Below are 42,465 nucleotides of genomic sequence, written 5' to 3' on the forward strand. Positions count from 1 at the left end.
GAAGGTGATGGTCACCAGCGACGTTTCACCGATCTTCAGACTGGGGTCGGACACGATGATGGTCGCCGTCGGCACCATTGTATCGATGGTGTAGTTGTTGGAGCTGGTCGTGCCGCTGCCGGTATTGCCGGCCAGATCGGCGATGCCGGTATTGGCCAGCGTGATCACGTTGGTCGCGTCGTTGACGCCCAGGTTCGGCGTGAAGGTCGCGGTCCAGGTGATGCCGCCGTCGCTGCTGCTGACCGCCGTCAGCGTGCCGTTGGCAATCGTCAGGTCGGCATTGGTGAACCCGCTGACCGCTTCGCTGAACGTGATGGTCACCAATGAGGTTTCACCAGCGGTGAGGTTACTGTCGGCCACCACAATGGTTGCCGTCGGGCGTTGAGTGTCGATGGTGTAGTTGCCGGAATCGACGGTACCGCTGCCGGCATTGCCGGCCAGATCGGTGACGCCGGTTTGGTCCAGGGTAATGACGTTGGTGGCATCGGTGATGTTGCTGGTCGGTGTGAAAGTCGCCGTCCAGGTAATGCCGCCGTCACCGCTGCTCACGGCGCTCAGCGTGCCATTGGCGACGGTCAGGTCGGCGTTGGTGAAACCGGTCACCACTTCGCTGAAGGTGATGGTCACCTGGGAGGTTTCGCCAATCTTCAACGCGGTATCGGACATCACGATGGTCGCGGTCGGACGCTGGGTGTCGATGGCGTAATTGTTCGAATTGGTGGTACCGCTGCCGGCGTTGCCGTTCAGGTCAGCGATGCCGGTGTTGTCCAGGGTAATCAGGTTGGTCCCGTCGGTGATGTTGGCGGTCGGTGTGAACGTCGCCGTCCAGGTGATGCCACCGTCGCTGCTGCTGACCGCGCTCAATGTGCCGTTGGCAACGGTCAGGTCGGCGTTGGTGAGGCCGGTCACCGCCTCGCTGAAGGTGATGGTCACCAGCGAGGTTTCACCGATTTTCAGGTTGTTGTCCGCCACCACGATGGTCGCGGTTGGCCGTGCGGTGTCGATGGCGTAGTTGTTGGAGTTGGTGGTGCCGCTGCCGGCGTTGCCGGCCAGGTCACTGACCCCGGTGTTGTCCAGAGTCACCAGGTTGGTGGTGTCGGTGATGTTGGCGGTCGGCGTGAGCGTGGCGGTCCAGGTGATGCCACCGTCACTGCTGCTCAGGCCGGTCAGGGTGCCGTTGGCCACCGTCAGGTCGGCGGTGGTGAAACCGCTGACCGCTTCACTGAAGGTGATGGTCACCAGCGAGGTTTCGCCCGCCGTCAGACTACTGTCAGCGACGACAATGGTTGCGGTCGGGCGCGCCGTATCGATCACGTAGTTGGCCGAGTCGGTGGTGCCGCTGCCGGCGTTGCCGGCCAGGTCGGCAATACCGGTGTTGTCCAGAGTGATGATGTTGGTGGTGTCGGCGATGCTGGCGGTCGGGGTGAACGTCGCGGTCCAGGTAATGCCGCCGTCGCTACTGCTCACGGCGCTCAGCGTACCGTTGGCGATGGTCAGGTCGGCGTTGGTGAAACCGGTCACCGCTTCGCTGAACGTGAAGGTCACCAGCGAGGTATCGCCAATCTTCAGCGCGGTATCCGACATCACGATGCTGACGGTCGGCCGCGCGGTATCGATGGTGTAATTGGCGGAACTGGTAGTGCCGACGCCCGCCACGCCGTCGCTGATCGCGGTCACGCCGGTGTTGTCCAGGGTGATCAGGTTGGTGGCGTCGGTGATGTTGTTGGTCGGGGTGAAGGTCGCCGTCCAGGTGATGCCGCCGTCGCTGCTGCTCACTGCGCTCAGCGTGCCGTTGGCGATGGTCAGGTCGGCGTTGGTGAAACCGGTCACCGCGCGGCTGAAGGTAATGGTCACCAGCGAGGTTTCGCCGATTTTCAGCGCCGTGTCCGACATCACGATCGTGGCGGTCGGCGGTTCCACATAGGCGGTGTTCAGGGTGCCACCGTTGTTGTAGATCGCTGCAAAAGCCAACGGCACGGAGCCCGTGACGCCGCCCCCCAGCTCCAGGCCTCCGGAGCCGCTGCCCGCCGCGTTGCCACTGATGGCACTGAAGTTGGAGGCGGTAATCAGTACCGTGCCGCCCTGGTTCCAGATCGCACCGACCCCGCGTCCGCCGTCGCCGCCATTCTGGTTGTTGCTCCCCTGACCGCTGCCGCCGCCGCCACCGCCGCCCGCACCGATGTTATTGCTGATGACCGACGTGCCGACGATTTTCAGGGTCCCGGTAGAAGCGTTGTAAATGCCGCCGGCGGCGTTACCGCCCGCGCCGCCGACCTTGTCCCAGCCGGAGCCGCCACCGCCGCCACCGATGGAAATCGTGCCGTTGTTGGCCGTGCCGCCGTTGCCGCCGTTGCTGTAATACGACACGCCGACACCGCCCGCACCACCGGTGGTGGAACCGCCGCGCCCGCCCATGTGCGTTGCGTCATAGCCGCCGCCGTAGCCACCGACGCCACCGCTGCCGGCCTGGCCGCCCAGCGTACCGGTGCCCGGCCCGGCGGTACCGCCATGGCCGCCGCCCTGGCCGCCGAGGCCACCGCCACCGCCACCACCGCCGCCGTAGTTGGGGCTCGTGACACCACCGCCGCCGCCACCGCCCGCCGCCGCGTTGCCGGTGACCGAAACATTGTTCAGCGTGAGAATGCCGGCGTTGAAAATCCCGCCGCCCATGGCGCCGGTGGCGCTATAGCCGCCATTGCCGCCGTTGCCGGAAACGAGGCCGCGAGTGATGACCAGCCCGTCCAGCGTCACCGTGCTGCCGGAGGTGATTTCCACCACACGGGTCCTGTACTGGCCGTCGAGGGTCACGTCCGCGACACCGTCGTTGTTCAGGTCGCCGTCGACCGTGATGTTCTTGTTGATCAGCAATTCCGAGGTGAGCTGCACCGTCATGCCGCTGCTGAAGGTCACGATGTCGCCGTTCTGCGCCGAAGCCAGCGCTGCCCGCAGCGAGCCGACGCCGGTGTTCAGGTTGTTGGTCGCGGTCCAGGTGGCCAGGCCCCACTGATATTCGCTCATCGCCCGGGCCGAAAGTACGTTGGCACTTTCGATCTTGCCGGTGGCGATCTCCAGGTCCCAGTCGCCGCCCACCCCGGTGCGGTTGTTCGATGCCGCGACGTCGCGACCGGTCATTTGCGCCAGGGAATCGACGAAGCTCAGTCCACGGTCACCCTCGGCGGTGTAACAGCCATAGATCAGGATGTCGCCGCCGACGTTCATGTCCTTGCCGATTTCCGCCAGCACGGCGCTGCGCTGCGCGACGTTGTCCGCCGACAGATAGCTGTTGCCGAGCCACAGGTCACCGGCATTGCCGTGGGCGATGATCTGCACCGAGCTGACACCCGAATGCTGGTCGAGATAATCGGCGATCTGCTGCAAGCCGTCCTTGCTCGCGTCGAGCTTGACCACCTGCGTGCCGGGAGCAACACCCTTGAGCAGGCCGTCGGCGTCCTTGACCCGGGCATCGACGAACACCACGGTCTGGCCCGGCACGGCAACCGGGCTGGCGGCGGGTGTGGCGTCCGCCTGGCCGTGGGTGTCCTTGCTGGCCACCGGATGATCGGCGGTCGGCGCCTTGGCTGCGTCGGCGGCGGGATGGCTGTCGGGCTGGGCTGCGGCAGTATCGGCCACGGTGGCCGCAACCGCGCCGTCGAACAGCATGCGCGGCTCCAGCGACATGATCAGCGGCGCAGCCAGCGTCCGTTGGCCCTCGGTTACCCGCGACTTTTGCTTGCTCCACCACATGTTGCTCACCCGGACTCGAACAGTTGTAAACGCATCAATGAAAAACGCCGCGATCAACTGATCGCGGCGTCGGACTTCATACGAATCACATTGGCAGCGCTGGCCGAGCCATCGAGCCAAAAGGACAGATCGGCGTATTGCTTGAACAGATCCGGCGGCAGGATCGTGCGCCGGGACTCCAGGGCGACCCTGGGTTTGACCTTGTGCAGACCGGCCACACCGAGGGCCTGATCGAACTCCGGCGCGTCATAGGCCAGGTGTTCGAAATCGTGCTCGAACCAGGGCTCGCCGATGAAGTCGTAAACCAGCCGCAGCACCCGCTCCGGGGCCTGGGTCAACAAGTCGTAATCGACAATCAGCAGCGAGTCGGCATGCTCGCCGTAATAGGCTTCCTTGAGCGCCGCCCAGGCAAAACCCACCAGGCGGTTGCGCTGGGCCAGGGTTTCGCAGCGGCTGTAGACGGTGTTGCGCTCGACGGCATCGCCGAACAGCTTGGTGTTTTCGTAGGGGTTGGCGCGGTACAGCCGCTCCAGGCTGTCCATCACCCAGGCGACGTTGCGCACGCAGGCAATGACCCTGGCTTTGGGGAACAGATCGTTGATCGCCGGCAGGCGCGCGCTCCACTGACGGTTGGTGTCGAACACCACCGGTTTGTCGGCCTTGTCGGCGTAGTAGGAGTCGAACAGGCCACGCAACAGACGACGGCGCAAGTCGGTGTCGATCACCGCGCCGAATTCGCTGCCGGCGCTGCATTGTTCAAGGACACCGGAAAACAGTGCGCCGACCGGGCTGGTCATGCCTGCATGAAAGCGCGGGTTCTGCAAAAGGATCGCAGAAAGGAGGGTCGAGCCTGAGCGCGGCAAGCCGGAGATAAAGTGGAACTGCTGCAATCCCTTCACCTTACTTTGTAAGTCCTTTTGTCCGACGAGCGTAGTCCAACAAAGCCCTTTCGACTAGTAGTGTTTTGACATCAACATAGAGCAAAACGGACTTGTCAGACCCTTTCTTATTGCCAGTCGTAAGGTGAAGCGTTTAAGTCATTCCCCGTTGGTACGATTGTCCTTTTCCAGAACGAAAAGTCGCGCTTTCGCCCCGCCAGCATTGGACTGTTCACGCAACTGCCAGGTCTTGGGCAGCGGCAGGAACGGGTCCGGGACTTCCGGGTCCAGATCGCCGATCAGCCAGACCCGGGAACTGCCCTGCGGCAGGTCCGCAAGACGATCCAGATACACCTCGTCGGACACCAGCGTGCCAAATCCGTAATGGTTCGGACGGGTCGAACGCCCCTCGGCAGTCGGTGGTGTAAACAGCCGCACTTGAGCATCGGTGCGGTTGTAATAGACGTAACTCAAGTACCAGAGCATGTCGCTGGTGACGATCCGGTCGCCGCTGACGAAGTGGTGGTTGATGTGCTCGACCATGACATTGAACTGATCATTCGGATCGACCGTGGCATTGGTGTTCACACCGACCATTTCGATGCCGACAAACGCCACCAGCAACGCCAGCGCCCATACGCGAACGCGGCTGTACAAGCGGTCGATGGCCAGCGCTGCCAGCATCGGCAGGCCCAACGCATAGGCCGTCAGATAGCGCTCGATGAACACCGGGCTGATGAACGACACGGCGAACACCAGAAACAGCGGCACACCGGTATACAGCGCCAACAACACGCTGCCATGGTTCACGCTGCGGTCACGGGCGACGGCCACGCCCGCCAGCGCCAGCATGGCCAGCGGCATGCCGCAGAACAGCAGCAGCGGAAGATGATCGCCATCGTTCTGGGTCAGCCACAGCCAGATCATCGACGGCAGCGACGACAGGGTCACCGGATCTTCCCAGCCCACATCGCCCCCGACCTTGAGCTCTTCCATGTGCCGGGTCAGATCGAGCAGGTTCGGCAGCCACGGCAGGTAGAGCGCGACAATCGCCAGATTGGCCAGCCACCAGTCCTTGCGCTGGATATGCCGCAGGCGATAGCCCGGCAACAGGCGAATCAGCCCCAGGTACAGCCAATGACTCAGTGCCGCCAGCACCGCAAAGTAGTGGGTGTACAACGCGGCGCTCATCAGCAACGCATAGATCACCAGATACCGTCGGCGCTGCGGGCGTCTGACCCAGCAGATCAGTGCCAGAGTGGTGCCGACCAGCAGCAGGCCGAGCAGCGAGTACATGCGCACTTCCTGGCTGTAGCGCACCGCCGTCGGCAGCAGCGCCAGCAGCACCCCGGCGATGATCGCCGCGCGGCGGGTCGCCAGACGATCGACCAGGCACATGCCCACACCCACCGTGGCAATACCGGCCAGGGCACTGAGACTGCGGATCGACAGGATCCCTTCGCCGAACACACTGACCCAGCCATGCAGCAGCATGAAGTACAACGGCGGATGCACATCGAACGCCGCGTGCTCCCAGATTCCACCCAACGTATAGCGCGCCAGCAGCAGGCTGGAGCCTTCGTCGCCCCAGATCGCGGCGGCGGTCAGGTCATAAAACCGCACGGCTGTCGCCAGCAGCAGAATCGGTATCAGCCACTGTCGACGGACCCAGCGCAGCAGACGCCGGACACCTGCATTCGGTGCGGCAAACGGATCCTGGGTATCCCCCAGCGGAGTCTCGCGACGGACTTCCATCAAGCTTCCCTTAGATTTTTCCGAGTACAGAACAGCTTCGATCATTGCGCTCACTGTAGGCCAGCGGCGAAGCCGACGCGCGACCGCGACGACGTCCGGCAAGTCCGCCGATCCGGGTCTACGCTACGGCTTGGCGTGACCTGCCCGCGCAAGCGGCGGGTGTCATCGGAGTCTTTCACCGGCCCCGACAACACAGGCTAACGCGCGGCGCGCCAACCACATAACAGAAGGATGAGGAACCATGGAAGTCTTTATGGGTACGATTCAACCGTTCGCCTTCAACTTCGCTCCCAACGGCTGGGCCCTGTGCAATGGACAGACCCTGTCCATTGCACAGTACAACGCGCTGTTCGCATTGCTGGGCACCTACTACGGCGGCAACGGCACGACCAACTTTCAGTTGCCCAACCTGCAGGGGCGCGTGCCAATGGCCCAGGGTAACGGTCTGGGCCTGACGCCGCGCGTCATCGGCCAGGTGGCCGGTACCGAAAGCGTCACCGCCACCATTGCCAACATGCCCAACCACACCCATGCGATGACCGGTCTGAGCGCCAACACCGCGCTGCAACTGGCGGTTCCGGCAAGCAATCCGGCGACCGTGCCGACCGCCACCAATTCCTACATCGGCGCCTCCGGCGGCGGCCCTGGCTCGGCGAACATCTATTCCGACGCCCAGGGCGCCACGCCGGTGCCGATCAAAGGCCTGACCACCACCGTCACCGGTGACATTTCGTCCACCGGCGGCAGCCAGCCGCTGGGCATCATGAATCCTTTCCTGGTGCTCAACTTCAGCGTTGCCCTGAACGGCCTCTTCCCGTCGCGCAACTGAGTGATCGTCCGGGGGCCCCGAGCCCCCGGACGTTTCGTTTTCTCTCTGGAGTCAGACCATGTTGCAATCGGTTCAGATCGAACACCTCCAGCCATTGCTGGGGCAACAACGCACACTGCACCTGCCGGATGGCACGGCGCTGCCAATTCTCCTCGCCCACCTCGAAGAGGTCCCGTCGGCAAAAATGCGCTACAGCGAACGCATGCCCTTCTGCCTCGAGTTCAACAGCCTGGTGCCGACGGAATTTGTCGACGGCCTGTGTGCACTGGAGCTGCCGGAGTTCGGCCGGGTGGAGGATATTTTCGTGTCCCGGGTACCGGCCATGGGGCGGGATTCGCAGTTGGGGTATTTCTGCATTTCATTCAACTGACCCCCCCGGACAGAATCTGCGCCAAACCTTGTAGGCAAAAGATGTAGGAGCAAAACCGGATCCTTGTAGTCCGGGGACTTAAACCAATTTATTGGGAAACGTCCGACATCATTTCCCCGATCACCTTGTTAGCGTTGTTCCGAATCCGTCACTGGACGAGGAACAACGGATGTTCGATGCCAACGCACGCTTTCGCCTTACGATCGACGACGTTAAACACGATTTTCAGGTGCTGTCCTTCAGCGGCAGCGAAGCCATCAACGCGCCTTTTTCTTTCCGGATCGAACTGGTCAGCCCGAGGCCGGATGCCGACCTTCCAGGCCTGCTGCATCAGCTGGCCTTTCTTGCCCTCGATGACCAGGAACACGGCATCCATGGACAGATCCAGCACATCGCCCGAGGCCACATCGGCAAACGGCTGACGCGATACCGCCTGACCCTTGCGCCTCTTCTGGCCAATCTGCGTCATCGCATCAATCAACGGATATTCCAGAACCTGAGCGTCCCACGCATCATCGCGCAGATCCTCGAAGAACATGGCATTCACGCTGACCGCTATCGGTTCCGAATCGGCCACCCGCTGCCGGACCGTGAGTATTGCGTGCAGTACAACGAATCCGACCTGCACTTCATCCAGCGTCTGTGCCAGGAAGACGGCCTGCATTACCACTTCCGTCATGGCCGTGACGGGCACCTGCTGACCTTCGGCGATGATCAGACCGTGTTTCCCCGTCTCCCCGGTCCGACGCTCTACAAACCGCATAACGCAATGGTCGCCGACAGGCCGGTGATCCAGCGTTTCGACTACCGTCTCGAAACCCGGCCCGACCGAACCGCCAGCCGCGCCCATGACTTCAAGAAGGCGCGCATCACGCTGGCGGCGGACAGCCGGGCATCGGCCGGACACCGGCAGCCTGTCCTTGAAGCCTATGAATACCCGGGGCGCTATCTCGATCGTGAACACGGCAAGCGGCTGGCCAGAAATGCCCTGGAACGCCACCGGGCCGATCACTGCCTGGGTGAAGGTGACAGCAACGAACCGGCGCTGATTTCGGGCCACTTTCTGTCTTTGGCCGGACATCCCGATCCGGCATTGAACGATCTCTGGCTGTTGACCGAAATCCGGCACGAAGGCAAGCAACCGCAGGTACTGGAGGAAACCGCGAGCTACACGCCATCAGTTGCCGAAGACGATTTCGTCCAGGGCTATCGCAACCATTTCAAGGCAACGCCCTGGGAAGCGATTCATCGCCCGCCCATGCGCTATCAAAAGCCCTGCATCGGCTCGATCCAGACCGCCGTGGTCACCGGCCCGGAAGGTGAAGACATTCATTGCGACGCATATGGCCGGGTCAAGGTGCAGTTCTTCTGGGATCGCGAGGGTCGCCACGACGACAAGAGCAGTTGCTGGCTGCGCGTGGCCTCGGGCTGGGCCGGCAATGCTCACGGCAGCATGATCGTTCCGCGTGTGGGCATGGAAGTGCTGGTGACCTTTCTCCACGGCGATCCCGACCATCCGGTGATCAGCGGCTGCCTGGCCAACAGCGCCAACCCAGTGCCTTACGAGTTGCCGGCGCACAAGACCCGCAGCGTGTTTCGCTCCCGCAGCTCGCCGGACGGCGCGGGTTATAACGAGCTGATGATCGAAGACCGTGCAGGCCAGGAAGAGATCTATCTGCGCGCCCAGCGCGATCTTCGACAAAGGATCGAGCACGACAGCCATGTGGAGGTCGGCCACGAGCACCGGGAGACCATCCGGGGTACCCGTTACAGCGAACTGCATGGCGAAGAGCAGCGCATCACTGCCGGTGATCGCAAGACCCGTCTCAAGGCCAGCGACTATTTGCACATCAGCCAAAGCAGCCATACTCGGGTGGGGCAGTCGCTGACGGTCGAAACCGCCGGGCAGACAGGTTTCAGCGCCGGCGATCATCTGGTGCTGGAGGCTGGTAAAAGCATCAGTCTGAAAGTCGGTGGCGAGCATTTTGTCCTCGACCACAGCGGACTTTTCGGCAGCAGCGACCTGCTGATCGGCGGCGTCCCCGTGCCCTTGCTGCGCGCCCCGCTGCTGCAGCCCGACGGTATTGAAAATCTGCCGGGGCCTGCACCGCTGCCGCCATTGGTCGCGCCTTCGCAACAGGCACTGATGGCTGCCAGCAAAACCCTGGGGGCCGACTTCTGCCCGATCTGCGAAGCCTGCCGCACCGGAATGTGCACGGTGCCGGAGGCCGCTGCATGACCGACGCCCCTGTACGACGCTGGCTGCTCGAGCAGCACCGTGCCGACCGCCTCCTGTGCCTGGTTCTCGACTCGCAGAACGAACGCGAGATGCGTCAGCGCTGGCTGAAAAGCTGCCGTTACGAGCAATACGCCAGTGTCTACGGCGAAACCGCCGTCGCCGAACTGGCAGACACCGGCCCGTTCCTCTTCACCTTCGACCAACCCGATGATCGTCGTCTCGACGCCTTGCTCGACAGACCGGACAGTCACTGGGGGTGGTTCGCCAGCCTGGGCAAGGGCGATTTGAAGGCGTGGGTCCGACACTGGCAGGAGCGGCTGATCATCGGCGCCCGTCCGCATCAGGCGCTGTACCGCTTTCACGACAACCGGGTACTGGGCCGGGCGCTGGAACATCTGCCGGTCGAGGCGTTGCCGGCGTATCTCGGGCCGGCGATCAGCGTTTGCCATTGGCAGGGTGCGCACTGGCAGGTCACCGACAACCCCGCGCCGGGCAACTGCCCCGTACCGGACACGCCGCCGTGGCTGCAACTGCCGATGCCTGACGAGCAAGCCATGGAGATTCGTCTGGCCAATGCCCACCGCTTTCTGCTGGCCGGGCATGTACAGGCTTATTCCGCGCTGGCGTGCGTACAGGATCCGCAAATCTGGATCCGTGAACGACTGACCCAGGCCCAAGCCTGGGGCTGGCTGGCGCCGGAACGGCTGGAGTTTCTGCTGATCCAGAGTCTCCACACCCCCAATCTCGCGCCCCATTGGCAAGCCCGCCCGGAGGAAACGCCAGAGGAACACTTTGATCGGGTTTACCAGCTTTCGAAGAGCTGGAACGGGGAGACACCTTGATGAAGATTCAGCTCAAAAGCCTCGGTCTGATCGGCTGTTTCGCGGCACTGGGCGGCTGCAGGAGCGAACTGCCCAATACCTTCAAATTCACTGCCGATCTGCCACCGGGATTTGCCTATGTGGCAGCGGTTTACTACGTACCCGAGAAAGGCCAGACCTGCACCCTCGACAGACGCGACAACCTTGCGCCGGTGTTCAACAGCAAGTGGCGCACGGACTACAAACCGGATGCCGAAATCACGATTCGCAAGACGGTCAAGGGGTGTCCGTTGGTCGTAAGGCGAATCGAGCTGGAGATCAATTCGAGCTATGGCAAAACACGGGGCGACTTCGGTGGTGACGAAGCCATGGTTTTCATCCGTGATGATCTGGAGGAGCAGTTCAAAGGTGTATTCAACGAAGCCGGTGAAAGCACCTTCCATGGCCAGTGTGAGTGGTGGTTTCGCACCTCGGGAAAACCGCGAATTCTCAGAAAGATCCTTGATTGCAGAACAGTCGACGCCCAAGGAGCACGTGCTTATGGCAAGACCTTCGGGGCTTTCAGTCCTGATCAACTGCCGGGCAAAACCGTGAGGATGAAAATCAAGCTGGCAAGGGAAGAACAGCCCTACTTCAGAGACACATGGATCAAGTTTCCAAACGGCTGGAAACGATGCTTGGGCGACAACTTCGAGGATCAGTACGCCTTCTGTTACGGCAACTACACCGACTTCAGCACTTTCACCATGCCCGATGGCCGAGTCTGCACCATTTATCCAGGTTGCACGGAATAAGGAGATTTCGTCGTGACATCACTTGGAAAAGATCTGCAATCTCCAACACTGACCTCACCGATGATCAGACTCGCGCTGCGCAGTGCGACTTTGCTCTGTTGTCTTGCCCTCACGACCGGCTGCAAAACCGAACCGCCAAATATATTCACGTTCACGGCAGAGTTACCGCCAGGGTTCGCCTATGAGGCTCTCGCAGAATATGAACCGATAAATAGTAGTGAAACCTGCAGAGCCATAGACCTTCGTAAAACAGCCAACAGATTCAACAGAAACTGGCGAGAAAAGTACGAGCCTGTTTCCGAAATTGTCATCCGAAAGACCTTCAATGGTTGCCCGATGGTAATACGTCGAATTGATCTGGACATCAGAGCCGCCTACGGGCAGGACTGGAGCGATATCAGCGCTGATAGCGCTGCTGTTGTTATACGGTCGGAATTGGACGATCGATATAAAGGCACTTTTAAGCATAAAGGTCTAAGCATTTTCTACGGCCAATGCCAGTGGCTGTTTCGCACCTCGGGCAAGCCGAGAATCCTGCGAAAAATACTCGACTGCAAGGAAACCGATGCTCTGGGCACGCCAGAGCCGGGGCGCCCGTTTGCGGCATACACCCACGATCAACTTCCAGGCAAAACCGTGAGGATGAAGATCAAGTTAGCAAGGGAAGAACAACCTTACTTCAGCGACACGTGGGTCAAATTTACAAACGGCTGGAAACGATGCTTGGGCGACAACTTTGAGGATCAGTACGCCTTCTGTTACGGCAACTACACCGACTTCAGCACTTTCACCATGCCCGATGGCCGAGTCTGCACCATTTATCCAGGTTGCACGGAATAAGGAGTTTCACCATGACATCACTTGAAAAGGATCTGCAATCGCCGTTGGGTAGCCGCCTGCTGACATGTCCTGCAGGCGGCAGATGGACAAGTTTCCAACTCATCGACGAGTTCTGCTCGGGTGAGCCCTACGCCGGGCTGGCTTATATCGCCACCGACTCGGAGGGTCATAAATACACGGGCAGCCTGGACACTGCGGGCAAGGGCAGGGTGGATAATCACTTTGCGGGGCCTTTATCGTTGCTGTTTGATCAAGCGTACGATGGAAAGGAAAAGCTCTACTCAAGCTTGCAAGGCAGGCGACATTACCCCCTGAAAATTACTGAACTTCAGGTCAGAGCCGAGAAAACCCGCTACCTGAACCTCAATGCTACCCGCACACGGCATCGACCCCAGATCGCAGACGGCTCAGATTATTTTCAAGTCGAAGTCCGCCATTTGGTGAGATATGCCTCGCACCTGCCTCCCGAGGTCTATCGCGATTACCCTCTCGACTCGGGTTGTGCGGCAATCATGCGCGAACACGGAAAACTTGGCGTAGCGCTGATGCCACAACGTCACACCGTTCTTGAAGTGCGCCCGTTACGCGCGTTGCGCCCGATGTTATCCACAGCTCCGGAATTCTGTGCACTCAATCTGTACCAGCTTTCATTGATGGCGACCTTGAGTTACTGCCCCTTCGGCCAAGAACCGGGAACCGTTCCCATCAAAGAAAATCGGGTCACCTTTCCTTTACAACCCAGCGTGGGCAATTGGTTCGGCGATGCCTTGGCCAAATCCGACGAACTATGGAAGGTCGACTCAAATCAAATCAAAGCCTATTACCCTCTGTACGAAGACGTGCCGTATTCCAAACGCCTGGAGATAGTCCCATTCGACTCGGATCTCTACGAAGTCAATGACCCGAAGAAGATGGAGTCACAAGAGCATCCGGCCAAGGTTCACTTCCTTGATGACAGAAGCGAAGGAAATGAGGCTACCGACACCCAAGCCTTCATCACGCACAACGACGAACTGATCCTGATCGCCGTTCGCGGCACCGCCGAAATAATCGCCGATGGATTACGTGATGCCGATGCCTTGCAAGTGCCATTTGCCGAAGGCAAAGGCCACGTACATCGGGGTTTTTATGAAGCTGCCAGGAAAGCCGCGACTTTCGTCGTCAGTTACCTCGAAAAGTTCTACACCGGCCAAACCCTCCTGATCTGCGGCCATAGCCTCGGCGGCGCGATCACGTTGCTGCTGTCCGAAATGCTCCGTCGCCGCCCCGAAGGCTACAACATCCAGCTCTACACCTACGGCGCCCCCCGCGCCGGCGATGCGGATTTCGTGAAGGGCGCCGCCGATCTCGTGCACCACCGCATGGTCAATCACAACGACCCGGTGCCCAGCGTGCCCGGCAGCTGGATGAACACCAAGGCCGACATCTACGGCACCGGGGCGGCGCTGACGTTCGTCAATGTGCCGGTGGGCTTGTCGGTGTTCGTTGCCGGCATCACCAACTGGACTGGCGAAGCCTATGACCATCACGGCAGCCTGCGGCACGCCATGCCGGTGGAGTTCGGGCGTCAGCAGGTGTCTTCGATCCTCTGGGAACCGGGATGCGACACCATCAGCCAACACGCCGCGTGCGACGTGGCGATCCGGCAGCAGCGAGGTCTGCCGGATCGTCCGTCCCTGCTCAGGCAGATCTTCGACGCCGGGCACCATTCGATGACGGGCGCTTACATTCCGGCCTGCTGGGCAGTGTTGCGACGCTGGCAGGAAGCACTGGACTCAAACCGAACGCTGGTGACCGAACGGGAATTCGCGCTGGTCGAATCGGCCCTGCAACGCATCACCGATCAGCTGCGCACCCAGCGCAACAATCTGCGGGGGCGGCCGGACAGCTATGTCCGTAGCCGGGAAAAGATTCTCCAGGCGCTCAATCGAGAGGTCGATCTCATTCGAACCACCCGCGAACGACTGGCCCGGCTGCGGCATCGACGCATGACGGCCATGGATGTCTATGGCGTGCCGGCAGAACAACCGGAACGCCTGGCCGAAAGCCTGCCGCGCTGGCAGGCGCACCCGGAAAACCTCGTGACGGAACAATTGGCCATGGCGCCGGACGCCAGTGAAGATGACCCGTTAATGGCGACACTTTATGGCCACAGGATCGGCGCTCCACACACCTTCGATATCGACTCGGTCATCTGACTCAGCCCTGTGGATACCACACCAGACGCTCCGCCGCCGGGTTGCACTCTTCCACGGTAAAGCCCAGCGCCAGATAGTGCTGACGTGCATGGGGATTATTGGCCCAGACCACCGTCGCCACCGGGCAGCGCACTTGTTGCGCGGCCTTTTGCACGCCATGCAGTACCACGCGACCGTAGCCCTTGCCCCGCGCCTGGGGGATGAAGGCGATGTACAACACACGGATCTCATTGGGTCCGAAGTCGGTGCTCAGCGCACCGATGGCCGTGCCGAGTTTTTCCACGACGTAGTGCATGGCGTTGGGGTGGTTTTCCCCCATGCCCTGCTCCTGCACCTGAAACTGCTGGGCAACGATTTGCTGCACCTGTTCCTGCTCGCCGTCGATCCATTGCAGATCCGGCCGCGCCGATTGATACAGGCTTTGCAGAAAGGGGCCGTCGGTCGCCCGCGAAGGCCGCACCACCAATCCGTCTGCTGCCAGGTTTTCCGTCATCTCCATGCTCCCTAGAAACCGCTTTCCCTGACGCCCAGCGCCGCCAGCCGACGCCAGGCCACGCCGAGCACCGATTCACCGCTGCCCTGCAACACCACCACGCCGCGCAATGGCTGCGCCGGTGTCGATGGCTGATCCAGCGTAGTCAATCGCGCACCGTATTGCGCCTGCACCGGCTCCGCCCGTTGCTGTTGATCACGGCGCACGGCAATCGGCCCGTGATGGTCGGAGGTCAAGGCTTCCTGATCGACATAGGCCACGCCATTGGTATCGATTTCATCGAGTTTCACGGTGATCGCCGGGTGCATCGGGTCATCGGCGATAAACCGCCCGGTGGCGCCCGGTCTGACCCGCCACAATTCAGCTTCGGCCACATAGCCGCGCAGGCGCGAGCCGTCCTCGACCACCCGGGCCAGCGCATCCTTGCTCGACAGCCAGCGCCCCGGCGTCAGGTTCGGCAACAAGTCGCGCAACGTGCCGGCGTGGGGTGCCCGCAGCAGCAGGCGTTCACGGCGGGCACTCAGGCCACGGTATTCCGCCACGGCTTCGGCCAGTCGCTGTTCGACGATGCCGGCGTCGGCGGCCGTTTCGCTGCGGCCGGCCTGACGGCGCATCAGCAACTGTTGAATCCGGATTTCACGACGGACGATGGCCTGCCGCGAGTCGAGATCCGGCGACTCCAGCTCGATCAGCACATCACCCTGAGCGACAGTCTGGCCGTCGACAACCCTCACGGTTTTGATCCGTGCCGCCATCGGTGCATGCAACGCACTGGCCCGACCGCCCTCGAGCATCGTCGGCAATTCGACGGCGCTGCGCCACGGCACGATCAGCACCAGCAGCAGGCCAAGCACCGCCAGGCTGCTGAGCAGCACGCGCGGGCCGTGAGCCTGTTCGCGGCGGCTCCACCATTGGCGCCACTCACTCATGATCGGCAGAAAGATGAACCACACCAGTTCCACCAGCATCAGGAAGATCCCCAACACCTTGAAGAACAGGTGATAGACCGCCAGCGCGATCCCGAAAAACAACGCCGCACGCCATAACCACGAGCCATACCCCCAGATCAGCAAACGCCGCTGCATCGCCGGCGACCAAGGCTCCGGCGCCGGTGCGCCATAGCCGAACAAAAACTCACGCAGGCGCCAGCGACAGTAGGCAAATGCTCGGCCCTGAAGGTTGTCGACTTCCCACAGATCGCTGAGCAGAAAGTAACCATCGAAACGCATGAACGGGTTGAGGTTGACCACCAGCGTGGTGATCCAGGTCGCACTGGCGAGCATGAACGCCGCCGTGCGCGCCGGACCGTCCGGCAGCAATGACCAGACCAGCAAGGCGATGCAGGCCAGCAGCAATTCCGCCAGCACCCCGCCGGCGCCGATCAGCAGCCGCGCACGCCGGTCGTTGACCCGCCAGGCATCGCTGACGTCGGTGTAGAACATCGGCAGCAAGACCATGAACGCCACGCCCATGCTCTGCACCCGACACCCTGCGCGCTTGGCCATGAAGGCATGGCCGAATTCGTGGCAGAGCTTGGCGAAGAACAGCGCCACACCGAACGAAATCGCCCCGCCAAGGCTGAACAGGTGGGGAAAAGTGCCGACGAAGCGCTGCCAGTCCCGCGACACCAGAAACACCCCGAGCCCCAGGGTCGCCGGAAAACCGTAGCGCAGGATATTGGGGCCAAAGCGCTGTAGCCACGGCCACGCCCGATTGAGAAACGCGTCCGGCCGCCACAGCGGAATCCGGAAAAACAGGTATTGATGCAGCAGGATTTTCCACAGGCTCTGGCGTTGTGCGAGGGCCTTGAGCGGATAGCTGGCGCGTTGCTGATCGTCGAGGGCGCTGATCAGGTCATGCCCGCGCAGAAACGTCAGCAGTTGCTCCAGTTCGACGCCATCCAGCGGCAGGCCCGGTTCGCGATTGGCAGCGCGCAGCACTTGCTCGGGATCGCCCAGGGACCAGTGGCGCAACAGGCGCATCGCCGCCGCACCCAGTTTGAAATAGCGGCCGCGCACCGGATCGGCCAGGGTCCAGCGCGGCGAACCGTCCAGTGCCGGCGCCGCGGGCGACAGCTGCAGGTCGGCACGCAGGCTCGGCAGGTTCATTTACAGGCCCACACTCTGACGCAAACCGGCCAATGGCCTGCGCAGCAGGTACAGCGCCAGCGGTGCGCGGTCACCGAAGATCTTCGCCGTGCCACGCAGACCGATGCGCGGCGGTGCATCGGTAAAGTTCGCATCCAGCCGATAGGCCAGTTGGCCGCCAGCGGTGGGTTGCGCCTCGTAGGCGGAGCGTTCAAGTCTGGCGACGTGGCGTTGCAGCGGATCGCTGTCGAGGAACAGCGCAATATCGGCACCCGGTTCCAATGAAATCGCATCACCCACCGCCAGCTCGATACGCAGTTCGGCCTGGTTCGGGTCGGCAATTTCCATCAGTCGCTCGCCGGTCTGTACCGGTTTGCCGGTCCAGCGCTCGGCGTCGGCGAACACCGCAATGCCGTCGCGCTCGGCACGCACTTCGCTGCGGTTGAGCAGTTCCCGGGCGTAATCCCGTTCGGCGCGTTTCTGCTCGACCCGGGCGGCCAGCAGATCCACCCGTGAACTGGATTCGGCGTCGGCGAATGCACGTTGGGAATTGGCTTTGAGTTCGGCTTCGGCGACGCCGAGCGCACGCTCGGCGACATCGGCCTGGGCCTTGAGCGTGGTGCTTTCAAAGCGCAGCAACAGATCACCGGTTTTCACGCTCTGATTGGGTTTGACCAGAAACTCGGCGATCACCCCGTCCAGCGGCGCCGCCACCACGCGCCCGCCCAGCGGCACCACTTCGGCCGGGGCCAGCACCGACTGGCGCACCGGAATCAACAAACCGAGCAACAGCACAGCGACCAGCGCCACCTGGCGTTTGCGGGTCCAACGCAGGCGCCACGGCTTGCGCGGTTGCAAGGCCAGCCAGGCGTGGCTGTAGGTGTCACCCAGTTGCGACAGCAGCACTTGTTCGGAAGGATTCCACGGCACGTCGCGGGCCAGCCACAATCCGCCGAACATCTGGCCCTCGCGGTCGATCAGCGGCAGCCAGAAGACCTGCAACGCCGACAGACTGCGCCAGTCGCTCTGGATCGACTCGCTGACCATTTCCGGCGAAATGACACGGGCCACCCTCAACACATCCTGCTTGAACAACTGCGCCACCGCCTGCTCGACGAAGGCCACGAACGGCGCATTCGGCTCAACGGCACTGACGCCGGTCACCGCCTGCACCTTGCCGGCGATCAACAGGGCCGCATGGCGATAACCGAACAGCGACTGCCCGTCATTGACCAGGCTGTAGGCCAACTGCGAAGCCTCGCGGGCGGCGCGGGTCTGCCGTTCGAGATCGAGAAACCGCGCGAACACCTGCTCGGCGCCGCCGCTCACCGGGGCGTTCACTTGAGCTCCGGGAAACGCGCCGTGCCGCTCATGCCGGCGAGCAAGCCTTTGGCTTCGGGCAGTGTTGCTACCAGCAACAGCGTCTGACTGCCCTCATCGATCCGCGCGCCGAGGCGCTTGACCGTGGCGTCGATCGGCTGCCCGGTTTCATCGGGAACAAAACTGAACGTCTGGCCGGGCTTGAGTTTCGCCATCCAGCGCGAAGGCACCAGCAAGTGAATTTCCAGGGTACGGTTGTCGACCACATCGAGCAGCGGCGCACCGGCGGCCACGCTTTCGTAGCGCTGCACCTTGCGCTCGACCACTTGTCCGTCGAACGGCGCGACCACGCTGCAGCGCTTGACCTGAACTTGATAAACCTGAGATTGCGCCTGGGTTTCGCTGACCTTGGCCTCGGCCCGCGCCACTTCGAAACGCCCCACCGAATTGAGCGCCGCCAGTTGCCGGTTGTGCGCCAACTCTTCGCCGGCGCCACGGCTGGCGGCCTGCGCGGCATTCAACTGGGCCTGATAGGCCGAACAGTCGAACCTCGCCAGGGTATCGCCCTTCTTGAACGCCTCGCCCTCGCTGAACGGCAACTCGACGATCCGCCCGGACAGCTCGCTGGCGAGCGTCGCCTGGTCCCGCGCCCGCAATACGCCCCGCGCCTCGCTGCCGGCCGAGGCATTGGCAGCGCCGACGTTATCCTGCAGCGGATCGTCTGGCACAGGCGTTTGCGCCTGGACTGCACACGTTACAAAGGCCAATCCGATAACCCAACCACGAAAACGCTGCATGACCGCTACTCCCTGACGGATGAGCGGAGTCTACGACAGCGGGGTTTAGCGTCAAGCGAAAGGCCATCATTCGTCTCGAGTCGGGCGCTTTCGTCGCTTACAAATTTTAGGGAAGTTTCCTACGCATCTTTCCAAAGGGCCGTTATTGCCGATTTATCGTTCGTTGCTTACTCTCACCGCACTCAACCCCGTACGTAGCGATTCAGTTCGCTGGCAGTTGGGGTAAAGAAACCGGCCTCGGCCGGTTTTTTTATTTTTTGCGCTTATGCACTCAACGCTGCGCCATCTCCCCCACCGGATACACCGACTCCCATCCCCCGCCCAACGCCCGGTACAACCCGACCATCGCCAGCGAAACGCCGGTGGAGCTTTCCACCCATTGTTCCTGGGTGGCGAGCAGTGCGCTTTGCACGGTCAGGACATTGACGAAGTCGGCCACGCCTTCGACGTATTGCTGTTGTGCGGTGCGCAGGGCGATCCGGTTCTGGCGCACGGCTTCGGCAAGGCTGTCGCGGCGGCGCTGGCTGGCGTTGTAGGCGGTCAACTGGTCGTCGATTTCATGCCAGGCGCGCAGTACGGTCTGTTGATAACCGATGGCAGCCTCCTGTTGCTGGGCTTCGCGCAGTTGCAGCACGCCGCGCAAGCGGCCACCGTCGAACAGCGGCAGGCTGAATTGCGGGCCGATGCCGAAGGCCCGTGAGCCCCAGGAGCCGAAATCACTGAGTTGCATGGCTTGCGAGCCGAGGTTGCCGGACAAGGTGATGCGCGGATAGAAATCGCCCTTGGCCACACCGATGTTGGCAGTGGCGGCGTGCAACCGGGCTTCTGCCCGGCGGATATCCGGTCGGCGCTCGGCCAGTTGCGACGGCAGGCCGATGGCGACTTCCGGCGGCGACTGCGGCACCGGCGCGTCTGTGGATAACTCTTTGGCCAGCGCTTGTGGCGGTTCGCCCATCAACAGGCTGATGGCGTTGATCAGTTGTGCCTGACGCTGCTCCAGCGCCGGCAACCGCGATTCGATGGCCGCCACTTGCGCCGCGGCTTCGGCGACGTCGAGATCGGTGGCTACACCGTCATTGAGGCGCAGTTGCGAGAGTTTCAGGCTGTGTCGCGCCACATCGAGGTTCTGCTCGGTGACCGCGCGGGTGTTTTGCACGCCGCGCAGCTGGATGTAGTTCTGCGCAGTGTCGGCGAGTACCGCCAACAGAACGCCGCGCCGGTCGTTTTCCGCGACTTCGAGGTTGGCGTCGGCGGCTTCGGTTTCCCGACGCACACGGCCCCAGAAATCCAGCTCCCAGGAGGCGGAGAAACCGGCGTCCCACAGGTTGAAAGCAGAATTCCCGTTGTGTCCGGACGGATCGTTCAAACCTTCACCGCTGTTGCGTTTGCGTGCGTAGCTGCCGGTTGCGGCAGTGGTCGGATAGCGGTCGGCGGTGATCACCTGGCGGGCGGCGCGGCTTTGTTGCAGGCGGCTGCTGGCCAGTTGCAGATCGAGGTTGCTGCTCACGGCACGCTGGGTCAGGGCTGAGAGTTGCGCATCATGGAAGACGTCCCACCAGCGTTCGTTCAAGGGTTCGCTGACCGCCTGACTCGGGGCGGGTTTTGACGGCTTTGCCCATTCGGCGATTCGGCTGGCTTCGGGCTTCTGAAAGTCCGGGCCGACGGTGCACGCCGCCAACGCCGAAAGACTCAGCACCATCGTGATGGACTGAATGCGTTTCATCGCTGCGTCACCTCGCGCACCGAGCTTTTGGTATCGATGCTCGCCTCCACCGACATGCCCACCCGCAGGCGCTCGGCCAGCGGCTGGCCCGGCTCCAGCAGGATCTTCACCGGAATCCGCTGCACGACTTTGGTGAAGTTGCCGGTGGCGTTGTCCGGTTTCACCGCGGCGAAGGTCACGCCGGTGGCCGGGGCAATGCTTTCGACGCGACCGCTGAGGGCTTCACCACCAAGGCTGTCGACCCGCACGACAACATCCTGCCCCGGCTGCACGTCGGTGAGCTGGGTTTCCTGGAAGTTGGCCACCACATAAGCCTGTTTCAACGGCACTACCGCCAGCAATTTGCTACCCGGCGTCACATAAGCACCGACCCGCACGGCACGCTCGCCGATCATGCCGTCCTGGGGCGCAGTGATGCGCGTGTAGGACAGCTCGAAACTGGCGATTTCCAGCGCCGCCTGAGCTTGCTTCAAGCTGCCTTCGGCGGCATCGCGCTGCGCCGTGAGGATTTCGATCTGTTTGCGTTCCGCCGCCAGTTTTGCCGTGGCGGTGTCCAGTCGCGCAGTCGCCTGATCAATGCGAGTGCGTGCCTGCTGGGCGTTTTGCACGGTGCCTGCACCGACGCCTGCCAGGTGGTCATAGCGGTTCAACTCCTGCTGGGCGAAAGCCATTTCAGCCTTGGCCGAAACCACCGATGCCTGCGCCTGAGCTATCACCGAGGCCTGCCGCTCCAAAGTGGCTCTGGCGTTCTGCAATTGCGCACGGGCAACCACGGTGTGCGCATCGGCGGCTTCGGCGGCGGCGCGCAAGTCGCGATCATCGATCAGCGCCAGCAACTGCCCGGCCTTGACCTGTTGGTTGTCTTCCACCAGCACTTCCTTGATGAACCCCGCCACACGCGGCACCACCAATGTGAAATCGGCAGAAACGAAGGCATCGTTGGTGCTCTGCTGAGTGCGCTTGCCGAACAGGCCGGGCATCGCCAGATACACCAGCACGCCGACCGCCAGCGCGGTCGCCACGGCCACCGCGAGTTTTTGCTTTGCTTGAGTCGTCATAAAAAACCTTCTGTTCCAGTCAGGTCGGCGCGCGAGGCGGATAGATCCGCGTCGGCAGCCAGAAAATCAGCAGGATCAGCGCCGCCGCGACGCCAGCCATGCACAGATAAAGATCCGAAGAAGTCAGCACCACCGCCTGTTCGTGCAGGCGATGAGCGAGTGCCGGGTCGTTGCTTGCGGCCAGCGGCGAATTGCCGAGGCGATCAACCAGCATGGTCGAGTGAAAATGCAGGCGCGCCGTGGTCAACGCCTCGATCACCCCGGTGGCGACCACCGCTGCCAAGCCTTTCACGGTGTTGAACCAGGCCGAAGCGAACGGCCCGTCCTGGGGCTGGATGCTGCCGGTGGAGAGCATCAGCAACGGCAGCACCGCCATCGGCTGGCCGAAAATCTGCAGCCATTGCAGGACGTAGAAATTGTCGCGAATCCACACTGAAGTCAGCTGCGATCCGCCCAGACAAGAAAGCACCAACATGCTCAACCCGATCCCGAGCACCCAGCGGCAGTCGACCCAACGCAGATTGCACAGCGCCGCCACCAACGGCAGTGCGATCAATTGCGGCAACGCCGCCAGCAGCATGATCGGCGCGGTCTGCACCGGCCGATAACCCTGCACCTGAGCCAGATAGCTCGAAGGAATCAGCACCACCGCCAACAGCACCACCAACACCCCGGCCAGGGTCATCAGGGCGAACGACAGGTTGCGAATGCCGAGCATCTGCAACTTGAAAAACGGAATCGGCTGTGACCATTCATGAATCATGAACGCCACCAGCAACAGCGAGCCGGCACCCAGCAGCGCGCAAATCAGGTTCGACTCGAACCAGTCCAGACGATTGCCCTGCAACAGGCCGATCACCAGCATGCAGATCGCCGGAAACCCCAGCAACAGGCCTTTCCAGTTGAAGGTCTTGAGGCGCTCCAGGCGCAACGGGTCCTGAGGGATGCCGTACGCCACCATCGCCATGGCGATCAGGCACGGCACGATGATTTGCCAAAAGGTCCACTGCCAGCCGACAAATTCGGTCCACAACCCGGCCAGCGGCGTACCGAGACCGGGGCCGAACGTGGCAGTCAGGGCGTAACCGGCGAGGCCGTAAAGCTTGAAGTTCGGCGGTAGAAACCTCAGGGCTACGGTCATCAGCATCGGCGGCAATGCGCCGCCGGCCAGGCCCTGCAGGATGCGCATCAGCAGCAGGCTTTCGTAGTTCGGGGCGAACGGGCAGAGCACCCCGAGCAAGGTGAACAGGCCGATGGCGCACAGGGTGAAACGGCGCAGGGAGAACGTCACCGAGCACCACGGTGCAAACGCCATGGCGGCCACCGAGGTCGCGGTGTAACTCGCGACCAGCCAAGTGCCTTCGTCGTAACCGATGCTCAGGGCGCCGCGAATGTCGGCCAGGGCGACCTTGGTCACCATCTCGTTGAGACCCGACACCAGCACCGCCAGCACCACGCCGACCAGGCCGATGATGATCCGCGCCCCGAACACCGGTGGCGCGGCGGCCATCGGAGCGGCAGCGGCCATTGGCGCCGTAACCGTCAGGGATGTCATGCAGGCAAACTCCGGAGGGAAAAATACCGGAGCATCTTAGTAAGGCTTGGTGCTGACGAAAATTGACTTATCGGCAGCTTATAAGTGCGTCAGACGCAATCGTCAGGGTTGCGCCGCCAGCCAGGTTTCGTCGCAGCAGGTCTTGAGCGTTTCCCGCAGCCAGCGGTGGGCCGGATCCTTGTCGAAACGCGGGTGCCAGGCCTGGGTCAGCATCAGCGTCGGCAGCGGGATCGGCAGATTGAACGAGCGCAGTTTCAAACCCAGCCGCCGCACACTGAGCAGCGCTTCCTTGGGCACCGGCAGAATCAGATCGGAGTCCGGCAGGGCGAACATTGCCGCGTGGAAACTCGGCGCAATCACCGCCACCCGCCGCTCCAGACCCAAGGCATTCAGCGCCGTGTCGATGGGGCCACGGGCAATGCCGCGACGGGACATGCTGATATGGGAAAACCCGGCATAACGCTCGGCGGTGATCTCGCCGTCCAGCAACGGATGATCTTCACGCACCAGACCGACGAAGTGGGTGGAAAACAGGTTCTGCACTTTGACTTCCGGGGTCACCGGGCGCGTGTTACTGACGCTCAGATCGATCCGCCCTTCTCGCAGCGCTTCATCGTCACCGTCCCCCTCGGGAACGAAGCGCAACTCGCAGTGCGGCGCCAGTTTATCCAACGTATCGAACAGTTTGCCGCCGTACACGCCGACGAAAAAATCGTTGGCGCGAATACTGAAGCGTCGGCGCAACGTGCCCAGCTCCACGGCATCTGCCGAGCGGAACAGCAGCGCTGCCTGCTCGACCACATCACGCACCTGCTGACGCAGCTCCAGTGCCTTGGGCGTCGGCACCAGCCCCCGACCGGCACGTACCAGAATCGGATCGCCGATGGCTTCGCGGATCCGCGTCAGCGTGCGGCTCATGGCCGCCGGGCTGAGATTCATCCGCCGCGCGGCGCCGACCACGCTGCCCTCGTCGAGCAAAGCGTCGAGGGCGACCAACAGGTTCATGTCCGGAAGTTGCATACTGAGCACTCGTAACCGATCAGGATTGATCCGCACGCAATGCTAGCAGATCAAAAAATCAGCGCTGCATGCCCCAGCGCTTCACCGTCACTCGTTCCAGGGTGTCGAACACCAGGTTTTCCACCAGCAGACCGATGAGAATCACCACCGCCAGCCCGGCGAACACTTTGTCGGTGTACAGCTCGTTGCGGTTCTGGAAGATGTACCAGCCCAGGCCACCCTTGCCGCTGGTGGCACCGAACACCAGTTCGGCGGCGATCAGGGTGCGCCAGGCGAAGGCCCAGCCGATCTTCAGCCCGGCGAGGATCGACGGCAGCGCCGCCGGGATCAGGATGAACAGTACGAAGCGCATGCCCTTCAAACCGTAATTGCGCCCGGCCATGCGCAGGGTTTCCGAAACGCCGAGAAACCCGGCGTAAGTGTTCAGCGCCAGCGCCCAGAGTACCGAATGCACCAGCACGAAAATCAGGCTGTTCTGCCCCAGGCCGAACCACAGCAACGCCAGCGGCAACAGGGCAATCGCCGGCAGCGGGTTGAACATCGAGGTCAGCGTACTCAATAGATCCCGGCCAGACTGAGTCGAAACGGCCAGCGTGGTCAGAGCAAAAGCCAACACGATGCCGATCAAGTAACCCTTGAGCAGCACCAGTAGCGAGATCCACACCTTGCCCGGCAGTTCACCGCTGAGCAGGCCGTCGTACAGCGCGTGACCGGTCTGTAAAAAGCTCGGCAGCAGCAGGTCGTTGTTCTGCACCCGGGCCACTATTTCCCAGAGCACCGCGAGCAGAATCAGAATCACGCTTTTGCGCAGCCAGCCTTGCTGCCACAGGCGCTGGCCCAGTGGCAACTGGCGCTCCACCGGCACGCTGGTCAACGGTTGCAGATGGTTTTCGAATTCCTGGCGTACAGACGATGAATGGCTCATCGGGCGATCCTCCGGGTGGCTCAATAAGCGATGCGAATGTCGTTGAAATCGTGCTCGCGCTCGGTTTCCGGCGACTGCCCTTCATCGAACAGCAAACGGTGAATGCGTCGCGCCGACTCCTGAAACGCCACGCCGCCGAGGCTGTGCAGATCGTATTGATGACTGTGCACTTCCGCCCTCACCCGACCCGGGTGCGGCGACAGCAACAGGATGCGATTGCCCACCACCAGCGCTTCTTCAATCGAGTGGGTGACGAACAACAAGGTGAAACGCACCTCCTCCCAGAGCAGCAGCAATTCTTCCTGCATCTTGCGCCGGGTCAGGGCGTCCAGCGCGGCGAACGGCTCGTCCATCAGCAGGATTTTCGGCTGCATCGCCAGCGCCCGGGCAATCGCCACCCGCGCCTTCATGCCGCCGGACAAGGTGTGCGGATAGGCATCGGCGAATGCCGCCAGACCGACCTTTTCCAGGTAATGCAGCGCACGCTCTTCGGCATCCTTTTTCTTCAATGTGCGCGAAGCCAACAGCGGAAACATCACATTCTGCTTGACGGTTTTCCACGGCGGCAGTTGATCGAACTCCTGAAACACCACGATCCGGTCCGGCCCCGGCGCGTCGACGCGCTGGCCTTGCAGGCGGATCTCACCCTCGCACGGCGCAATGAACCCGGCGACGGCCTTGAGCAAGGTGGACTTGCCGCATCCGGACGGGCCGAGCAGTACGAAGCGATCCTCCTGATCAACCTCGAAACTGACCTGGTGGGTGGCACGCACGACGCGTTGCGGCGTGCGGTATTCGAGGCTGACCTGGTCGACCGCCAGCAGCGTCTGCGCCGTGGCGATCGGGTTGCTGGCCGCGTGGCCTTGCAAAGGGGCGTTCATGTCGATCAGCTCCCCTGCAGCGGTCTGGCGTCCTGGAAGAAGTAGTCCTTCCACGACTCGGGCTTGTTCTTGATCGCGCCGACGCGGTAGAGGAACTCGGCGAGGGGGTAGGTGTTTTTCGGCGTGACGCTGAATTCGAACTGCGGGTTATCGATGATTTTCAGCAGCTCGGCGCGGTCGATTTTGGCTTTGGTCACGCGCAGGTAGGTGTCTGCCGCCGCGCCTTTATCGTTCTGCGCAAACTGCGCGGCTTCGGTCAGGGCTTCGACGAACGCCTTGTAGGTCTTGGGGTTCTCGTTGCGGAATTTCTCGGTGGCGAACAGTACGGTTGGCGAGTTCGGCCCGAGCACATCATAGGAGTTGAGGACGACATGCACGTTCGGATTTTGCAGCGCCTGATCCTGGAACGGCGGGTTGGAGAAATGCCCGGTCAGTTCGGTGCCGCCGGCAATCAACGCAGCGGTGGCGTCCGGGTGCGGAACGGCGATGGTGTATTTGTCGAGGCGATTGAATTCCTTGTCGCCCCACTGTCTGGCCGCTGCGTATTGCAGGAAGCGCGACTGCACGGAAACGCCAACCGCCGGCACCGCGATGCGGTCCTTGTCGGTGAAGTCAGCAATGGTTTTGACCTTGGGATTGTTGCTGACGAGGTAGTACGGAAAGTTGCCGAGCGAAGCCACGGCCTTGACGTTCTGCTTGCCGTGGGTGCGATCCCAGATCGTCAGCAACGGCCCGACGCCGGCTCCGGCAATGTCGATGGAGCCGGACAGCAACGCATCGTTGACCGCCGCGCCGCCGGACAACTGGGTCCAGTCGACCTTGATGTCGAGCCCTTCCTGTTTGCCGTACTTCTCGATCAGTCCCTGATCGCGCACCACATTGAGCAATAGATAAACAATGCCGAACTGTTCGGCGATGCGGATTTCACCTTCAGCGTGGGCCGCGGCCGGCGCCACCAGGCTGCCGGCGATCAGGCTGAAACCGAGGCCGATGGCCGCCGCCAGCGGAGCAAATGGAAGACGTCTGGACATGATCGGATCTCCGGCAAATCAGAAAGGCGCGTCGCCCTGGATGGTGGTGCGATACAGCTTGCGGCGCAGGTGCGCAGGGCAACCGGCAGCCAGGTGGATCAGCGAACGGTTGTCCCAGAACACCAGGTCGTGGGGCTGCCATTGATGGCGGTAGATGTTCTGCGGCAGCACGCTGTTGGCGTAGAGCTCGTCGAGCAGTTGTTTGCTCTCGTCTTCCGGCAGGCCGACGATACGGGTGGTGAAACCTTCACTGACGAACAACGCCTTGCGGCCATTTTCCGGGTGGGTGCGGACCACCGGATGCACGACCTCGGCGACCTGAGCCAATTGCTCCGGGGTCAGGGTCGGGCGCCAGTTGCCTTCGAATTTTGTTTCGCTGTAACGCGCGGTGTAGGAATGCGCAGCCGAGCGGCCTTCGACGGCTTTGCGCAGCGCCTCGGGCAGGCTGTCCCAGGCTTTGTGCATGTCGGCAAACAGGGTGTCGCCGCCTTCGGACGGCAGCTCCTGGGCGTGCAGCATCGAGCCGAGGCTCGGCAGTTCTTTGTAGGACAGATCCGAGTGCCAGAACTTGCCGGCATCACCGAGGCCGATGTTCTGGCCGTTCTCGACGATGTTGGAAACGATGAGGATTTCCGGGTGATTGGCCAGCAGGAACTGCTTGAGTACGTGGATCTGCAACACGCCGAAACGACGGCTGAAGTCGATCTGCTGTTGCGGGGTGATGCGCTGGTCGCGAAAGACCACGACGTGGTGATCGAGGTGCGCGCGGTGAATACGGGCGAAATCCTCATCGTTAACCGGGCGGCTCAGGTCCAGGCCAATGATTTCGGCGCCGACGGCACCGTTGAACGGGCGAATCTCGAAGACTTGCGGCGCGACAGTCGCGGCGCTTGGGGTAGCAGTAGCTGCAGACATCATCAATCTCCCACGCACGGCACGCTCAGGGGCACGCGCGTCGATCAGAAACTCACGCTGGATTGCGTGTGGGTTCGTGTCGTGCGGCGCGCCGATTGGTCGGCAGGTACGCAGGAAGTTGACTGTATAGATATAAGAAAATTAATTTAAATACCGTTAACGCATAACGATATGGCGATTGCTTCAGAATGAACTGGATGGTGAGTGACCATTTGTGTCACTTACTGACGGAGATGTGGTGAGGTTGCGGATGCCTTCGTCGGCTCGCCGCCCGGAGCAGGCTCGCTCCCACAGGGATCACCGGCGAACACAAAAATGTGCGCTTAACAAAAATCCAAGTGGGAGCGAGCCTGCTCGCGAAGAGGCCGTCAGCAACGCCAAGACTTAGCGTTCGTGCAACGCCTCGGCCCGCGCCCGGATGATCGGCTTGAGCAGGTAGCTCAGCACGGTCTTCTTCCCGGTGATGATGTCCACCGACGCCACCATCCCCGGGATGATCAGCAACGGCTTCTCGTCAGTCCCGAGATGGCTGCGCTCGGTGCGCAGCTTGATGACGTAGTAAGTGGTTTTCTTGTCTTCGTCGGTGATGGTGTCCGCGCCGATCTGTTCCAGCTTGGCCTTCAGACCACCGTAGATGGTGTAGTCATAGGCGGTGAATTTCACCGTGGCCTCCTGCCCCGGGTGCAGGAACGCGATGTCCTGCGGGCGAATCTTTGCCTCGACCAGCAGGGTGTCGTCCAGCGGCACGATTTCCACCAGATCGCTACCCGGCTGGATCACCCCGCCGATGGTGTTGACCAGCATCTTGTTGACGATGCCCCGCACCGGCGAAGTGACGAGCGTGCGGCTGACGCGGTCTTCCAACGCCTTGCCGGTGGCCTGGGCCTTGTTCAGGTCGGTGCGGGCCTCGTTGAGCTGGGTCAGGGCTTCGCTGCGGAACTTGCCGCGAGTCTCGTCGATCTTGCGTTGCACTTCCTTGATTGCCGACTCGGCACGTGGAATCGCCAGGGTGGTGGCGTCGAGTTGTCCCCGGGTTTCCACTTCGGCGCGTTTGAGCCGCAACACTTCCACCGGTGAAACCGCGCCCTGGGCCACCAGCGGCTCGGACATGTTGATTTCCTGGCGTTGCAGGCCGAGTTGCTGGCGGTACTGCGCCTGCTTCGAGGTGAACTCTCGCAACTCCTGCTGACGCTGGATCAACTGCTCCTGCAAGCCGCCGACCTCGTCGTGCAGTTGCTGGCGACGACTGATGTACAGGGATTCTTCACTCTTGGCCTGACCCGGCACGGCCTTGAGCACATCCTCGGGGAAATTCAGCGGACGGTCATCGACCTCGGCGCTCAGACGCTCGACCCGCAGCAGCATCGACAGGCGATCGGCTTCGGTTTCGCCGACGTTGGAGGCAAACCGCGTGTCGTCCAGTCGAATCAGCGGCGCGCCGGCCTCGACGATCTGGCCTTCCTTGACGAACAGCTCGGAGACGATCCCGCCCTCGAGGTTCTGGATTTTCTGGATCTTCGACGACGGAATCGCCTTGCCGTCGCCCTTGGTCACTTCGTCGATCACGGCGAAGTTGGCCCACAGCATCATGAACACGAAGAAGCCGATGATCGCCCAGATCGTCAGCCGCACCACACGCGGAGCGTCCTCGATCAAGGCCTTGTTGACTTCCGGCAACGGCTGGCCCTGCAGCGAAGCAGAGCCCTTGAAGTAGCGACGGATCGAATCCTTGAAACCCGACTTAAGCAACACTGATCTGCCCCTTCTTCAACGCTTCCATCACGGCGGCTTTCGGGCCATCGGCGAGAATCTGTCCCCGGTCCACCACCAGCAGGCGGTCCACCAGCGACAGCAGCGATGCCCGGTGCGTCACCAGCACCACGGTCTTGTTTTCAACGACGGCGGCCAGGCGTTGCTTGAGGCGTTCTTCGCCGGTGTTGTCCATGGCGCTGGTCGGTTCGTCGAGCAGCAGGATCGGCGGATTGAGCAGCAGCGCCCGGGCCAGGGCGACGTTCTGCCGCTGGCCGCCGGACAGGTTCTGCCCGCGCTCGCCGACTTGCAGTTCATAGCCTTGTGGGTGCAGACGGGCGAATTCATGGACGCCGGCCAGTTCGGCGGCTTGCAGGACAAGCTCGTCTTCGACGTAACGGGCGCCGGAAATCAGGTTGTCACGCAGAGTGCCGGCCAGCAGCTGGATGTCCTGCGGCACGTAACCGATGTTGTAGCGCAGCTCGCTGACATCGATCTGGCGGATGTCGACACCGTCCACCAGCAACGCGCCGTCGTCCGGCTGATACAGGCCCACCAGCAGTTTGGCCAGCGAACTCTTGCCCGAGCCGCTGCGGCCGATGATGCCGATCTTCTCGCCGGGACGGATCACCAGGTTGATGTTTTTCAACGCCGGGTTCTGTTGCTCCGGATAGGTAAAACTGAGTTGGCGGCATTCGATGGCGCCTTGCAGGACCTTGCGGCTCAGCGGGCGCTCTTCGAAATTGCGCTCCTGCGGCAGCTCCATCATCTGGTCGACCGAGGTCATGGTCACTCGCGCCTGCTGGTAACGGGTCAGCAGACCGGACAGCGACGCCAGCGGGCTCAGTGCCCGGCCACTGAGCATGTAGCAGGCGATCAGGCCGCCCATGCTCAGGTTGCCGGCGATGATCTGGTACACGCCGAAGACAATCATGATCACCCCGGCCAGTTGCTGGATCAGCAGGGTGATGTTCATCGCCAGACCGGAAAGCATCTTCACCCGCAATTCGAGACGGCTGAGGGTGCCGATGGTCTGCTCCCATTGGTACTGACGTTCACTTTCGGCGTTATTGACCTTCACCGCGTCGAGGCCAGCGAGGGTCTCGATCAGGCTCGACTGACGCTCGGCACCCAGCGCCATGGTGCGCTCCATGGTGGCCACCAGCGGCTTCTGCAACGCATAACCGATCAGCAGCGCAATCGGGAAGGCCAGCACGGGAATCCACACCAGATGCCCGCCGAGAATGGCGATGACAATGAAGATCAGAATGGTGAACGGCAGATCGATCAGGCTGGTCAGGGTCAGCGAGGCGAGGAAATCGCGCAGGCTCTGGAACTCGTGGATGTTCTGGGCAAAGCTGCCGACCCGTGCCGGGCGGTACTTCATGGCCATGCCGACGATGCGTTCGAACAGCGTGGCGGAGATGATCAGGTCGGTTTTCTTGCCGGCCAGATCCAGACACAGACTGCGCAGGCTCTTGAGGATCAGGTCGAACAGATAGGCACCGGTGATGCCCAGTGCGAGCACCCACAGGGTCGCTTCGGCCTGGTTCGGCACCACGCGGTCGTAAACGTTCATCACGAACAGCGGCGCGGCCATGGCGATGATGTTGATCAGGAAACTCGCAGCGATGGCGTCGGCGTACAGCCAGCGTGAACGCTTGAGTGTGTCGCGGAACCACGAACGCGCACGGGGAATCAGCGTGCCGTGGTTGACGTCGAATTTGTGCTGGGGCTGGGCAAAGAACACTTTGCCAAGGTAATCGTCGGCCAGCAGTTCGCGGCTGACGAGGGACTCACCGCCATCGGTTTCGCTGAGCAGCACCCGCGCTTCGTTCTCACCCTGCCAACCGAGCAGGACGGCACTGCGGCCATCCTTGAGGAGCAACAGCGCCGGCATGGCGATGGCCGGAATCTCTTCCAGCTTGCGTTGCAGCACCCGCCCCTGCAGGCCGGCGCGCGCGGCTGCACGGGGCAGCAGCTCGACGCTCAGGCGCTGTTTGGGGAGCGGCAGGCCGGTGGTCAGCATCGCCGCACTGGCAGGCTTCTGGTGCAGCATGCAAAGAGCGAGCAGACCATCCAGCAACGGATCGTCGTGCATCGCGCGTGGATCATGACTGAGATGAACTCGACTGACTTCTGATTCCACGCTCGACACTCTTTAACAGTTGAAAAGGGACAACTCAATTCATCCCGGGCAGTTGAACCTTGGGCTTCACGTCGTTCTGCACAACGGATGCCATCGGCGCGACCACTCCCTGGCTCTTGAGCAACTCGCCCATGGTCGCCTTGATTCGGTATTGAGTAAATAACTGAATGTTCTTGATCTCGGCCAGACGGCGCGAAGCGGTGAACAGTTCGTTTTCACTGTCGAGCAAATCCAGCAGGGTTCGTTCGCCCAGACTGAACTGACGCTGGTACGCGGTGCGCACCGAGGTGCTGTGATCGACGTACTGCTGAGCGATCGGCACCTGGGCGTTGGCGTTGTTCAGGGCGTTCCAGGCCAGGCCCAGCTCTTCGTTCAACTGACGCAGGGCGTTGTTGCGGATGTCCAGCGCCTGGTTCGACAGGTAGGCCTTGGATTCCAGGTCAGCCTTGTTGCTTCCGCCCGAATAGAGGTTGAAACGCATGCGCAGCATCGCCTGCCATTCATTGTTGTGACCGTTCTGGCCGTCCAGGTCGTTGTCGGCGGTGCGGCCCAGTTCGGCATCGAAACGCGGATAGAATGTCGACTTGGCAGTTTCGTACTGCTTCTCGGCAGCGGCGATGTCGGACTCGGCCGAACGCAGGATCGGGCTGTTTTCCAGCATCTGCGCGCGAGCTTCGTTGAGATTGGCCGGCATCATCGCCATGAACGGCGCCGGACGCTCCAGTTGATCGGGCATCTGGCCGACGGCGCTGAGGAAGTTGGTTTCCGAGTCGGCGAGGTTGGTCTGTTCGGTGATCAGGTTGTTGCGGGCCTGGGCCATCCGCGCTTCGGCCTGGTCGAGGTCGGCACCGCTGCCGACACCGCGCTGGGTACGCAACTGGATCTGGTCGTAGATGCGCTGGTGGCTCTTGAGGTTTTCCTCGGCCAGGCGCACGAACTCACGACGGGTCAGCACATCCAGATAAACCTGGGCGACCGTCAGCGCCGTGCGCTCGGAGGTGCCAAGCAAAGCGTAGGCGCGGGAGTTGACGGTGGCTTGTTGACGCCCGACTTCGCTGGACGTCGCAAAACCGTCAAAAACCATTTGCGACAGACGTAAACTTGACTCGCCACGGTTCAGGGTTTCCCAGTGATTGCCGCCGCCGTTGGCACGGGTGGTGACGCTGTCGGTACCTTCACGGCCATAACCACCGAGCAGATCGACCTTGGGCAGGTATCCACCTTTGGCAGCCTTTAACTGATAATCCGCAGCCAAACGACTGTTGACCCCTGCCTGTATTTCCGGATGGACATCCAGCGCCTGTTGCATGGCTTCGGGCAGGGTTTGTGCTTGTGCGAAAGACGCGGCGAGAGCGAAAGGCAGTGCCTTGAACAGGGGCGAACGCATGGTGAGGATTTTCCCAGAACTTCTTGTCGTGAATCACAGCAAACAAGGGTGCTGCGTCGGATGATGGCAACCGGTATGACCGTATGTCGGAAATTTTAAAACCGGAACTGGATCACATGCTCAAGGGCAAGTCGCCGGTAAATATCAATGTGACATTAGTGGGACGATTGTTTAGGATGGCATCCAGAAGGTCAATAGTTTGGCATAAAGTTAATAGCGAAAGATTCTAGTCAAAATATTGACACAGATCAGCGTCAAACTTGATTCACATTTTTTTAAAAGTACGTCCAGACTGAATCGGCGCAGAAAAGCCATCAGGTCTATGGAAGTCAACTGAACGTGACACCCGGAGAGTCTTCAATGAGCAGTGTTGTTGCCATCGTCAAAAGCATTGTCGGTCAGGTTTTCGTGGTGTCCCCGGAGGGCGTCCGTCGCGTACTCGTTGAAGGCGACCGCTTGTTCGCAGGCGATCAGGTCGATACCGGCGTCGCTGGCGCGGTGTCCCTGGAACTGGCAGATGGCCGCACCCTCGATCTGGGTCGTGATACTCAATGGAGCGCCGATACTCCGGACTCCAGCACTGACTTGGCCGAAGCCACTGCGCAGGCCGCACCGTCCGTTGAAGAACTGCAGCAAGCCATTGCCGCCGGCGCCGACCCGACCACCGCGCTTGAAGCCACCGCTGCCGGCCCGACCGCTGCGGGCAGCGGCGGTGCCGCCGGTGGTGGCCACAGCTTCGTGATGCTCGACGCCACCGCTGGCCGTGTCGACCCGACCATCGGCTTCCCGACCGCAGGCATCAATTCCGCCGGCCAGGCCGCCCAGAACATCACCGGCGGCCAGACCACCGACACCACCACCAACGCCTTGCGCGACTCGACCCTGAGCCTCAGCGCCACACCGACCATCACCGAAGCCGGCGGCGTGCTGGTGTACACCGCGACCCTGACCCAGGCACCGCTGACCGACCTGACCGTCACCCTGTCCAATGGCGCGGTGATCGTGATTCCGGCCGGCTCCACCACCGGCACGGTCAACGTGCCGCTGGCACCGAATGACACGGTTTACAACGACGCCAGCCAGATCAACGTGACCGTCACCGGCACCACCGGCGGCAACGGCATTACCGTCACCGTGCCGACCACACCGGCCGTGACCCAGGTCACCGATACCATCGACACCACCACCGTCACGCTGACGGCGGGCAGCAGCGTCACCGAAGGTGGCCAGATCACTTACACCGCGACCCTGACCAACCCGGCGCAGACGCCAGTCACCGTCACTCTGTCCAACGGCTCGACCATCACCATCGAAGCCGGCCAGACCACCGGCACCGTCAACGTGCCGACTGCGCCGAATGACGTGTACAACAATGGCAGCACCGTCACCACCACGATCACCGGTGCCACGGGCGGCAATTTCGAAAATCTGGTGGCGAACCCGACGCCAGCCGTCACCAACATCGTCGATTCGGTCGACACTACCAACCTGACCCTGACCTCAACCGGCACCGTGGTCGAGGGCGGCCAGATTACCTACACCGCGACGTTGACCAATCCGGCGCAGACGCCGGTCACCGTTACCCTGTCCAACGGCTCGACCATCACCATCGAAGCCGGCAAGACCAGCGGCAGCGTCAACGTCCCGACCGCGCCGAATGATGTCTACAACAATGGCGGCACCGTCAGCACCACCATTACCGGCGCTACCGGCGGCAACTTCGAGAATCTGGTGCCGAATACCACGCCGGCGACCACCACCGTCACCGATTCCATCGACACCACCAATCTGTCGCTGTCCGCGACCGGTTCCGTGGCCGAGGGCGGTTCGATTGTTTACACCGCAACGCTGACCAACCCGGCGGGCACCCCGGTGACCGTGACGTTGAGCAACGGCTCCGTCATCACCATTGAAGCGGGCAAGACCACCGGCACCGTGACCGTTCCGGCGCCTGCCGATGACGTTTACAAGGACGCGGGCAAAGTCGAAGTCAGCATTATCGGCACCACGGGTGGCAACTTCGAGAACCTGGTGCCGAGCACCGTTCCGGCCGTGACCGAAGTCACCGACACCATCGACACCACCACCGTCAAACTGACCGCGACCGAATCCGCAGCAGAAGGCGGCACCGTCACCTACACCGCTACCGTCGGCGCACCTGTGACCGGATCACCGGTCACTGTGACCCTGGCCAATGGTCAGCAAATCACCATCGAAGTCGGCAAGACCACTGGCACCGTGACCACCACCGCGCCGAATGACGCGCTGACCGGCAATCCGCCGCTGACCAACTCGATCACTGGCGTGACGGGCGGCAACTACGAAAACCTCGTGGCCGACAAAACCCCGGTTTCGACCACGATCACCGACACCGTCGACACCACCAACCTGACCCTGAGCGCCACTGGTACCGTGGCCGAGGGCGGCTCGATCGTTTACACCGCGACCCTGACCAATGCCGCCGGCTCGCCAGTCACCGTGACCCTTTCCAACGGCGCGGTGATCACCATCGAGGCCGGCAAGACCACCGGCACCGTGACCGTTCCGGCCCCGGCCGATGACGTCTACAAAGACGCCGGCAAAGTCGAAGTGACCATCAAGGACGCGTCCGGCGGCAACTTCGAGAATCTGGTGCCAAGCACTGCTCCGGCAGTAACCGAAGTGACCGACACCATCGACACTTCGACCGTGAAACTGACCGCTGACACTTCGGTCGCTGAAGGCGGCACCGTCACTTACACCGCCACTGTTGGCGCCCCAGTGACCGGCTCACCAGTCACCGTTACCCTGGCCAATGGTCAGCAGATCACCATCGAAGTCGGCAAGACCACCGGCAGCGTGACCACCACCGCGCCGAACGATGTACTCAACGGCCACGCGCCGCTGACCAATTCGATCACCGGCGTGAGCGGCGGCAACTACGAAAACCTCGTGGCCGACAAGACCCCGGTTTCGACTACGGTTACCGATACCGTCGACACGACCAACCTGACGCTGACCGCGACGGGCTCCGTGGCTGAAGGCGGTTCGATCGTTTACACCGCCACCCTGACCAACCCGGCCGGCACGCCGGTGACCGTGACCTTGAGCAATGGCTCGGTCATCACCATCGAGGCCGGTAAAACCACCGGCACCGTGACCGTTCCGGCGCCTGCCGATGACGTTTACAAGGACGCGGGCAAAGTCGAAGTCACCATCAAGGACGCCTCTGGCGGCAACTTCGAAAACCTCGTGCCAAGCACCGTTCCAGCGGTTACCGAAGTCACCGACACCATCGACACCACCAACCTGTCGCTGACTGCGACCGGCTCCGTGGCCGAAGGTGGTTCAATCGTCTACACCGCGACCCTGACCAACGCTGCCGGCTCGCCAGTCACCGTGACCTTGTCAAACGGTGCTGTCATTACCATCGACGCCGGCAAAACCACCGGCACCGTGACTGTCCCGGCGCCAGCCGATGACGTCTACAAGGATGCCGGCAAGGTCGAAGTGACCATCAAGGACGCGTCCGGCGGCAACTTCGAGAACCTGGTGCCAAGCACGGTTCCGGCGGTCACCGAAGTGACTGACACCATCGATACCACCACGGTGAAGCTCACCGCGACCGAATCGGCAGCTGAAGGCGGCACCGTCACCTACACCGCCACCGTCGGCGCACCAGTAACCGGCTCGCCGGTGACCGTGACCCTGGCCAACGGTCAGCAAATCACCATCGAAGTTGGCAAGACCACCGGCACCGTGACCACTACCGCGCCGAACGATGCATTGAATGGTCATGCACCGCTGACTAACACGATCACTGATGTTTCCGGTGGCAACTACGAAAATCTGGTTGCCGATAAAACGCCGGTCAGCACCACCGTGACCGATACCGTCGACACCACCAATCTGTCGTTGACCGCAACCGGCACAGTGGCCGAAGGTGGGTCAATCGTTTACACCGCCACGCTGACCAATCCAGCCGGTACTCCGGTGACCGTGACCCTGTCCAACGGCGCGGTGATCACCATCGAGGCCGGCAAGACCACCGGCACCGTGACCGTTCCAGCACCAGCCGATGACGTCTACAAGGATGCCGGCAAAGTCGAAGTGACCATCAAGGACGCGTCGGGCGGTAACTTCGAGAACCTTGTTCCGAGCACTGTTCCAGCGGTTACTGAAGTCACCGACACCATCGATACGTCGACTGTGAAGCTGAGCGCCGATACATCGGTGGCTGAAGGTGGCACTGTCACCTACACCGCTACGGTCAGTGCGCCTGTGACCGGTTCGCCAGTGACTGTCACTTTGGCCAACGGCCAGACCATCACCATCGAAGTGGGCAAGACCACCGGTACCGTGACCACCACCGCACCGAACGATGCGTTGAACGGTCATGAACCGTTGAGCAACTCGATCACTGACGTGAGCGGCGGCAACTACGAAAACCTCGTGGCCGACAAGACCCCGGTTTCGACTACGGTCACCGACACCGTCGACACGACCAACCTGACGCTGAGCGCTACCGGCTCTGTGGCAGAGGGCGGTTCGATCATCTACACCGCGACCCTCACCAACGCTGCGGGCACTCCGGTGACCGTGACCTTGAGCAACGGCGCCGTGATCACCATCGAGGCCGGGAAAACCACCGGCACCGTGACCGTTCCGGCGCCAGCCGATGACGTCTACAAAGACGCCGGCAAGGTCGAAGTGACCATCAAGGACGCGTCCGGCGGCAACTTCGAGAACCTTGTTCCGAGCACTGTTCCAGCGGTGACCGAAGTCACCGACACCATCGACACCACTACGGTCAAACTGACCGCGACCGAGTCGGCGGCGGAAGGCGGCACCGTTACTTACACCGCAACGGTTGGCGCACCGGTGACCGGTTCACCTGTGACCGTGACCCTGTCCAACGGCCAGACCATCACCATCGAAGTGGGTAAAACCACCGGCACCGTGACTACCACCGCACCTAACGATGCGCTGAACGGCCATGCACCGCTGACCAACGCGATTACCGACGTCAGCGGCGGCAACTACGAGAACCTTGTAGCGGACAAGACGCCGGTCAGCACTACCGTCACCGACACCGTCGACACCACCAACCTGTCGCTCAGTGCGACCGGCACCGTGGCCGAGGGTGGCCAGATCACCTACACCGCCACACTGACCAACGCTGCGGGTACTCCGGTGACCGTGACCTTGTCGAACGGCGCCGTGATCACCATCGAGGCCGGCAAGACCACCGGCACCGTGACTGTTCCTGCGCCTGCCGATGACGTCTACAAGGACGCCGGCAAGGTCGAAGTGACCATCAAGGATGCGTCCGGCGGCAACTTCGAAAACCTGGTGCCTAGCACGGTGCCGGCTGTTACTGAAGTCACCGACACCATCGACACCACCACGGTCAAACTGACTGCGACCGAGTCGGCGGCTGAGGGCGGCACCGTTACTTACACCGCGACGGTTGGCGCACCGGTGACCGGTTCACCTGTGACCGTGACCCTGTCCAACGGCCAGACCATCACCATCGAAGTGGGTAAAACCACCGGCACCGTGACCACTACCGCGCCGAACGATGCGTTGAACGGCCATGCACCGCTGACCAACTCGATTACCGACGTCAGCGGCGGCAACTTCGAGAACCTGGTCGCCGACAAGACCCCGGTCAGCACCACCGTGACCGATACCGTCGACACCACCAACCTGTCGCTGACTGCGACCGGCACCGTGGCCGAAGGTGGCTCGATCGTTTACACCGCCACGCTGACCAACCCGGCCGGCACCCCGCTGACCGTGACCTTGAGCAACGGCGCCGTCATCACCATCGACGCCGGTAAAACCACCGGCACCGTGACTGTCCCGGCGCCTGCCGATGACGTCTACAAGGACGCCGGCAAAGTCGAAGTGACCATCAAGGACGCGTCCGGCGGCAACTTCGAGAACCTGGTGCCGAGCACCGTTCCGGCCGTCACCGAAGTCACCGACACCATCGACACCACCACGGTCAAACTGACCGCGACCGAGTCGGCGGCGGAAGGCGGCACCGTCACCTACACCGCCACCGTCGGCGCACCAGTAACCGGTTCGCCGGTGACCGTGACCCTGGCCAACGGTCAGTCGATCACCATCGAAGTCGGCAAGACCACCGGCACCGTGACCACCACCGCACCGAACGACGCACTCAACGGCCATGCATCGCTGACCAACTCGATCACTGGCGTTAGCGGCGGCAACTACGAAAATCTGGTGGCCGACAAGACTCCGGTTTCGACTACTGTCACCGACACTGTCGACACCACCAACCTGACCCTGAGCGCGACGCCGGAAGTCAACGAAGGTGGCCAGATCACCTACACCGCGACCCTGACCAACGCCGCCGGCACTCCGGTGACCGTGACCCTGAGCAACGGCGCCGTGATCACCATCGAGGCCGGCAAGACCACCGGTACCGTGACCGTCGATGCGCCGAAGGACGACGTCTACAAGGACGCCGGTACCGTTGAAACGACCATCAAGGGCGCCACCGGCGGCAACTTTGAAAATCTGGTCACCAGTACTGCCCCGGCGGTCACCACCGTCCACGACACCATCGACACCTCCACCGTGTCGCTGACCGCCACCGCCAACGTCGCCGAAGGCGAAACCGTGGTCTACACCGCGACCGTGACCGCGCCAGTGACCGGTTCGCCGGTCGTGGTGACCCTGTCCAACGGCCAGACCATCACCATCGCCGTAGGCGAGACTACCGGCACCGTGAACTTCGTCGCGCCGAACAGCCCGCTGGCAGGCGGCAGTTCCCTGAGCGTGACCATCGACAAGGCCACCGGTGGCAACTACGAAAAACTGGCGGTCGACAGCACACCGGCGAACACCTCGGTGTCGGACACAGTCGACACGACCAACCTGAACCTGACCGCCACTGATTCGGTGGCCGAGGGTGGTTCGATCGTTTACACCGCGACGCTGACCAACCCGGCCGGCACCCCGGTGACCGTGACCCTGTCGAACGGCGCCGTGATCACCATCGAAGCCGGCAAGACTACGGGCACCGTGACGGTCCCGGCGCCAGCCGATGACGTTTACAAGGATGCCGGCAAGGTCGAAGCAACTATTTCGACTGTCACCGGCGGCGGTTTCGAGAACCTGGTGCCGAGCACTGTTCCGGCCGTGACCAATGTCACCGACACCATCGACACCACCACAGTCAAACTGACCGCGACCGAGTCGGCGGCTGAAGGTGGCACCGTCACCTACACCGCGACTGTTGGTGCTCCGGTGACGGGTTCTCCGGTTACCGTGACCTTGGCCAATGGTCAGCAAATCACCATCGAGGTCGGCAAAACCACCGGCAGCGTGACCACCACCGCGCCAAATGACGCGCTGAACGGTCACGAGCCGCTGACCAACTCGATCACCGGCGTGACCGGTGGCAACTACGAGAATCTGGTTGCAGACAAAACTCCGGTCAGCACCACCGTGACCGACACCGTCGACACCACCAACCTGACCCTGAGCGCTACCGGCTCCGTGGCCGAAGGCGGTTCGATTGTTTACACCGCGACCCTGACCAACCCGGCCGGCACGCCGGTGACCGTGACGTTGAGCAACGGTGCCGTAATCACCATCGAAGCAGGTAAAACCACCGGCACCGTGACCGTTCCGGCTCCGGCCGATGACGTCTACAAGGATGCGGGCAAAGTCGAAGCCACCATTTCGACGGCCACCGGCGGCAACTTCGAGAACCTGGTGCCAAGCACCGTTCCGGCCGTGACTCAGGTCACCGACACCATCGACACCACCACGGTGAAACTCACCGCGACCGAGTCGGCGGCTGAAGGCGGCACCGTCACCTACACCGCTACCGTTGGTGCGCCAGTGACCGGATCGCCGGTGACCGTGACCTTGTCCAACGGTCAGCAGATCACCATCGAAGTCGGCAAGACCACCGGCACCGTGACCACCACCGCGCCGAATGATGTGCTGAACGGCCATGCACCGCTGACCAACGCGATCACCGGTGTGAGCGGCGGTAATTACGAGAATCTGGTCGCCGACAAGACTCCGGTTTCGACCACCGTCACCGACACCATAGACACCACCAGCCTGTCGCTGACTGCGACCGGCACCGTGGCCGAAGGTGGTTCGATCGTCTACACCGCGACCCTGACCAATCCGGCCGGCACGCCGCTGACCGTGACGTTGAGCAACGGCGCCGTCATCACCATCGAAGCGGGTAAAACCACCGGCACCGTAACCGTTCCGGCTCCGGCCGATGACGTGTACAAAGACGCCGGCAAAGTCGAAGTCACCATCAAGGATGCAACCGGTGGCAACTTCGAGAACCTGGTGCCAAGCACCGTTCCAGCCGTAACGGAAGTCACCGACACCATAGACACGACGACCGTGAAGCTCACTGCTTCCGAAACTGCGGCCGAAGGTGGCACCGTTACTTACACCGCGACCGTGGGCGCGCCAGTGACTGGCTCGCCAGTGACCGTGACCCTGTCCAACGGTCAGCAAATCACCATCGAAGTCGGCAAGACCACCGGCACCGTGACCACCACTGCACCGAACGATGCGCTGAACGGCCATGCACCGCTGACCAACGCGATTACCGACGTCAGCGGCGGCAACTACGAGAACCTTGTAGCGGACAAGACGCCGGTCAGCACTACCGTCACCGACACCGTCGACACCACCAACCTGTCGCTCAGTGCGACCGGCACCGTGGCCGAGGGTGGCCAGATCACCTACACCGCCACACTGACCAACGCTGCGGGCACTCCGGTGAGCGTGACCTTGAGCAACGGCGCCGTAATTACCATCGAGGCCGGCAAAACCACGGGCACCGTAACCGTTCCCGCGCCAGCCGATGACGTCTACAAGGACGCCGGCACCGTGCAGGCCACCATCACCAATGCC

General features: G+C 62.1%; 26 protein-coding genes. 8 read left to right on the forward strand and 18 right to left on the reverse strand.

Annotated features, from left to right (window positions below; genetic code table 11):
- The 3 genes from BBF94_RS05765 to BBF94_RS05775 form a co-directional block, all read right to left on the reverse strand.
- Positions 1–3,744, reverse strand: a 3,744-nt coding sequence (locus BBF94_RS05765) for an Ig-like domain-containing protein (protein WP_141676551.1), incomplete at its 3' end; no start/stop codon positions are given.
- A 53-nt stretch (positions 3,745–3,797) separates the two neighbouring features.
- Positions 3,798–4,643 carry a sulfotransferase family protein gene (locus BBF94_RS05770; RefSeq protein WP_065258089.1) on the reverse strand — a complete coding sequence of 282 codons (846 nt, stop codon included), beginning with the start codon at positions 4,641–4,643 and terminating at the stop codon, positions 3,798–3,800.
- Positions 4,644–4,781: 138 nt separating this feature from the next.
- Positions 4,782–6,377: a glycosyltransferase family 39 protein gene (locus BBF94_RS05775; protein WP_065258090.1), complete on the reverse strand. Its 1,596-nt coding sequence runs from the start codon at positions 6,375–6,377 to the stop codon at positions 4,782–4,784.
- Positions 6,378–6,618: 241 nt separating this feature from the next.
- Between BBF94_RS05775 and BBF94_RS05780 the strand changes: the two genes are divergently transcribed.
- The 7 genes from BBF94_RS05780 to BBF94_RS05810 all read left to right on the forward strand — a co-directional run bounded on the left by BBF94_RS05780 (position 6,619) and on the right by BBF94_RS05810 (position 14,468).
- Entirely contained in the window at positions 6,619–7,206 is a 588-nt protein-coding gene (locus BBF94_RS05780) for a phage tail protein (RefSeq protein WP_065258091.1), read from the forward strand.
- Between the two features lie 58 nt (positions 7,207–7,264).
- Positions 7,265–7,576, forward strand: a complete 312-nt coding sequence (locus BBF94_RS05785; RefSeq protein WP_065258092.1) for a DUF6916 family protein — start codon at positions 7,265–7,267, stop codon at positions 7,574–7,576.
- A gap of 169 nt (positions 7,577–7,745) precedes the next feature.
- Positions 7,746–9,815 (forward strand): type VI secretion system Vgr family protein, encoded by a 2,070-nt coding sequence (locus BBF94_RS05790; RefSeq protein WP_065258093.1) that lies wholly within the window; start codon positions 7,746–7,748, stop codon positions 9,813–9,815.
- Positions 9,812–10,657, forward strand: coding sequence for a DUF4123 domain-containing protein (locus BBF94_RS05795; RefSeq protein ID WP_065258094.1), 846 nt, complete (start codon positions 9,812–9,814; stop codon positions 10,655–10,657). Before BBF94_RS05790 ends, BBF94_RS05795 begins: the two co-directional genes overlap by 4 nt.
- Positions 10,657–11,430, forward strand: a complete 774-nt coding sequence (locus tag BBF94_RS05800; protein ID WP_065258095.1) for a hypothetical protein — start codon at positions 10,657–10,659, stop codon at positions 11,428–11,430. The genes BBF94_RS05795 and BBF94_RS05800 overlap by 1 nt, the downstream gene beginning before the upstream one ends.
- Before the next feature lie 63 nt (positions 11,431–11,493).
- Complete coding sequence (locus tag BBF94_RS05805) at positions 11,494–12,270, forward strand: hypothetical protein (RefSeq protein WP_082302371.1); 777 nt, start codon at positions 11,494–11,496, stop codon at positions 12,268–12,270.
- Between the two features lie 11 nt (positions 12,271–12,281).
- The gene (locus tag BBF94_RS05810) at positions 12,282–14,468 is read left to right on the forward strand and encodes a lipase family protein (RefSeq protein ID WP_065258097.1); all 2,187 of its coding nucleotides are present in this window, start codon (positions 12,282–12,284) and stop codon (positions 14,466–14,468) included.
- 1 nt (position 14,469) lies between these two features.
- Here BBF94_RS05810 and BBF94_RS05815 read toward each other — a convergent pair whose 3' ends face one another.
- From BBF94_RS05815 to BBF94_RS05885, 15 genes are all read right to left on the reverse strand, one after another.
- Positions 14,470–14,961 carry a GNAT family N-acetyltransferase gene (locus BBF94_RS05815; RefSeq protein ID WP_404820919.1) on the reverse strand — a complete coding sequence of 164 codons (492 nt, stop codon included), beginning with the start codon at positions 14,959–14,961 and terminating at the stop codon, positions 14,470–14,472.
- An 11-nt stretch (positions 14,962–14,972) separates the two neighbouring features.
- On the reverse strand, positions 14,973–17,069 hold the full coding sequence (locus BBF94_RS05820; RefSeq protein WP_065258099.1) for an HlyD family efflux transporter periplasmic adaptor subunit: 2,097 nt from the start codon (positions 17,067–17,069) through the stop codon (positions 14,973–14,975).
- A complete protein-coding gene (locus BBF94_RS05825; RefSeq protein WP_065258100.1) occupies positions 17,070–18,389 on the reverse strand; it encodes an efflux RND transporter periplasmic adaptor subunit in 1,320 nt (439 codons plus the stop codon).
- Complete coding sequence (locus tag BBF94_RS05830; RefSeq protein ID WP_065258101.1) at positions 18,386–19,165, reverse strand: efflux RND transporter periplasmic adaptor subunit; 780 nt, start codon at positions 19,163–19,165, stop codon at positions 18,386–18,388. Before BBF94_RS05830 ends, BBF94_RS05825 begins: the two co-directional genes overlap by 4 nt.
- 271 nt (positions 19,166–19,436) lie before the next feature.
- Positions 19,437–20,888 carry an efflux transporter outer membrane subunit gene (locus BBF94_RS05835; protein ID WP_065258102.1) on the reverse strand — a complete coding sequence of 484 codons (1,452 nt, stop codon included), beginning with the start codon at positions 20,886–20,888 and terminating at the stop codon, positions 19,437–19,439.
- Complete coding sequence (locus tag BBF94_RS05840) at positions 20,885–21,946, reverse strand: HlyD family secretion protein (RefSeq protein ID WP_065258103.1); 1,062 nt, start codon at positions 21,944–21,946, stop codon at positions 20,885–20,887. Before BBF94_RS05840 ends, BBF94_RS05835 begins: the two co-directional genes overlap by 4 nt.
- Positions 21,947–21,965: 19 nt before the next feature.
- Positions 21,966–23,501: an MFS transporter gene (locus BBF94_RS05845; RefSeq protein WP_065258104.1), complete on the reverse strand. Its 1,536-nt coding sequence runs from the start codon at positions 23,499–23,501 to the stop codon at positions 21,966–21,968.
- Positions 23,502–23,603: 102 nt separating this feature from the next.
- The gene (locus tag BBF94_RS05850; protein WP_065258105.1) at positions 23,604–24,521 is read right to left on the reverse strand and encodes a LysR family transcriptional regulator; all 918 of its coding nucleotides are present in this window, start codon (positions 24,519–24,521) and stop codon (positions 23,604–23,606) included.
- 58 nt (positions 24,522–24,579) lie between these two features.
- The gene (locus BBF94_RS05855; RefSeq protein WP_065258106.1) at positions 24,580–25,446 is read right to left on the reverse strand and encodes an ABC transporter permease; all 867 of its coding nucleotides are present in this window, start codon (positions 25,444–25,446) and stop codon (positions 24,580–24,582) included.
- 20 nt (positions 25,447–25,466) lie between these two features.
- Positions 25,467–26,327, reverse strand: a complete 861-nt coding sequence (locus BBF94_RS05860; protein ID WP_065258107.1) for an ABC transporter ATP-binding protein — start codon at positions 26,325–26,327, stop codon at positions 25,467–25,469.
- A 5-nt stretch (positions 26,328–26,332) separates the two neighbouring features.
- Complete coding sequence (locus BBF94_RS05865) at positions 26,333–27,358, reverse strand: ABC transporter substrate-binding protein (RefSeq protein ID WP_065258108.1); 1,026 nt, start codon at positions 27,356–27,358, stop codon at positions 26,333–26,335.
- Positions 27,359–27,376: 18 nt separating this feature from the next.
- The gene (locus tag BBF94_RS05870; RefSeq protein ID WP_065258109.1) at positions 27,377–28,273 is read right to left on the reverse strand and encodes a TauD/TfdA dioxygenase family protein; all 897 of its coding nucleotides are present in this window, start codon (positions 28,271–28,273) and stop codon (positions 27,377–27,379) included.
- Positions 28,274–28,657: 384 nt separating this feature from the next.
- Positions 28,658–30,025, reverse strand: a complete 1,368-nt coding sequence (locus tag BBF94_RS05875) for an HlyD family type I secretion periplasmic adaptor subunit (RefSeq protein WP_065258110.1) — start codon at positions 30,023–30,025, stop codon at positions 28,658–28,660.
- The gene (locus BBF94_RS05880) at positions 30,015–32,171 is read right to left on the reverse strand and encodes a type I secretion system permease/ATPase (RefSeq protein WP_065258111.1); all 2,157 of its coding nucleotides are present in this window, start codon (positions 32,169–32,171) and stop codon (positions 30,015–30,017) included. The genes BBF94_RS05875 and BBF94_RS05880 overlap by 11 nt, the downstream gene beginning before the upstream one ends.
- A gap of 34 nt (positions 32,172–32,205) precedes the next feature.
- Entirely contained in the window at positions 32,206–33,558 is a 1,353-nt protein-coding gene (locus BBF94_RS05885) for a TolC family outer membrane protein (RefSeq protein ID WP_065258112.1), read from the reverse strand.
- 360 nt (positions 33,559–33,918) lie between these two features.
- On the opposite strand from BBF94_RS05885, the gene BBF94_RS05890 reads away from it, so the two are divergent.
- Positions 33,919–42,465, forward strand: an 8,547-nt coding sequence (locus BBF94_RS05890) for a retention module-containing protein (protein ID WP_141676552.1), incomplete at its 3' end; no start/stop codon positions are given.

It is taken from the genome of Pseudomonas bananamidigenes, from assembly GCF_001679645.1.
In the GTDB taxonomy this organism is placed as follows: Bacteria; Pseudomonadota; Gammaproteobacteria; order Pseudomonadales; family Pseudomonadaceae; genus Aquipseudomonas; species Aquipseudomonas bananamidigenes.

Coding starts and splice junctions, on each gene's coding strand:
- BBF94_RS05810 (WP_065258097.1), top strand. CDS start 12,282: ATGACATCACTTGAAAAGGATCTGCAATCGCCGTTGGGTAGCCGCCTG.
- BBF94_RS05885 (WP_065258112.1), bottom strand. CDS start 33,558: ATGCGTTCGCCCCTGTTCAAGGCACTGCCTTTCGCTCTCGCCGCGTCT.
- BBF94_RS05860 (WP_065258107.1), bottom strand. CDS start 26,327: ATGAACGCCCCTTTGCAAGGCCACGCGGCCAGCAACCCGATCGCCACG.
- BBF94_RS05790 (WP_065258093.1), top strand. CDS start 7,746: ATGTTCGATGCCAACGCACGCTTTCGCCTTACGATCGACGACGTTAAA.
- BBF94_RS05870 (WP_065258109.1), bottom strand. CDS start 28,273: ATGTCTGCAGCTACTGCTACCCCAAGCGCCGCGACTGTCGCGCCGCAA.
- BBF94_RS05815 (WP_404820919.1), bottom strand. CDS start 14,961: ATGACGGAAAACCTGGCAGCAGACGGATTGGTGGTGCGGCCTTCGCGG.
- BBF94_RS05850 (WP_065258105.1), bottom strand. CDS start 24,521: ATGCAACTTCCGGACATGAACCTGTTGGTCGCCCTCGACGCTTTGCTC.
- BBF94_RS05780 (WP_065258091.1), top strand. CDS start 6,619: ATGGAAGTCTTTATGGGTACGATTCAACCGTTCGCCTTCAACTTCGCT.
- BBF94_RS05830 (WP_065258101.1), bottom strand. CDS start 19,165: ATGCAGCGTTTTCGTGGTTGGGTTATCGGATTGGCCTTTGTAACGTGT.
- BBF94_RS05865 (WP_065258108.1), bottom strand. CDS start 27,358: ATGTCCAGACGTCTTCCATTTGCTCCGCTGGCGGCGGCCATCGGCCTC.
- BBF94_RS05785 (WP_065258092.1), top strand. CDS start 7,265: ATGTTGCAATCGGTTCAGATCGAACACCTCCAGCCATTGCTGGGGCAA.
- BBF94_RS05840 (WP_065258103.1), bottom strand. CDS start 21,946: ATGACGACTCAAGCAAAGCAAAAACTCGCGGTGGCCGTGGCGACCGCG.
- BBF94_RS05795 (WP_065258094.1), top strand. CDS start 9,812: ATGACCGACGCCCCTGTACGACGCTGGCTGCTCGAGCAGCACCGTGCC.
- BBF94_RS05845 (WP_065258104.1), bottom strand. CDS start 23,501: ATGACATCCCTGACGGTTACGGCGCCAATGGCCGCTGCCGCTCCGATG.
- BBF94_RS05775 (WP_065258090.1), bottom strand. CDS start 6,377: ATGGAAGTCCGTCGCGAGACTCCGCTGGGGGATACCCAGGATCCGTTT.
- BBF94_RS05835 (WP_065258102.1), bottom strand. CDS start 20,888: ATGAAACGCATTCAGTCCATCACGATGGTGCTGAGTCTTTCGGCGTTG.
- BBF94_RS05820 (WP_065258099.1), bottom strand. CDS start 17,069: ATGAACCTGCCGAGCCTGCGTGCCGACCTGCAGCTGTCGCCCGCGGCG.
- BBF94_RS05855 (WP_065258106.1), bottom strand. CDS start 25,446: ATGAGCCATTCATCGTCTGTACGCCAGGAATTCGAAAACCATCTGCAA.
- BBF94_RS05800 (WP_065258095.1), top strand. CDS start 10,657: ATGAAGATTCAGCTCAAAAGCCTCGGTCTGATCGGCTGTTTCGCGGCA.